We start from the raw sequence: 57,671 nt of genomic DNA on the forward strand, positions 1-57,671 counted from the left end.
GCGGCCACCTCCTCCGCCCGGTTGACCTGCTGCACCGCATCCGTCATCGCGGACATGATCGGGTTCATCTCACGCTCCCTTCGGCCCGGCCGCTTCCGAGGCAGTCGAGACACCGTTGCTCCCCATCGGATTCGTGATCTTCCCTGCCGTCGCCGATCAGAAGGGCACGGCGCGAGCTGCGTAACTTGCTCCCGCGCCCCCGGCACATAGGGCAGGGTCGTATCTCACTGGACTCCTCTGGCCGGGTCACCGTCGCCATCTCCCTTTGTTCGTCCGGTGCTCCCTGCTGCGGAAGCCCGCTTGACGTACCGTGGTTGCTTGATGGCAAGTCCACCGGCAAAGTGAAATGACGAGACCCCCCAAGAGGCCCCCTCTTACCCCTTTTCGATCCCCGTCGGAAAGAAGGCCACATATGCCCGTGACCCCCAACGTCCACTTGCGGGCATGGCGCCACAACGCCGATTTGTCACGTGGCGAAATGGCGAAAATGGTCAACCTCACCGCCAGCGGCATCAAATACGGCCTGACCTGCGACGAGGAACGCATCCGCCGATGGGAAGCCGGAGAGGTCTCCTGGCCCCGCGAGCCCTACCGGCTGGCGCTGAGCGAACTCACGCACCGAGACGCCGAAGACCTGGGGTTCGTCCCCACCCGACGAGGCAGACCCGGACAGAGCGCAACCCCGCACACAGCCCGTTCGATCACCCCCGGCATGAATGACCTCATCGGCAGCCCCGCAATCGGCCCCCGTACCGTGAACCTTGTCGGCCAAGGGCAGGAGGAAGACGACGTGCGACGCCGCGAATTCGTCGGAATGACCGGAGGCGTGTTGTTCGGCGCGGTACTCGGGTCACCCCAGACCAGCTCCGCCGCCGGCCATGACATCGAAAACCTCGCGGTCGCCCTGGTCGACTACTCCACCCCCATAGACGGCCCCACCGACTTGGCCGCGCTTACCGGCGCAGTCGCCGAGGCCAAGCAGAACTACCAAGCCTGCCGCTACTCCACCGTCGTCGCCGCCCTGCCTCACATGCTCCGGACCCTCCGAGCCGCCTGCAACGCGCTGGAAGGCGACGCCCTGCTACGCGCGCAAGCCCTGTCCGCCGAGGCCCACCACGTGGCCGCCTCCATCCTGCTGAAACAGGAAGACAAGGGCCTGGCCTGGCTCGCCGCAGACCGCAGCGTTCAAGCAGCACACGCCAGCCAAAGCCCGCTCATGATCGGCTCCAGCTCCCGCATCATCACCCACGCCCTCATGGACGGCGGTCACCACCGCGCAGCCACCACCACGGCCGGCACCGCAGCCCAGCGCATGAACGCCGACCTCAGCAACCCCACCCCCGACGACCTGTCCATCTACGGAGCCCTACTCCTACGCGGAGCCGTCGCCGCCGCCCACACCGGAAACCGCAACGCCGCCACCGAACTCCTCGACGAAGCCGCCCAGGCCGGACGCCGACTCGGCCGCGACGCCAACCATATGTGGACCGCATTCGGCCCCAACAACGTCCTCGCCCACCGCGTCAACATCGCCCTCAAACTCGGCGACGCCGGAACCGCGATCGACTACGCCCGCCAAGTCGACCTCGACCAACTCCCCATCAACGAACGCAAAGCCAAGCTCCTGCTCGACACCTCCCGCGCCTTCCTCATGTACGGCAAGCACGACAAGGCCCTCCACATCCTGCGCGCCACCGCCGACATCGCCCCCGAAGAAGTCACCGGCCGCCCCGCGGCCCTCCGCCTCGTCCGTGACATCCTGGCAACCGCACCGATCAGCGTCCGCCGCGACGCCCGCGAATACGCCGCATCCCTGGGAGTCCTCGCGTGACCCAACCCGGCAAGGTCCTCTACATCATCGTGTGCGCCGCAGGCCCCGCCGGCGACGTCGCCCGCCTCGTCACGTTGGCCACCGATGAGGGATGGACCGTCCAGGTCATCGCCACCCCGGCCGCACTCGACTTCATCGACGTGCCCGCCCTGGAGAAGCAGACCGGCCGCCCCGTCCGCAGCCAGTACCGGAAACCGGACGAGCCCAAGTCCCCAAGAGCCGACGCCATCATCGTCGCTCCCGCCACCTACAACACCATCAACAAGTTCGCCCACGGGATCGCCGACACCTACGCACTCGGCTTGCTCTCCGAAGCCCCCGGACTGGGCATCCCAATCGTGCTCTTGCCATTCGTAAACAGCGCTCTGGCTTCCCGCGCACCCTTCCGCAAGAGTGTCGAGCAGCTACGCACCGAAGGCGTCCGCGTCCTACTCGGACCTGGCGAGTTCGAGCCCCACCCTCCAAGCGCGGGAGCCGACCGCATCGACGTTTACCCTTGGCAGCTTGCTATGCAAAGAGTAACCGCCGCATGGGAAAGTTAGCCGCCCATAGTCTCCAAGATGGCTTTTGCTTGCTCGTACAGTCCGTTCCCAGCCATGCCGATGATCAACGCTCCTCCAGTGTTGAGAACGATTGAAAGTGCCTGCCGTAGACGTGATTGCGGGATGTTCTCCAGGTTTGCGGCGGCGCGAATAATCTCAACTGCTTGTCGGAGTTCTTGCTCGCCTTCCATCTCGCGAAACAAATTTTCCCGACTGTCGAGAACGGAGACTATCTGCTGAAGTACGTTGCGGATATTCGAGTCGGGGTTGGCGTTGTAGAAGACAGAGCCGGAACCAAATGAGTTTCCTTGCCAATTGCCACCGGAAATATTGAACTCTTGCTTCAACTGCGCTCCCTTCTTTTCGGTTGCCGCATAGTCGTCAGCGTCCTTCCATAATTCCCCCAAGCTAGTAAGCCAGATATCCCTTCTGGGTGCAGCTTTAGAAGACAGGCTGAAAAGCTTTTCCACCTCCAAAAAGCGAGATCGAAGGTCCCTATCACGACTTGCAAGTCCTGCCACGAGAACGGCCCTCACTGCTTGGCTCACATGTGGCCGTGAGTGACCATAAGCTATGAGGCGGGCTACTACGTCAGCCTCCAGTTGCCGCTGTGCTGAAAGTGCGCATAAAAGATCCACTACAGCCCTGGATGGTTCTACTGAATTTTCGGATAAGGCGAAATTATCCTGATTGTAATTCAGTCGACGATGGCATTCGGCATTGCGGTCCAAAAATAAAAGCTCCTTGCCGTGTCGGCTAATTTTCAGTCTAGCTCCATTTTCTATTGGCCTTATTGTGACTATTGGACAAGTGTCCGGCTCGGGCAGGCCATAATAATACGGTTCTTGAACATGACGTTTTCGTGGATGGGGGCGATCTATTCTGTGCTCTCTATCTAGTTCTTCATACTCTGCTAGTTCGCGTTGGTAGTAATAGTCCTCGCGTTCCAGTGCTTGTTCAAAGTCATCCTTTCTTTTCCTGTTTGTGCCGTTTAAATATTCACATTGCTTTTCGTATTCTTTCGCTGAGCAAATCCAGTCCCCCGCTTGTAAGTCGTGGGCCAGGGCTACCTCATGCTGTTTAGGCCCATACCTAAACAGGCCTCGAACGACCCGATCTCTACGTGAAATCCGGTCTGCATTAAGCTGAAGTATCTGAGCGCCGTTTACTGTCAGCCCAACAATTGTTCCCGCTATGAGTCCCAGGGCTAGTGTCCATCCATGGAGGGCAGGGGCGAAAAGAAATGCTACCAATAAGCCTGCCAGTGCGCCCGCGGCAATTTTTGCCGCCACAAAACTCGCATTTGTATCATCCCAAACGGCACGAGCGATCACTGAAGGGCTGATTCGATAGCGTGAGGAATGGTCATGGGCCACAGGAAGATTATGACCCATTGCCTCTTCTGTTCGCGTCAAATTCACGAAGCGCTTCCTGCCGCAGGACAAGGTGCTGTCCTGTCTCGTTTGATGGTTGACACTCTGGCCCCGCTTGATGCTTGACACCTTGATCGTCTTTGTTCCTGCTCGTGGCGTTATCGACGCTGCTGGGGAGGCCCAGGTGGCATTGGTGGAGTTGAGCGTCGTGGAACAGCGCTATCACGCGGTGATCGAGGTGCTGTCGGGAGCGAAGGTCACCAACGTGGCCGGCCGTTCCGGGGGTCTCCCGGCATTCGGTTCATACCTGAGTGCGCCGATATCAGAACGGCGGCTTGGCCGCGCTGCCGAATCCTTCTTATATGGATCAAGGGGCGACGGCGCTGCGCGCCGTCGCCCGGCCCTGCGCCTGCGGCGCACGCCGGGCATGCGGCCTGGGGGCCGGTCCCGGCGCGCGAGCAGGACTCCGGGCCGTCGCCGTACGCACGCCGCGCCGTACCTACGCCCGTCGCCGGCCTCTGGTCGCGCCGCCGCCCACATGCAGCACGACGATCGCCACGGGGTGGCCAATGTCTGCTGTGGCCGGGGGCGATCGAAGATCCAGGATTCGTTCCTCACCCTGGCTCACCGGGGAGCGTCGTTGATCGCCGTTGCGTCTGGGAATGTGGAAAGCCGAGGGTGGTGGCCTGCTTCTGCAGCTGATATGGGCTGTGCAGGTTCCCGGCAGCGATCGGCGCACGAGCCGGGAACCTGCTGGCCAGGCGTCATAGCAACTTGAGAGCGTGGAACACGCCGAGGGTCAAGGCCACGCTTCCGGCGAAGGCTCCGCCACCAGCGATGAAACATCTGGAAATGCTTCCACCGTCGATGGCGACGAGAATGCCTGTGGTCTCTCCGATGATGACTCCGACGAGTGCAGCGACGAAGATCAGGAGCACCCTGCGGGAGGTATCGCTCACGCTTTTCCCTTCTCGGCCCTGCTGCCTCGGGAGCCCTTGATCGACATCGATCAGGGCATAGCTACGCCCGAGTAGCAATGTTTTGCCGAGAGGCGCGGGAGCGTATGGCTCCACTGGCCTACACAACTTGTCTCATGGACAGACCATCAAAATACTAGGGCAATCAGGATCTTCTGTGCAGCGCAATTAAGCGACGCCTCCGGCGGGGGCGCTCGGCTCCGGGATGATCGCCGTCGGAAGGCGGGGGGTTGTAGTGGCTGAGGTGGGCCTGATCTTCCCGTCCACCACGACCCAGGCAAGCCCAGCAGACCGAGTCCTCCGGGTCAAGCCCGTCTGTGACCGTTGGCATCCGGTGATCGAGGAACGGCGACCAGTTGACGGACACGCGAAGACGGGCCTGATCCTCCGTCGCCGGCCCGCTGCCGCTTCGCGGTGGGTCGAGGCAGACGGGAAGATCAGGCGGGGGAGGAGTGTGCAGGTTTGCACCGCCTACAGAGCGTGAGTGGCCGCCATGCCATTAGCGTGCCGCTTGGCGTTGAAGTGGGACGCGAAGACGATGATCCAAAGTGCCGTAGACCTGCGCCGGAGGGCATGATCGCCGTGCCATTAGCGTGCCATTAGGTCCGTTGGGGATGGCTGGAAGCTAGTGGTCGGAAGAGACGCACCCACAGGTCAGGGGCCGGTTGGCGGCGATCATGGCTCCTTACAAGCGAGGGGTCACTGGTTCGAACCCAGTACCGCCCACCTGTAGAAACACCCCGCTTCCTTGATCGGAAACGGGGCGTGTTTGTCTACCTGCTTGACTATGGCTTGTGGGCCGCTGGCCGACCCCATGGGCTGGCTGGTGTGGGCTTCACCTGCAATGCCGGGCGCCGTGCACGATGTGGCCGCCGCTCGTACGGTCGGCGCCTGATCGACGCCTTGACCAGCGCCGGCGTGAAGACCTTCGCGGACAAGGGCTACCAAGGAGCGGGCGGTGCCATCCGCACGTCGAAGGCACCATGTGCCTGCCTGCGCGCACGTAGCGACACCACGATGTGGCTCGGTCGGTTTTACTGACCTCGGATTCTCAGGAGGCCCTGCTCTGCTGGGTTGTCACGTGGCGAACGTGTGTGACGTGGTGTTAGTCCTGTTGAAGAGGGGGTTCCGGATTGGTGGCGCAAAATCCAACGGATATGCCTCTCACCTGCGCTTATGCAGAGCTCTGAGGCTAATGGGCCAGACCTGAGCCCTGTCTATGAAAGGCCAGAGGCATATCTGTTTGGGATTTCCGGCTGATGCTATGGGACACCCGAGCCCGTCTGCGGAATGTGCGGGGGGATGCTCTCGGCGTCCTGGCCATCCTCGCGGGCGAGGAATTCAGGTACAGCCGTTGGCCGTTGGACGCCTGGGATCAGGCGAGGGTGAGCGGCCCGCCGGCCAGGTGCGCCTCCAGCGGACCGGCCATTTGGGACTGTGTCGGCGGATGCGGGGTCAGGCCGTTGGCAAAGGTGGTGAGGTAGGCGACCTCATCGGAGGCCGTGGGGTCGAGGTCGCCGAGCAGGTCGACCGCGCGCGGGACTATCCGGGCTAGGGTGTCCTGCACGCTGTACCGGACATACAGCGCCGCGGCGAGCGTCGACTCGTCCGGGTCGCCGGCGTCGATCCGGCCGGCGACGCCCTCCGCGGTCGACATCGCGAGCTCGGTCTCCACCAGCAGCCGGACCCGCTCGGATTCGGGCACCTGGTCGTTGAGCAGCGCCCGCTCGACCAGTGCGCTGGCGGCCCCGAGGTAGCTGCCCGTCATCAGTACCTGAAACCAGGCGAAGCCCGCGGTCAGCTTTTGGTTCGCCTGCCCCTTGGCCGAGAGCGGCACCAGCAGCCCGTCCCTCCTATTTACGTCGTGGAAGGTGACCAGCTCGCCCTCCGCCCCCGCCCCGCTGACGGTCACACCCTCCGCGTCCGCGGGCATCAGCGTCAGGGCCTGTCCCTCGTCATCGTGTTCCTCGTCGGAGACCGTGACCTTGGCGAGGAGCCTGTCCATCGACCGGGCCAGACTGTATGGGCGCGTCACCCCGTTGATCAGCATCACGTCACCATCCGTGGCGGTCAGCGAGGAGAGGATTCCGGCATCGAAGGGCTCGGCGAAGCTAGCCGTCACGAGCTGGTTGTCGGCAGCCAACTCATAGACATCGCCAACCCTATTCCTGGAGAGGAGCAGGGAGATCAGGGTGGCTATCGAGTAGTGGTGCGTGGTGGTGGCCACGGCCAGCGACGGTGCCCTGCTCCCCAGTGCGCGCTGCACCCGCAGGGCGTCCAGGGCGGTGCCTCCCCGCCCCTCCTGGGCGCTCGGCACCAGCAGCCCGGGGCCGCCCTTGTCGCGGAAGAGCTGGATGCCGGGGCTATCCGGGCCCTCCAGCTCCATGAGGGGTACCGCCCGCAGGCCCTCGTCCAGCCCCGGCAGCAGCTTCGCCAGAGTGGCGCGTTCCCGCTCCAGAAATCGCATGTCTCCCCTACTTCTTCCGGGAGGGCCACCCGGTCGGTGGCCCAGGCCGGCTCACAGGCGCCCGGGGTGGCGTGCGCTTGCTGCCGCACCGCCCGGGGCCGGGCCGACGCTGGAAGCCAGGCTATCCCGGCAAGATCCCAGTGCTTGATCTTGGTGTCCCAGCTCCGGCCCATCGGCGAAGGTCTGTCTGATGTCGTCGTCTCTCCCGGGCCCCAGCCCACGTACGCTGGGAAGGGGCAGCCGGTTGACATAAGGCTTGATACCGAGCAGTGCGACCTGGGGAAACGCGCTGCTGATCGTTAGCGAGACCGACTTATTCCACCCCGCTTCCTTGCTCGGAAACGAGGTGTCTGTCTGACTGCTTGACTATGACTCTCTGAACAATGGGAAAATTCGGTCCATGGCCGTGGCACCCTCTTGAATGACCGGTCTGATCTGCTGGCGGTAGACCGTCTCAGTGGCCACTGTGTTGGAGTGGCCGACGAGACGTGAGATGTCTTCGATGGGGATGTCGTGATCGGAGAGCAGCGAGACGAAGCTGTGGCGTAGTTCTCGGGGAGCCCATTCCTTCCCGATGAGTCCCGCGTCGTCGAGCACCTTCCGGAAGTCTCGGCGCATCAAGGGGGACACTTACTGCTCGCCGGTGTCTCCGCCGTCCCTTCGGCAAGGGAAGGCGAAGAGGTGCTTCGCATGCCTTTCAGCGCGCGCTACACACGGAAGATCGGCTGCAACATGTTGCAGCGCTTCTCCGTGTGAAGCGCGGCCAGGAAGAGCGGGCGAAGCGCCTTTAATGCTGGGGAGTGCTTGTCTAACTGCTTGACAACCACCGCAGACGACGGCGTACGTTGACGGACGATGCTGGACGATCAGAGCTGGTCAGCACCACATCTCATCGTCGTAGAACATGCGTTCGATTTGCCTTACAAGCGAGGGGTCACTGGTTCGAACCCAGTACCGCCCACCAGTAGAGACGCCCCGCTCGTGATCATGAGCGGGGCGTCTGAGTGACAAACTGCGTGACATCCGTTGTAGCTACGGAGCTTGCGGGATGCGGTCCAGGGTCGTTGCTCTCTCTTGGATGACTGGCCTGATCTGCTGGCGTCGGCTAGGAAGGTGCTTCGCGCGCTCTTCCTGACCGTGCTTTCGCACGGAGAAGCACTGAACCATGTTGCAGCCGTCCCTCTGCGCGTAGCGCACTAATCCCGTGACGTTCAAGCCGGCCCTTCACGGTCGAAATCATTTCGCGGACGAAACCGTCCTGACCGGCCACGCAAGGTCGTCAATCGCAAGCCACGGCGCGACGGCTACGGCCGTGGGCGTAAGAGCCCGGTGAACGCCTTGACCTCGCGGTAGAGGTGGGACTGGTCGACGTAGCCGCTCTCGGCGGCAACGCTGGCGGCGGCGTGACCCGCCGCGAGAAGGTGGGCGGCGTGGTCGAACCGCACCAGTCGGGCGGCGCGTTTGGGTGTGATGCCCAGCTGGGACCGGAAGCGGGACCACCAGGCGCTTGCGGCTCCAGCCGACCTCGTCCGCCAGGCCGTCCACCCGCACCCGCCCCCGGCTGATGAGCGTCCGCCGCCAGGTGTAGACGACTTCCGGAGCGACGGGTGGGCGGGCGCCCAGCCGTCGACCGAGGATTTCCACCGCGATCGTGAACCGTTCGTCCCACGACGCGGCGGCGCGCAGCCTGTCCTCGGCTCGCCCGGCGTCGCGGCCCCAGACATCCTCGAGGGATATCACCGTCCCTCTGGGCTCGGTCGCTGCGCCGAACACCGCAGCTGCCGCAGCCGGCTCCAGCCGGATCTGAAGATCCGGCGGGAGGGGGCGTGCGTACGCATGGTCTATCCCTTTGCTGGCCTCACACCAATGAGATGCTCTGCCCATGAGTGAACGAGAAGATCCTGCCGCACGTCAGGGGAAGGCAACTGACGGCACCCAACCAATAGACGGGTGGGGGAACGCAGCTCTTGCCATGGGTACAGCAGTTCCCATCCTCGGCTTCATCATCGAAGAAGAGCTCACCACTAACGCCCTCCTTGGAGCGCTCATCTTCGCGACCGTCGGAATTGGACTACGTATTGAGGCAGCGATCAAGAGTCGTAGGTGACGTGCCACCCTCGTGCCAGTAGAGCCGGGAAACAAGGGGGCCTCAGGGGGAGGGCAAGATTGTCTCTGACCAGGGCCGTAGCAGGTCAGAGGGTCGCGTACCGAATTTTCCAAACTGGTGGTCAGGGGTTCGATTCCCCTTCTATATGCACCTACGGCATTTCGCCGACCACGGTCCTCGGAGCCGGAGATAACTCTCTCTGGCCCACCGGGACGTGGCCAACCGCAGCGCATCATCCGGGCGTAGCGGACCCATCAGAGGTCGCTACCCAGCTCTGGCCAGTTGCAGTCTCCGTTGCAGTTCCAGGTCGTCCCAGGCCGTTCAGGATGGGCCACACACAGCCTCTGAACTGCATTGAACTATCCGGAACGAGCCACGGCCGATCTTTTAATCTTAGGTTCAGGATTGAGCTCTCGGTCAGGCCACGTGTCGCCAGGCCTCTGGTTGTGCCGCCGCCCCAGTGCAGGCCGGCGATTGCCGTGGGCCCGGTCGCGCTTCAGCGTCGCAGGTTCGAATCGTGCTCGTGTGGTATTGGATCAGGGTGAGTACGGCACCAGTCGATGACTCGAACCGTGACGCGGTCGAAGGGTTCGTCATCGACGAGAGGATGCTCGAAGTCGGCCAGCAGATCCATGTCTGCGATCAACTGCCGAGACGTCTCCGCATCGAACAGCCCCGATCCCGTTAGCTTCTCATGCAAGTAGGCCAATAGCCGCTCGTGGTGCTCGTCCCAATTGACGTTGCCGTTGCGGTATGCCTCGTCGCGGAGTTTCTCCACTGCCCGTAACAACTCGCCCTGGACGGTGTCGGCCTGTCCGCGAGGTGGCACATAGGTCTTCCAAATGCGCCGGGCTTCCTCGGCGTACTGCGGGTCCATGCGGGTGACCGTACACCCCAGTTCCTCTGGCAGGAGCCCTCCGACTCCGGGGTGATTCGGCTGGAGAGGTGCGCACAAACGCGCAGCACCTGAGCCCGTCGGCACCTCGGGCGGCATGTTCGGTGCCTGTTGCACAACTTACCGTGGTGGTGATCACTCACGGCTTACACGGTTCCGCCAACGTCGAACACGCCAAGCACCTATGCGCCCGTAGCTAGTTCTCGGGGGAGCCCGTTCCTTCCCGATGAGTCCCGCGTCGTCGAGCACCTTCCGGAAGTCTCGGTGCGTGTTGTGGGTCGTTACAGTTGACGATCGTGCAGGTGAAGATCATCATTCAGCGCGTGCGGCTGGGAGCCTCGGAATTCCGGGTGATCCGCCCGGCCACACCTTTGGCCAATGGGGCACTCTACGACACCGGCAGTCAGTATCACGTGTATGTGGACCGGACGGATGGCCGACGGATCGGCGCGTTGTGGCTGCTCGCGGCCCGATCGCCACGCTCTTTGGTCTACCTGCCGATGCGCGCCACTCCGGCCGCCCCTGGGATCAACCCCGACTGGGACAAGGAGGAGAGGTGCCCGGACCGGCCGCTTGATCTCGTGCTGGTCCACCACTCGCTGCAGTTCCCGCCCTCCCGCTGGAAGCAGGTACGAAAGCGGATCACCGCGGGAAGCTCTCCGTGCGAAATACGGACCGCAAGTCTGCCGGACACCGACCTACCCGACGACGAAGAGATCGATTACCGAGCCCTGAACTACCAGGAGAACAAGGACAAACTCCACCAGCACCTGCACGCCGAGACGCTGTTTCTGACCGGCAGCACTGCGGCGTTTCGGCAGCCGGCCCGTCACTTTTTCGCTGTGGCGAAGGAAGGGCCGCCCGCTGCCGCGACCTCGCTGTACATCTCGGGCGCCTGCAACTACCACGTCTGCCGACTGTTCTACTGGCCGAATCTGGATCCAGGCGGTGGGCAGGACATCCACTTGGAGTACGCCCCGCGATGGACGGTCTGACAAACCCATGATCTGCGACTTCAGGGTGGAAAACCCTCAGTGATGCCGCACTGAGTCAAGCGGCGGCGGCACCCCACGCTGCCCCAGAGGCCCTGCGCCTGCTTGGCGGCCGGGCACGCGGTCTGGAGGCTGGTCCCGGCCGTCGGCAGCAAGGTGTCGCCACCCCGGGAGCGGGTCCACCTCGCGGCCAAACGCCGGGAGGACGCGCAGTGGCTCCGTGAACATTTCATGCCGTGGCTCGGACGGCGCGTGCGCGGAATCTCCTCCGGCGACAACGTCACCGCGAAAAGACCGGAGCTCATCCCGTTCGAGACGGGCGACACCTAGACGAGCGGCCTCTGGACGGTGAGCCGGGCAGAGGCCAACCCACTCGTGAAAGCGCTCTCTTGGACGTACGGTGTCGGAATGGAGCTAGCTGAGATCCGGAGATATCCGGTTAAGTCGGTTTCAGGGTGGGTGGTGGACTCGGCGGTCGTGGAGCCTTGGGGGCTGGCGGGGGACCGCCGCTGGGCCGTCGTGGACGAGCAGGGGGACGTTCACTGGCTCGGGGAGAATCCCCGGCTGCTGTCCGTCGTCGCCAGTGTCACGGCCGAGGACGGGCTGCTGCTCGACGCGCCGGGACTGCCCCAGCTGAAGGTCCCCCCGGCCACCGGAGAGAGCGTTCCCGTGGGTTTCGCCGAAGTGGACAGCGTTGTGCTCGCGGACCCCGACGCGCACGCCTGGTTCACCCGGCTGCTCGGCAAACCGGCCCGCCTGGTCTGGCTCGACGACCCCAACCGCTGCGCCGTCCCGGCGTCCCACGGCGGCCTGCCCGGCGAGGTCGTCAGCCTCGCCGGGGACGCCCCCATCCTGCTCACCTCCCGCTCCTCACTGCGCCGCCTGGACGACTGGATCCTCGAAGGCGCCATGGAACGCCAGGACGACCCGCCCGCCCCCCTGGACATGGCCAGATTCCGCCCCAACCTCGTGATCGACGGCGCACCCCCGTACGCCGAGGACGACTGGCGCGAGATCCGCATCGGCCCGCTCGCCTTCCGCCTCTTGGAACGCTGCGACCGCTGCGCCGCCACCACCTACGACCCGGTCACCTTCCAGAAAGGCAAGGAACCCCTGCGCACCCTCGCCCGCCACCGCCGCTGGGACGGCAATACCTGGTTCGGCATCCGCCTGGTCCCCCGAGACCGAGGCGAACTACGACTCGGCGACCCGGTCACCGTCCTGGCCTGAACCGGCTAGACGTCGCAGGGCTCGCCGTCTCCCACCTGGGAGAACGGGGCTCGTGCCATAAGTGTGGCATTGGCTCAGGTCGGCGATCTTGCTGTGCTCGCGGTTGGTGGCCGGGCTCCTGTGATCGTGCTGCCCCTCGCGTTGGCGATCTTGCGGTACGGCCCCCGCCGTACTGTGCCGGTAGGTCATCGCGGCGCCGTACCGAGTCGTGGCCCATCCGCTCCAAGAGGTCCCGCAGGCTCGCCCCCCGACGCCGCCGCGAGCGTGCTGCCCGTGTGTCGGAGATCATGGACGTGCAGCCCTTCGTGCACGGTCCCCTCTCTACGATCATCACCCGGCCGGGCAGGCAGAACAAGACTGTTTCTTTGGTCTGTACGTCGCCAGGCTGTAACCGTGAACGCCACAGGTAGCGAGGTCTGGGATCCGTTCGGCACTTTGCACAGCGCCCTATGGATCGGAGGTGGCCAATGGGCCGGCAAATCCACCGTCGCCAGGCTGCTGGCCACTCGGTACGGGCTGACCGCGTACCACTACGACTATCACGACGCGCGTGCGCACAATGACCGTCGAATCGCACGCCGAGTGCGGCTTGGCGAGCCCACCGCAGACCCCGACCCGGACAGCGTCTGGGTGAACACCAGCCCTCATGAGATGGCCGACGAGACCCTGGCCGGCTTCCCCACGCGGTTCGAGTGGGCTTTGGACGACCTTCGCGGCCTGGTTTCAGGGCGACCCATCATCGCCGAAGGCTGGGGACTGCGTCCCGAACTGGTCGCTCCCCTCATCGACTCACCCCGTCGAATGATCGTCATGGTGCCGAGCGACGAATTTCGTCGGCACCAGCTCCGCGAACTGCCCCGTGCCGCTACCGTCCATCACTCGGTGAGCGACCCTGAGCGAGCACAGCGCAACCGACTCGCCCGAGACCGACTCGTCGCCGGCGAGGCCGCCCGCTCCGCTCGCCTCTTTGGCATCCGAGTACTAGAGGTCGACGGATCCGACGATGCGGAGGCCGTGGCAGACATCGTTGCCGACCACTTCCGCTCCTATCTGCCGCTTACGAACGTCTACAGGACTTGACCACACGGCTGATTGTGGCGCTCGTGTTGGGTCCACGGACGTCGCCTGGAGCGCTCTGCGCCGGGGAGCGGGTTAATAGTGAGCCTGGGGGTGAGAGGAATCTCGTTCGTGGCCTGCGCACCCCGCATGAGCACCGGTCGGCCCTCGGTCGCGTAAACATCCCTTGGTAAGTCCAAAAGGTTCGCATAGTTTCGCTTTTGTCTGGTTCTGTGCTGGGGCGGAGGGTAGGAGACGGCCTGGATACGCCGCATATGGCTTGATCCAAAGATGGATGAACCGAGATGCCCCAAGTAACGAACCGATGGACGTCCGGAGCCGATCAGCCGGCGTCTTCCTGGGTTGCCGGACTGGCCTACTTCGCCGGAAGCGTCATGGTGATAATCGGCGTGTTCAGCGTTCTGGCCGCGATCACCGCCATCTTCCGGGACGACGTGTACGTCATCCGCGGGGATTACCTCTTCACATGGGATGTGAGCGCGTGGGGCTGGGTCCACCTCGCCCTCGGCATTCTCATCTTCCTGGCCGGTCTGGCCGTGTTCTCCGGCCAGGCCTGGGCGCGCGCGGTCGGCGTCGTCCTGGTTGGGTTGAGCGCCATCGCGAACTTCATGTTCCTGCCGTACTACCCGATCTGGAGTTTGCTGATCATCCTGCTGGACGTCCTGGTCATCTGGGCTCTGACGACGTACACCCGCCGGGCCGCGGACTCCACCGTTCGTCATTGACGACACGAAGGAGGACGCTCCCGGGCGCGATCCAGGACAGGAGGAACGACTGATGGACTACCCGCTGCTCGACATCTTCCTCACCATGCTGTGGTTCTTCCTCTGGCTTGCGTGGTTGATGCTGCTCTTCCGGGTCATCGTCGACATCTTCCGCGACGACACCCTGAGTGGCTGGGCCAAGGCCGGCTGGTCCGTCTTCGTCATCGTGCTGCCGCTGCTGGGGGTCTTCGTGTACTTGATCGTTCGCGGAAAGGGGATGGGCCGACGCGAGGCCGCCATAATGGCCGCACGGGAGGCCCGATACTACGAGGCCGCCGAACACCGGATGGGCCGGACCACCAGCCAAGCGGAGGAAGTCGCCCGGATGGCCGATCTCAGGAACCACGGAGAACTCACTCCGGACGAATACGAACGCGCGAAGGCCAAGATCTTGGCGTCGTGAACGCTCAATGGCCGCCATCTGGAGCGTTGTTCGCTCGTGCCCGGCCGCGCCCGACCGAGTCAAGGGCGTACGGCGTCGCTTAGCGATCAGCTGCTGCACTGACCCTTGACCAGACGGTTCCCGCCTGGAAGGGCGGCACGGATTATGGGGACGCTTACCTGCCAGGTCATCGACTCCCGGCGCGCCCGCCTGCCATGATCGCCGGTGTACGGAGCCCGACCGACCGAAAGGAACACCGTGCCCGCCTACGTCATAGCAAGTCTGCAAGCGGCCGCCCCGCACCCGGAGATCGCTGAGTACATCGAGCGCATCACCGCCACCTTCGAGCCGTACGGCGGTCGCTTCCTCGTGCACGCCACGCAGCACGAGGTGAAGGAGGGCAGCTGGCCCGGGAACGTCGTGATGATCGGCTTCCCCGGGGTCGCCGAGGCGCGGAGCTGGTGGGACTCTCCCGCATACCAGGAGATCGCACCGCTACGCTCGCGGCACATCGAGGGCGACATCATCCTGATCGAAGGCGTCCCCGATGGCTACGACCCGACTTCCACCGCGAAGGCGATGCGGGAGGCCCTGCCTGCCGAGTAGCCCTCAGGCTCGGGCCGGACCCAGGAGCGCCAGGTCCTCAACCACCTCGCGGACACGCTCGCCCGTGCGCGGCCTTCACGTCCGCGGTGAACCCGCCGTCCGCTCCGCGACGCGGTCGTAGCATCACGGACCATGCTTGAATACTTCGCTCACTACGTGCTCACACTGCGGAATGTCTTCCTGTCCGTCGGCACGGTTCTACTGGTAATAGGAGGCGTCATCTCCTTCGGAGACGACGCTCGCGACCAACATCACGGCGCGGTTCTCCTGCAGATGGCGGTCGTGGTCATGCTCGGAGCCATTGCGTGCGCCATCAGCGACCTGCGAGGGAAGCAATAGATGCCTCCGGCGAGGTCTCAGTTCCGGGGTGATCGCAATGAAGGAACCAGAGCTCATGAATGGTTGCGGGCGTCGATTCCCGAGCAGGGCTACAAGACGGAGATTTCCGTGGATGACGCCGGGAAGATCGACTACCTGATGTTCATCCCCAGCTAGCAGGGACGGCAACGCCTGAGGCGAGATTCCTGCCCAGCAGGCACCGGCAGGAAGACCAGCTCCGCCGGCCTTCGATGCGCCGCCACTCCTGGTCGACAACGGGGGCATGCTGACAAGGTCCACCGCGACGCCGCGCGGCTGATCAGTGCGTCGTGGCGTGCCAGACGGTTCCGCGACGCTGGTACTCCAGCACTTCCTCGGCGAGCAACGCGGCTTCCGGGCCGTGGAAGCGCTCTGTCAGCCACAGGCCCAGGTCGAGGCCGGATGTGACGCCACCTGAGGTGACCAGGTCGCCGTCGTCGACGACTCTCGCCTTGACGACGTTCCCGCCCTGCGCCCGCAGATCGTCTTCGGCTACGTGATGCGTGGTGCAGGGCCTGCCCTTGGTGAGGCCGGCCGCGGCGAGCAGTAGGGTGCCCGTGCACACCGCCGCCAGGACGAGGCCGGGCCGCTTCGCCTCGGCGAGTGCCGCCGGCAGCGAGCCACGGCGGATCTCCCTGTCCACACCGCTCCCTTCGCCGTAGCCGCCACCTGGCACCAGGATCAGGTCCGCGGCCTCTGGTGACCAGAGGGCGCGGACAGTGATCTCGGCGCCGGACGCGGTGGTCACCGTCCGCGGGCCGTCCACGGTGACATAGGTCTGCCGCACGCTGTCGGAGACGCCGAAGACCGTGATCGGGCCGATGAAGTCCTGATCCTCGACTGCGTCGTAGAGCACGGTGTGCACGTTGAGGGGTCTCACGTGATCCTCCAAGGGTGGTTTGGGGTGAGTGATCACGATTATGTCGACATGGGATTGAGGCGAACAGTGGCATGAACGCCCCGTATGCGTAAGATCTAGCCACATGCGAGTTGTCGCCGTCCTCGCCTTCGATGGCGTGGTGGCCTTCGATCTGACGATTCCGTGCCAGGTGTTCGCCGCCGCGCGGCAGGTGGACATGACGCCTGTCTACGACGTCCGGGTGTGCGCCGAGCAGGTGGTCACCGCGACAGCCTGGGACCAGGATGCCTTCCGGATCTCCTCGCGCTACGGGCTCGATGACGCGCTCGACGCGGATACGGTGATCGTTCCGGGCGCTGACCCGGACCGCCCGCCTCGTTCGGATGTGCTGCGCGTGCTACGGGAGGCCGCCGCTCGGGGCGCCCGGGTGGCGTCGATCTGCACCGGTGCGTTCGTGCTCGCGGCGGCCGGGCTGCTTGACGGCCGCCGGGCGACCACTCACTGGCGACTCGCCGATCAACTGGCGCGAGACTTCCCGGATGTCGAGGTGGACCCGTCGGTCCTGTTCGTCGACGAGGGGGAGATCCTGACCTCCGCCGGAGTGGCGGCCGGCCTGGATTTGTGCCTGCACATGGTGCGCCGTGACCTGGGCGCGGCCTCGGCGGCCAGTGTCGCCCGGGCGATCGTCATGCCGCCGCTACGCTCCGGCGGTCAGGCGCAGTTCATCGAGCACCGCCCTCCCGACGGCGAACCCGATGACCTTGCCCCGGCGCTGCGGTGGATGCAGGACAACCTTGACAAGCCGCTGTCCCTCGCGGACATCGCGGGCCGGGCGGCCATGAGCACTCGCAGTCTGTCGCGCCACTTCCGGATTCGAATGGGCACCACACCGCTGCGGTGGCTGCTCGACCGGCGTGTGCAGCGGGCGAGGGAACTGCTGGAGACGACGGATCTGCCGGTGGACCGGATCGCGCAGACGACAGGGTTCGGATCGGTGGAGACCCTCCGGCACCATTTCGCCAAACAGGTCGGCACCAGCCCAAGGAACTACCGGGCGACGTTCCGCGCCTTCTGACAACGCTATGGCCCTGACCGCACGCCGGCAGGTAACCGTCACGAGCGAGTCGGTCCGGCTGACCTCTCGCTGACGGCACTATGTCAAGTCGGGAATTCAAGATCCCTTTCTAAGATCGTCATTTTGTGATCGGCAGCTGGTACGGCGTGCCACAGAAATAGCGGTTGAACGCGTCCACGCCGGCCAGCAACATCGGACCCACACCGGGATCGTTGCGCTGCACGTTGATCGAGAGCGTCATGCGGCGGGCGCCCGATTCGTCGGCGAAGGCGAACGTCAGGTAGCCGGGAATGGAACCGGTCGCACCCCATTTCTCGCCGCAGGTGAGCGCGAGCGACTCCAGTCCGAGCCCGTAGTGCGGGAATACGGGTGCCTGCGGAGTCGTCACACCGTCACGCATCTGACGCAGGAGTGCCTTGTCGACAAGGTGGCCACGGAAAAGGTGGCGATAGAAGCGGTTCATGTCACGAGCGTCGGAGACCAATCCATAGGCGGCCCACGCGAATGACGGATTGAGCTCGGTGATCGCTTTCAGGGCTCCCTGGCTCCCGGGGTCCGTGCCCTCCGGGAGGTAGTAGCCGGTGGCGTGCGGCCCGTGTATTTCCGGATCGGTGCTCGGAAAGTACGAGCGAGTCATTCCGGTGGGCTTCAGCACCCTCTTGTGGATCTCGGCGCCGAGCCGGTTCCCGGTGACCTTCTCCACCAGCAGGCCGAGCAGGATGTATCCCGCGTTCGAATAGTGGAATCTCTCTCCAGGCTCGCCGGCCGGGCCGGACTCCTCGGCGTATTGGAGCAACCGCTCAGGGCGGTAGGTGCGCGTGCCGTACACGGTGGGGTCGCTGAACTCGGTGTGATCGATGTAGTCGGAGAGGCCGCTCGTGTGATTGAGCAGTTGGCGGACAGTGATTCGGTCGTCGTCGGCCACGATGCCCGGCAGCCAGGTCTCGATCGGGAGGTCCAGGCTCAGCTTCTTCTCCTGGACGAGTTGGAGCACGATCGTGGCCACGACGCTCTTGGTCAGGCTTGCCACCCGAAACCGGGCGTCGCCGGGCACAGGGGCGTCGGTGGCCAGGTCGGCGACGCCGCTCGTGCCCACCCACCGGCCGTCGCCGTCGTCGATGCGGGCCAGCACACCGGGTGCGCCGGCCTCGACCACGGCCTTCAGCGCCTGCCGTACGTCGGCGTGTTCGTCGGCGGACAGGTCCCTCCCCGCCGCGTGTGCCGGGGAACCGGCTCCCGCGACGAGGGCCACGGTCAGCAGCCCGGCCAGTGCCCCGGCCCTTCGACGATCAGACGTGCGCACCACGGGTGACTCCTTCGGACGGGATTGAAGAATCTCCATCGTCGGGCGTCGAATCGGGCGGCCACTCCGCATTCGTGGGGAACTTCAAGTGATCCCAGAGTCGTGCCGGACTGGTCCGGGTGCGACTGTGGTCTGATCGGTGAGTGATGGGCTGTCGTGATGAATCACGACTAGTTCAGACGTCTTCGAAGGTCGGGATTTCTCGAATGTCGATTACCGCGGGTCTGTTCCTGCCGGTGGCGATGCGGTGTGTGCGCTGTACGGCAGGTCGCGATCGACTTAAATTTGCCGACTACGGAGTCAGGCTGAGCGGGTGGCTTCCGTCGATTGATGTTTCGCACGATTTGAGTGGAATAACTCGTGATTTCGACAAGTGCTCTAGCGGATTTCCGGAATATCGGGAGTGAGATTGCCGTAGGGTGCCGGGAATGGTCGATCATGCGGTAGGGGGTCTAACGCTACCTCTCGGTGGAGACATCAATCGCTTGACGGCCTCTCTTCGCGTCTATTGTAGAAAGTGCGGGGCCGAGTTATTTTGTCCTAGCGAAAGGCGAATCGGGATCGCGAATGACTTTGCGAACAAGAATCGGCGGTCAGTGGTTGCGGGCCGGATTCGTCGTCGGCGTTGTCCGGTCGCTTCGGTTTCCGGGTGCGCCGGCTCGGTGCCACGCCTGCTGGACGGTCCTGTAGTCGGTCACGACGATCTCTTCCTGCTGGAGGATCTCGCGGGCCACCGGCGAGGTCAGGAACTCGTAGTCGGTCCGGCGGACGCGCCAGCCGCCGGGTTCGATCGCCTGCGAATCCTCGTCGCCCAGGCTGGGATGCACCGCCCACTCGCTCAGCCCGACCGGCAAATCGCGCAGCAACCGGGCGTACCGGTCCGCTTTGCCGTCCAGGTCGAGGCTGAAGCTGTCCAGGAAATCGTGGTCGACGACCGGCAGGCCGCGCTGCCGCAGCTTCTGGCGTCCGGGCGTGAGCCAGGCCCGCACCGCCAGGCCGTACTCGTCGGCCAGCGCCACGGTCAGGTCGAAGATGTCGTCGCGTCCGCCGTCGGCCAGACAGTGCCAGTCGAGATGCGTCGGGGTCAGTCCAGAGTCGAGCACCATGCGGATCTGCGCTCGGAACTCGATTTCGACCTCGTCCAGGCGAGCCTGGGCGAGCAGCGCGGGAACGTGGGCGGGGGTGAAGAGTTCGCCTCCGCCGTCGAGCAGGGAGGGCACCTTCTCCTTCGCGGTCAGCGGCCCCCACCCGTAGTCGGGAGTGTCACAGAACAGGGTGAGGTGGATCCCGAACGGGATCTCCGGCCGTTCACGAAGCAGGTTTATGCCGTGCGACGCCCACGGACACGGCGCCATCAGACTGCACGAACCGGCGATCCCTTCCTCGATCGACCGGATGATCGCGGTGTTGATCGCCTGGTACATCCCGAAGTCGTCGTTGTTGACGATCAGCACCCGGGCCTCGGACGGGAGGCCCAGCAACTCGTTTGACCGGATTGAGGGAGTGTGTTCGTTCACCTCCTCAGTGTTCAGGGCGTGTCCACTCGATTTCGGGTACGGCCAGCGGGCGGGCGGCGGACATGAGGGATGGCGGACAGAAGCTGACCGCTGTGGGTGTCGCCGTGGCACATGAGCGACGATCTCGGGCATTCCGCCGCCCTGCACGCATCGGAGTCGAGGCCCCGGCTGTGCCGGATGCACCGGCCGGGCGGGCCCCGGCGTAGCCTGCCCGCCTGAAGGGCCGCTCAGGCGTATGGTCGAGTTGTGAGCGATCATGACATGCCGCCGCACACCCTGGCCCGGGCCGCCGCCGGAGCCCTGTTCTTCGACGGCGCGGGCCGGGTGATGGTGGTCCATCCCGTCTACAAGAAGGAGCGGGACATCCCGGGCGGCATGATCGAGCCGGGGGAGACGCCCTTCCACGCCTGTGTGCGCGAGGTGCGCGAAGAGCTCGGCATCGAGCCGCCGATCGGCCGCCTCCTCGTCGCCGACTGGTCGCCGCATCCCAGTGCAGGCGACATGATCCTCTTCATCTTCGACGGCGGCGTGCTCGCCCCCGAGACGCTCGGCCTGATCAGGTTCACCGACAACGAGATCAACGCGTACGACTTCCATCCGGTCGGCGAGCTGGACGGAATCCTGATCGACCGGCTCGCCCGCAGAGTCAAGGCCGCGGTCGCCGCTCGCGACCAGGGGAGGACCGTCTACCTGGAGTACGGCCGGGCCGTCTTGGGCGGCTGACCGGCTGGGCGTGGAGCCCGCGGGAAAGCAGGTCCAGCGGACGAGGACCAGCCGGCTGCGCGCCCGCGCATGGCCATAGCCCGGCGATCGGCCATACCCGGCCCAGAACCTGGCCGCGCATCCGCGTGAGCCTTGTGAGCCGCGTGAGCCGCGTGAGCCGCGTGAGCCGCGTGAGCCGCGTGAGCCGGGCAAGCCGCGCTTCCGCGCTTCCGCGCTTCCGCGCTTCCGCGCTTCCGCGCTTCCGCGCTTCCGCGCTTCCGCGCTTCCGCGCTTCCGCGCTTCCGCGCTTCCGCGCTTCCGCGCTTCCGCGCTTCCGCGCTTCCGCGCGAGCCGGGCACTCGCGCTTCCGCGCTTTCCGCGCACCCCGAGGCCGACGGCCGGTTGGACGCGGGCGGCCGGATCGGCGTGGCCTCGGCGTGCCTCCTCCCCGGCCGATATGGGCCGGAGAGAAGGTTCAGCCCTCCCACGGAGATTATGGGTTGTCGGTGGAACCAGTCAGATGAATTCCTTCAGAAGGCCGGGTGAGGAAGCCCGGCCGGGAAGTGGATTCAGGTGTCGCCATTGGCAGACGGCGAAAGTATGGGATCCCCGCCAATCCTGATGTCTCCTCCGGAGTCGGCGGTGGCCATATTCTCGCGTTTCCGTCACTGGTGTCGGCGGTCAATCCGTGCGACGATCCGGAGCCCTCTCCGAGTTGTCGCTCACGTTCGGGGCGGGAATCGGCGGAGGTAATCACTTCGGCCCGGCCGGTGCCGTACCCCTGCGTGTCCGCCCTGCCCGGTCGGTGCTCCGCTGTCGGTGATGTGCGAATAGTGGGCGTGCCGGCGGGTGGGTCACGCGACATCGCGCTGCGCGGTGTCGCAAAACCGTGCGCTACGCCGCCCGGCACGAGAAGATTGTTCCGGACTTCTCCGATTAGCTCGCCGCTTAATATGATTAAGCCTCATGTTGGAGTTATGGCGAGACCGTCGTGAGTTTCCTGGGCGCCGGGGCCGCCACGCTAATGGTGACCGGGTGGCAGGCTGTCGGCAACCCCCCGCACGGCGCCATCTCGGAAGACCGTTCACCATGGCACTCGGGGGATCGCCGTCGCCCTCTCCGCCGGTGTCATCGTCATTGTCGAGTCTCCCGATGAGCGGTCGCCTCCGGGCGGGACGCGGTGTCCGAATGGTCAGTGGCCCATCGCGGCGCCGCCGTCCACGGGGATGACCGCGCCCGTGATGTAGGAGGCCTCCGGGGAGGCCAGGAAGCGTACGGCCGCGGCGATCTCCTCGGGGGTCGCCATCCGCGCGAGCGGTACCTGCGCGCACATCTCGGCGATCCGCTTCTCCGGGAGCGCGGCGATCATGTCGGTGTTCGTGAGGCCGGGGGCGACCACGTTCACCGTTATGCCCCGCTTGCCGAATTCCCAGGCGAGGGATCGGGCGAAACCGATCAGTCCGGCCTTCGAGGCGGCGTAGTTGCTCTGCCCCTGTTCCCCGCGCAGGCCCACGGAGGAGGAGATGAAGACGACGCGTCCCGTCCTCGCCCGGAGCATTTTCGGCGCGACCTGTTTGACCACTCGGAACGCACCCTTGAGATTGGCGTCGAGGGTGGCCTCGAAGTCCTCCTCGCTCATCCGCATAAGTAATTTGTCGCGGGTGATGCCGGCGTTGGCCACCAGGACCTCCACCGGGCCGTGTCGCAGCTCCGCCTCGGAGACGGCCCGTTCCACCTCGGCGGCTGAGGTGACGTCGCAGTGCAGGCCCACCAGATCCGGCGGTGGCGGGGACGATCGGTAGGTGACGGCGACCTTGTCGCCGTCGCTCGCGAGGGCGCGCGCTACGGCGAGGCCGATGCCGCGGTTGCCTCCGGTGACGAGGACGGAACGACTCACGGGCTCTCCCTGGGTACGGGTGTCGAATCTGCGATAGCCGCAGTTGTCAGATGGGTAGTCAAGAACGGGCGGCGATTCTCCGCCGATGGCTGGGCGCGTACTCCCGTTGGAAGATCTCGGCGATCCGGTCGGGCGAGATCTCCCCGCCTTCGGCGTCGGCGTGGGTCTGGACGAGATCGGCGAATTGGCGTTGCTCTTCGCGCGGCAGGTCCACCCCGTGGTGGGCGCCCATCACGTAGGCGACGCCGCCCTTGCCGGACTGGCTGTTGATGCGCACCACCGCCTCATAAGTGCGCCCGACGTCCGCCGGATCCAGCGGCAGGTACGGCATGCGCCAGGGGAGGTCGGCCGGCGTGACGCCCGCCTCTTCGGCCCGGCGGCTCATGTCGTCGAGGCCCTTCTTGATCGCGTCCTGGTGGGATCCGGAGAAGGCGGTGTAGACGAGTTCGCCGCCATAGGGGTGACGGGGATGCACCGCCATCTGGTTGCAGTACTCGACGGTGTCCCTGATCATGTCGAGGTTCGAGAAGTCGATGCCCGGGTCGACGCCGTGGGTCACCATGTTCATGCCCAGGGTCACCAGGCAGACGTTCCCCGCGCGTTCCCCGTTGCCGAACAGGCAGCCCTCGATCCGCTCGGCCCCCGCCAGCAGCGCCAGTTCCGCGGAGGCGACGCCCGTGCCGCGGTCGTTGTGCGGGTGGATCGACAGGCAGACATGCTCCCGCCTGGCCAGACTGCGGCTGAGCCACTCGATCTGGTCGGCGAAGACGTGCGGGAGCGAGCGCTCCACGGTCGCCGGGAAGTTGAGGATCATCTCGCGGTCGGGCCCCGGCTCCCAGGTGTCCATGACCGCCTCGCAGACGTCCAGCGCGAAGTCGGGCTCGGTCTCGTTGAAGAGTTCGGGGGAGTACTGGTAGCGCAGGTCGCAGTCGGCGAGGGTCCGCTCCGCGTATTTCATCATGAGCCGTGTTCCCTGTACGGCGAGGTCCTTGCACTCGGGCCGGGTGATCCCGAACACCACCTCGCGGAACATCGGCGCGGTCGCGTTGTAGACGTGGATCGTGGCGCGCGGCGCCCCCCTGAGGCTCTCCACCGTCCGGCGCAGCAGTTCGTCGCGGGCGGGGACGAGCACCGAGATCCAGACGTCGTCGGGGATGCGGTCCTCCTCGATGAGGAGGCGGACGAAGTCGTGGTCGTCCCTGCTCGCGACGGGGAACCCGACCTCGATCTCCTTGTAGCCCATCGTGACCAGGAGCTCGAACATGGCGAGCTTGCGGGCGGGGCCCATCGGGCTGGCGAGTGACTGGTTGCCGTCGCGCAGGTCGGTGGAGAGCCAGCGCGGAGCCGCGACGATGCGCTTGTCCGGCCAGGTGCGGTCCAGCAGCGACATCGGGGTGAATTCGCTATAACGCTCGGATGGCAGTCGAGTGGATTCCACAGCGGATTTCCTTCCTCCCGCACCGTCGCAGTGCGTTCGTATTTCCATGTTCCACTGTCCCGCCCTCACGGTACAAGCGCTATTGAGGGGTCGACAAGTACGATGGAAATATCGGAAGTAGTAGTCGACGTACAACCTTTAATCCTGGCTCTTAACTTGCATTGTTATTGGCTGCAAGATCGAGGGCATGCCAACCATACGCAGTCTCAGTGGGTCGCCGTCAATCAGCACTGTCAGGATCAGTGTCAGTGTCTTTCGGCTGTGTCTCGCCGAGGCCCGCCCGTCGGTGCTGGTCATCTTCATGCTGAGGTTCCTGGCCGGCGCCGCCCTCGGCGCAGGGGTCTCCGGGGTGGGCCCGGAGATCATCGGAACCGCCCTCGTCTGGGGCACGGCGATCTTCGCCGTCTACCTGTTCAACGGCGTCACGGACGTGCGGGAGGACCGGGCGAACGGATCGTCGAGACCCATCGCGCGGGGCGAACTCGACCCCGCGGACGCCTACCGCGTCGTGGTCGCCGCCGCGCTGGCCTCGGTGGCGGGAGCTGCCCTGCTGGCCCCGCCGACCGCCTGGATGGTCCTGACTGTGCTGGTTCTCGGCTATGTGTACTCGGGGCCGCCGTTCTACCTGAAGCGGAGGTCTGGCTCCACCGCGGCGGTGGGCGCGGCCTCCTGCCTGCTGACGTACGCCGCGGGGTTCACCGGCCACACCGGCGGATGGACCGAGCCATCGGTGATGCTGTGGATCTTCGCGCTGGTGGCGTCCCTGTGGATGGGCCTGGTCGGCGCGTGTGCCAAGGACCTGTCGGACGTCGACGGGGACGCGGCGGCCGGCCGGGAGACGCTGGCGGTGACACGGGGGGATAAGCCGGTCAGACTGCTTACCGCAGGCGCCGCGCTGACGGTTGCCTCCGCGTTCGCGGCGGTCGTAGCGGTCATGAACCTTCCGCTGGTGGGGCCGGTTGTCACGCTGTTCGTCGGCGCGTTCGCCGTCGTCGTGATCACCCTCAGCCCGCTCTCGCGGGGAAGCCGTGCCCGGCGCCGGCGCCCGTATCGTGCGTTCATGGTGGCGCAGTACGCGCTACATCTCAGCTTAATCCTGCCATTGGCATTTAGACTGTTGCCTGAGTAGCTCATACTGGGTACAAATGGTCTATTAGGTTTGCATAGTACCGAGAGGCGGAGTTGGTGGGGGGCCATACTCGCGGTGCGGGAAACTTCACAGCATATGTCGACGACTGCCGCTGTCGTGTCCTTGAGGAATACACCCGGAGGCTGGAAGCCGAGGGCAGCCGACTCGCGCGTGAGCCACGCGTGATGCGCCAGCTGCTGGCCAACGCGGACGAGATCCTCAACGACGTGGCCGTCGCCCTGGAGGCGGGCAAGGTCAGATCGGATGACCCGCACAGCCGCCTCGCCAGGGACATCGGCACGGACAGGGCCGAGGCGGGCGTCCATCCGAGGGAGTCGCTCGAAGCCGCATCGTTATTGTTCGGAATCGCCCTGGAGACACTGGGCGATCGTCTGCGAGGACACGCCGAGTACGCCCGGCTGTTCACCATCGTCGTCCTGAGCCTGGAGCACAGCATCTCGACCCGGATTCGGGCCGCGTCGGCGAGCTACACGAGTTTCCTCCTCAACCGGATGCACGAGGTGCAGGTGGAGGAGCGGCGGCGGATCGCCAGGGAGCTCCATGACCGCATCGGGCACGGCATGAGCGTCGCCCACCAGCAGCTCGAACTCCACGAGTTCCACCGCTCAAGAGAGCCGGCCAGGGCCGTGGTCAACGTCGAGCTCGCCGGGCAGGCCGTACAGGAGACGATGCGCAACCTGCGGCAGGTGACGTCGGAGCTGCATCCCCACGAGCCGTTGAAGAGCCTGGAGAAGGCCCTCCTCGGTTACCTGGGCAGCGTCGACACCAAGGCGATGACCGTTCACCTGCATGTGAACGGGGATGAGACGTGGGCGTCGCCCGAGGTGCGCGACGAGTCCTTCCTCATCTTCCGCGAGGCCGCCAGGAACGCGCTGGCGCACTCGGGGGCCTCGGTGATCCTGATCCGGATCGACATCGCCCCGCACGAGCTGCTCGGCTTCGTCAAGGACGACGGTCACGGCTTCTGCCCCGAAGAGGCGACGCGCAAGCAGTCGATGGGACTGATCTCGATGCGGGAGCGTGCCCAATTATTAGGCGGTACCGTCACCGTGACGAGCGAGCCGCAGGAGGGGACCTGCGTGGAGCTCCACGTCCCGCTACACGGGCGGCTCGGTGAGTGAACCCGGAGCGGCGACGACGATAGGCATCGTCGACGATCACGCCCTCTTCCGGGAGGGGCTGCGGGAGATCCTGGAAGCGAACGACGACCTCGACGTGGTGGGCGAGGCCGGCGACTCCGCCGAAGCTCTGACGATGATCGAGCGAACCCGGCCGGATGTCCTCCTGCTCGACATCGAGATCCCGGGTGCGGGAGTCCTCGACACCGTGGGCCACGTCCGCGCCATGTCCCCGGGTACCAAGATCATTGTACTGAGCATGTACGACGGCCCGCAACTGCTGCGCCGGCTGCTCTCCACGGGAATCCGCGGCTACCTCCTCAAGAGCGTCCACCGGGAGGAGGTGATCTCCGCGATCAGAAGCGTCGTCAGCGACCCGGAACGCCTCGTGCTCGCGGTCTCGCGCGACAGCCTCGCCCAGATCCACGCGCCGCAGCCCGACATCCTGACCGACAAGGAACGGCAGGTCCTGGAGTTCGCCGCGCAGGCGCTGAGCAACCACCAGATCGCCACCCGGCTCGGCCTGACCGAGGCCACCGTCAAGAGGCACCTGCGGAACATCTTCGTCAAGCTCGGCGCCGTCTCCCGGATCGACGCGGTCAACAAGGCCATCGCGGCCTCCCTGATCACCTCACAGCGCGACCTCGGCTCGGGACCGCAGGGATTCGCTTAGAGCGTGTCCGGATCATGTGTTGATCCATGACAGGGTCGTGACCGGTGGGTGGCGATACCGCGCCATTGGTTCAGTGGGTTGATGCGGCGTTCGATGATGTCACGACGTCGCTGGAGGAGCGCAACGAAGCGAGGCGGCCGTCCACCGTGGCGGGCGTGATCGGTCTTATGGTCGACGCGTTCGGGGATGGTCGCGGCGATCCCACGCCGACGTGACAGGGCGCGGATCGCCGCAGAGCCGCAGGCCTTGTCGGCGATGACCCGCGCGGGGGCGCAGCGGGGGCGGCAGGCCGTTTTCCGCTGAACGCGCCGTGTCTGAGGTGCCGGTCTTCTCCAGCCCAACCGGTGGCTTCCACCCCATGCAGTCGGGCGACAACCGCCGCTTAACCAGACTTCCTGACCCTGGTGGTGGCAGGGCAACAAAGCCTGCTGCGAATCGACTCTGGGAGACCCCATGGAGAAGAAGACGATTCAGTTGGCGACGGTGGCCGCGACGGCCGTCATCGGAGTGATCACCGGCGCGGGGATGGCGAGTGCCGCGGGCACCGCCTCGGCCTCGTCCACGACGGTGAACGTGGACCTGGCCGAGCTCAAGGCGAACGACGGCTCCGTGCTGGCTCAGGCCATCAGCAGGGCCACCTCCGAAGCGGGGGCCGCCGGCCCGCTCACGACGTTTACCAGCGTCGCGCCGCGTCTCTGACGGATCTGGTGAGAGCGATGCCCGTCATCGCTCTCACCCCTTCCCAGTGTCTTCAAAGGAGGTCTCATGCAGCCCGTCCCGATCGTCCTGTCGGCACGTCCCGGCTCGCGGGAGTGGCCCGACGCGGAGTGGGCCACCACGGTCACCGCCCGTCCCGGATGGCGTTCCGCGCCGTTCCAGGAGTTCGTGCTGAAGGTGCACGGCCGGTGCAACCTGTCGTGTGACTACTGCTACATGTACGAGCTCGCCGACCAGTCCTGGCGCACCCGGCCCGGCGTCATGAGCGCGAAGATCCTCGAACAGGCGGCACGGCGCATCGGCGAGCACGCCGCCGCCCACGAACTGCCCGAGGTCTACGTCGTCTTCCACGGTGGTGAGCCGCTTCTGGCGGGACCGCAGTTCATCGATGAAGCCTCCGCGACGCTGCGGGCGGCGATGCCTTCGGGAACCACGCTGAGACTGAGCGTGCAGACCAACGCGGTGCTGCTCAACGAGGAGTTCATGCGGGTGTTCGACCGGCACGACATCGATGTGGGGGTGAGCCTGGACGGCGGCCGCCTCGCCAACGACAGGCACCGCCGTTACGCCAACGGGCGCAGCAGCTACGACGAGGTCGTACGCGGCCTGAAACTGCTGACCCGGCCTGCCTTCCGCCGGCTCTTCGCCGGGCTGCTGTGCACCATCGACGTCGACAACGATCCGGTGGACAGCTACGAGGCGCTGCTCGAGTTCGAGCCGCCGACCATGGACTTCATGCTTCCGCACGCCAACTGGAGCGAGCCGCCGCCCCGCTGGAGGGACGATCCGGAGCACACCCCGTACGGCGACTGGCTGGTTGCGATCTTCGACCGGTGGTACTCGGCGCCGGTGGAGGAGACGGTCGTGCGGACCTTGCGCGCCGTGGTGGACGAGATGCTCGGCGGGCGCAGCCGCGACGAGGTGATCGGGCTGGCGGCGATTCAGTTGATCGAGGTCGAGACGAGCGCCACCGTGGAGCAGGTCTGCTCGCTGAAGTCGGCGTTCGAGGGAGCCACCGGAACCGGCTTCGACATCTTCGCGAACAGCTTCGACGACGCGCTGCGGCACCCCGGGGTGGTGGCCAGGCAGGCCGGACTCGACGCGCTCTCCGATACCTGCATGGGTTGCCAGATACGCGACATCTGCGGCGGTGGTCACTACGTGCACCGTTACCGGGCCGGCTCCGGGTTCCGCAATCCCACTGTCTACTGCGCCGACCTGTACCGCCTCGTCACGCACATCGCCCAGCGGATGGCCGCGGACCTGCGGGGCGCGACGGAGGCCGTGCGTTGACGCTCAGAGGCCGCCGGGCCGTACCGAACCGTCAGCAGCCCGCGCAGTAAGGATGGTGTCCTGATGATCCTCACGCCCGCCGACCTGGAGGCGCTGGCGACCGGTGATGACGAGCCCGCCATGGTGGCGACTTTCCGGGCAGGTCAGTTCGGCAAGCACGCACTGTTCCTCCGCGCGATCATGGACTCGGCGCAGCAGGTCTTCCCGGACGCGTACACGGCGTCGGGTTATGAGGGCGCCTACGATCTGCTCGCCTCGGTGCAGGCGGTCCAGCCGGAGCAGGTCGCCGCCGTTCTGGGGCATCCTCATACCGGTTCGTGGGCGCATGCCTGCCTGCGCCTGGCACAGGATCCCGGCGCCGATCCCGAGCAGGTCCGCGTGGTGCTCGGCGAGCTGGGCGGTGTGGCGGCCGCCGCGGCGATCAGGGCCGGGGTCGAGTTCGAGACGGTGGTCCCCCTGCGGCGGAACGCCGTCCTGCTGCCCACCCTCGGCCAGGCCGTCTTTCCCGCGGACGGCAGCGTGACGATCCGCGACGAGGGGCGGGGGCCGTCGCTCACCATGGGTGACACCACGGTCGTCCTGCCCGCCGACCACCGCGAGGACGGCCCCGGCTGGCTCGGGCTGCGCGAGATCACGGCAGAGAGCGCGGGCGTCCGCCTGCGGGTCGATCTTGACGATCTCGGACCGTACCGGGCCATCTGCAGTGGCGTGTCCGCCCGGCTGGACGCGGACGGCTTCGGCCGCTGGTCCGACCGAGTGCGAGATGCCTGGATGCTTTTGGTCGCCGTGACCCCCGGCCGAGCCGCCTCGATAGCCGAGGTGCTGGCCACGCTCGTCCCGCAGGCGGAGGGCGAGGCCGAGAGCGCCACCTCGCGGGACGCGTTCGGCTCGATCCAGCTCACGGAGAACGACGCCGCCACCTTCGCCGAGGCCCTCGTGCACGAATCGCAGCATTCGAAGCTCAACGCGCTGCTCGACCTGTGTCCCCTGTACGAGGAAGGCGGCGGGCTCCACTATTCTCCCGCCCGCGACGACGCCCGGCCGCTGCACGGCCTGCTGCACGCGACGTACGCCTACCTCGGCATCGCGGACTTCTGGCGCCGGCACCGCCACGTCCACGACGGTGAGAGCCGGGCGAACGCACACGTCCGATTCGCGATGGCGCGCGAGCAGACCCTCATCGGCACCCACGCCTTGCTGGAGACGGATGCGCTCAACGCGGACGGCACGGCTCTCGTCGCGGGCATGGACGCCACAGCGCGGGGATGGGTCGCCGAGGAGGTGCCCGGCACGTACGCGGCCTGGGCGGAGGCGGCGATCCTCGACCACCGGCTCCTCTGGCGGCTGAACAACCTCCACTACCATCCGGATGACCTGATGGTGCTGGCCAAGGCATGGATAACCGGTGAGCACGCGCATCGCGGAGCGGGAGGGCCGGAGCCCGTCGTGCGGCAGTTCACCGGCGCCCGCCCGAGTCACATCCGGCTCCGGCTGCGATACGCGCAACTCCTGTCGGCACAATCCGCCGAGCGGTTCTACGCGGACCTGGAAGCGGAGATGGCGGCCGACGTGACCGACGCCGACCTGGCCCACCTGCGCGGTGACCACGCGACGGCCGCCCGCCTGTACGCCGAGCGCATCGCGGCCGGGTCGGACGAGGCCATGCACTGGGCGGGGCTGGCCCTGGCGCTGCACGGCGGCGGCGAGTCCGGCGCGATGGTGCACGAACCTCACCTGGTAAGGGCGGTGTACGGCCTCATCGGCGACCTGCACGAGCGCCGACCGGATCCGAGAACCCTGGCCGCCTGGCTGGATGGGGAGCTGGAAGATGTCCGCTGACCAGGCCCACCTCCCTCCCGACGCGATCCGGCGGGAGCCCGCGCTCGCCAGGGTCGACGCCCTCGACGGCGTCAGGGCGCTGGCCGCCCTCGCGGTCCTGCTCTATCACGTGGCCCTGCAGACAGGGGTGGCGCTGCAGGACGGGATCGTCGGAGCGCTGCTGTCCAGGGCGGACGTCGCCGTGCCGATCTTCTTCGTGCTCTCGGGACTGCTGTTGTACCGGCCGTGGGCGGTCGCCTCCCTGACCGGTGAGCGGCCCCCGGACACGCGCGCGTACCTGGTGAGGCGGGGCCTGCGCATCCTGCCCCTCTACTGGATCGTCGTCGTGGTCGCCATGTTCGGCTGGTCACGCGAGCACACCGGCGACCTGTGGACCTGGCTGAAGCTTCTGACGCTGACCCAGAACTACGACACCTCGCCGTGGTGGAGCAGCACCGGACCTCCGGGGCTGATGCAGATGTGGAGCCTGTCGGTCGAGGTGGCCTTCTACCTGACCTTGCCGCTGATGGCACTGCTGCTCGCCCGCTTGTCCGGGGGCGCGGTGGGCGTGGCCGCCCGCGCGAAGCGGCAACTCGTCGCTCTCGCAGGGGTCGCGCTGGCCTCCTTCGCCTGGACGCTCGTCGCGTTCTCGCCCGTGGGCTCCGGTTACATGCAGCTCTGGTTGCCCCGCTACTGGGCGTGTTTCGCGGGCGGTATGGCGCTGGCGGTCGTCATGGCCTGGCTGCCGTCCATGCGGGAGGAGGTTCAGCGCTCGCTCGCACGGTGGTGGTGGGTCTGCTGGATCGTCGCCGGGGCGGCGTACGCGCTGGCCTCGACGCCGGTGACGGGGGGCCGTTTCGTCACCGCCGACGATCTGCCGACGAACCTGGCCGAGCAGGCGCTGTACGCGGTCGTCGCCGTCGCGCTGGTGGCCCCGGCCGCGCTTCCGCCACGCCCCGGGCTCGTGCGAACGCTGCTCGGGAACCGCGTCGCGGGCACTCTCGGCGGTATCTCCTACGGGATCTTCCTGTGGCAGTTCGTCGCAATGGATACCTGGTACCTCCTGACCGGGCAACAGGGGTGGACCGGAGGGCTGGCGATGAACCTCGCGGCGGTCACCGTCCTGACCGTCTTGTACGCCTTCGTCAGTAGCCAACTGGTCGAGGAGCCGATCCAACGGCGCAGGTCACGCCGACTGTAGACGTTTACAGTCCGCTCGTGGAGGGGCCCTCCGCTCTTGCCTGCCCCGCGCCTTCACCACAACTGAGCAGTAAGGACAGCCAGTCGAGATCTTCGGCCCGGCCCATGAAGTCGAGCAGGGAGGACGGCTGCCGCAGCGCCCGTCCCACCTGAGCCGAGGCGGCCTCGCGCCCGCGGATCCACAGATCCAGCGTGTGCAATCGGGCACCGGGCGCGATGCCGAGCTCGTCGGCGAACAACGTCCGGGTGTCGTGGAAGACCTTGAGCGCCTCGGCCTGCCGCTCGGACTGGTAGAGCGTCGCCATGAGCTGGGCCCGGAGCCGTTCCCTGAACGGGTGTGCCGCGATGAGCGTGGTCAGCTCGGCGATCATGCCATCGCGCCGCCCGAGCTTCAGTTGGACGTCGAAGCAGTCCTCCCACACCTGGAGGCGCAGTTCCTCAAGCCGGTGCGCCTCCGTCACCGCCGAGGGGATGTCGGCGTAGGCCGGTCCCCGCCACAGATCCAGCCCCGTCCGGTACAGACCGCGCGCACCGGCCAGGTCACCGCCGCGCTGGGCGGCACGTGCCCGCCCCACGAGGTCCGTGAACCTCATCGCGTCCAGCTCCGACTCGTCGACCGAGATCGAATAGCCGTTCCTGCCGTACCCGATGCGGTCGGCGGATCCGAGGGTGCTCCGGAGACGGTGGACATAGACCTGCAAGCCCTTACGGGCAGTGCGCGGCGGATCGCCGTCCCACAGCGCATCGATGAGAGCGTCCACCGGCACCGGCCGGTTCGCCTCGGACAGCAGCACCGCCAGCAGCCGGCACCACATGCTCGCGGCGAGTTCGACCCGTTCTCCTCTGTGGAGTACCTGAAGATGACCCAGAACGCGGAACTCGATCAATGGTGCTCAGTCTCCATAGTCCTGGCAACTTTAGAAACAGCCCTAATGGCCCGATTCTGGATGATCTATTCGCGAAACACCACCCCTCCTCGCGGTCACCTCGGATGTGTTCGGCTCCTCGCCCCGCGCGCACCCTTCATGCGGACGGCGCCTGCCGTACTCCCGGAGCTGGGAGCCCGGACACAACGAAAGTCGCCCGGCCGGGTGGGCCGGGCGACATGGGCACCGCGCTGCCCGGTTAGGCCGCGCCTGGCGGGAAGACGTGCGACAGTCGTTCGCAGGCCTCGTCGGTCAGGCTCACTTCGGCCGAGGCGATGTTCATCTCCAGGTGGATCGGGTCGCGGGTGCTCGGGATGGGCACGATGTCGTCGCCCCTGGACAGCAGCCAGGCCAGGGCCAGGCGGCTCATGCCGATGTCCAGATCGGCCGCGGTGGCCTCCGCCTCACGCAGCATCCGCATGCTGTCCGGCAGGTTCTCCGCCGAGAAGCGCGGGTCCGCCCGCCTGGGGTCGGCGGGACCGAGTTGCGCGTTCGACCTGATCCGGCCGCCGAGGAAGCCGCGCCCGAGGGGACTCCTGGCGACGACCCCGACGCCGAGCTCCCGCGCGACGGCCAGGTGCTCCCGCTCGGCCTCCCGCTGCCACAGGGAGTACGGCATCGCGAGCGCGGCGACCGGGTGGACGGCGTGCGCGCGCCGCAGTTGCTGAGGGGTGCCTTCGAGCAGGCCGATGTGACGGACCTTGCCGGCGGCGACGAGTTCCGCCATCTGGGTCATGCCGCACTCGACGGGCTCGCTCCGGTCGACGCTCAGGTAGTAGATGTCGAGATACTCCGTGCCGAGCCTGGTCAGCGTGGCGTCACAGGAACGCCGGAAGTCGGTCCCCGCGTCCTGGCGGGTGGCGAGGAGCACCTCCGCCCGCCGCCCGGCCACGGCCTTGCCGATCAGCGGCTCCATCTCGCTTCCCGCCGGGAGATCGCTCACGTCGAGCATGGTTATCCCGGCGTCGAGGGCATAGCTCACAATGGCGGAAGTCGCCACTCCTACCGGCCCGTATCCGTCGCTGAGCGCCATGCTGCCCAGACCAAGGCAGGACGAGACGGGCCCAGCCTGGCCCAGCCTTCTGCGCTGCATGGGTTCACCTCCATCCTCTTCGATCGCAGGGCCCTCACAGGTAAAGAGACTGCCGTTCGTCTACCCGTGCGCGGAAGGCCCACCAGTTGAACGCCTGGAAGGCGATCAGCAGCGGGATCACCAGCGCGCCCACCGGCATCAGCAGTTGCAGCGTGGCGGTGTCCGCCGCCGCCTCGGGCAGGGCCATCCGGTGGGCCCCGCCGTCCGCCGGGACCAGCAGGTCGGGGTAGAGGCCGAAGCCGACGATCAGCACGGGCAGCACGGCCGCGCAGCTGGTGGCCGCGAACGCCGCACGTGTCGCCCCCTTGGACAGGGCGACGACGGCCGCGCCGAGCGCGAGGAGCAGCGCCACCGCCAGAATCGCGGCGGTCAGGCCGGCGGCGGCCACCCCGGAGACGGCGCCCACGCCGGCCGCGGCCAGTGCGAACAGCGCCGCGACCACGAGCAGCGGCCGTCCGGCGCGTCCCGCGCGTTCGCGCAGGCCGCCGGTGGTCCGCATGGCGAGGAAGGTCGCGCCGTGCCCGGCGAACAACGCCAGGGTCGTCACCCCGCAGAGCAGGACGAAGGGGTCGAGAAGTTCGGCGGCGCCGATGGCGAAGGTGCGCTCGGGGGTCAGCGGCAGCCCGCGGAGCAGCAGGCCGAGGACGAGCCCCCAGCCGACGGCCGGCACCACGCCGCCGATCAGGACCAGCCGGTCCCAGATCGCCCGCGACCACCGTCCGGTGTGCCTGCTGCGGAGCTGGACCGAGACGTTGCCGAGGACGACCCCGCCGATGATCACGACGAACAAAAGGTACATTCCAGACAGCAGCGGCCCCTCCAGGAAGGGGAACGCTCCGATGAGCACGCCTGCGAAGGCGACCAGCCACACCTCGTTGCCGAGGAAGAACGGTCCGAAGGAGTTCAGGGCCAGGCGACGCTCCGTCTCCCCGCGAGCCAGGGTCGACTGGAGCATCTGCACGCCGTAGTCGTAACCGCCGAGGACGAAGTACCCGGCGAGCAGCAGCCCGAGCAGGGCGAGCCAGATGGCTTCCAAAGTCATGAGTCGTCCTTGGGGTCAGAGGGCCATGGCGGGCTGGTGCTCGACCGCCGAGCCCGGGCTGCCGAGGTCCGTGTCCCTCGGCCCGCGCCGCGCGTACCGGGCGATCAGGAACCAGTTGGTGAGCGCCAGCGCGGCGAGGAGCGTGCTGAAGCCGATCAGGGAGGCGAGCATGGCTCCCTCACTCACGTCCGAGCGGGCCTGTGAGGTCAGCTGCTCGCCGTAGATGGCCCACGGCTGCCGGCCCACCTCCCGCACGACCCAGCCCGCCGACGTCGCGAGGAAGGGCATCGGGATGAGGATCATGATCGTGAGGGCCGCGCCGCGTGACCGCATGATGAAGCCACCGATCAGGAACCCGGCCCCGAGTAACGAGAACACCACCATGAAGAAGGCCAGGATGATCATCATGTCGTAGACCCCGCCGATCCACATGGGCGGGACGTAGTCACCGGGCCCGTGCTGCGCCACCATCATGTCCTGCACCTGCGCGACGGTGTACGGCCCGCGGTCCTCGGGTTGCAGGTAGTCGCTGAGGACCGCCATCTTCATCGGCTGGGCCACGTTGAGGTCGGGGAACTGGCGGAAGCCCGCCTCCACCGTGACGATGCTGAACGGCACCGCGAAGGCGAGCCCGGTCCGCAGCGAGGTCTTGAAGAACTGCACCTCGGTCGTGCGCCTGAAGAACTGGTAGGCGCTGACCCCCGTGACGAAGGCGCCCCCGGTGAGCAGGGCGGCCCCGGTGATGTGCTCCATCGCGTTGACGGCCATCGGGTTGCTGAGCATCGCCCCGAAGTCGGTGAGGTAGGCGACCCCGTCGCGCACCTCGTACCCCACGGGGTTCTGCATGAAGCCGTTCGCCACCATGATCCAGAAGGCCGAGAAGTAGGCCGTCGCCGTGATCAGCCAGAACAGCACCATGTGGAGCACCTTCGGCAGCCGCCCCCAGCCGAAGATCCACATCCCGAGCAGGGTGGACTCGACGAAGAAGGCGACCAGGGTCTCCAGCGCCAGCGGCGCCCCGAAGACGTTCCCGGCGAAGGTGGACAGGCCACTCCACGCCAGCCCGAACTGGAACTCCATCACGATGCCCGTGGCGATGCCGAGCACGTAGTTGACGACGTAGATCTGTCCCCAGAACCGGGTCAGGCGCTCGAACCGCGGGTTGCCGGTGAAGACGTAGCGCGCGTGCATGATCGCGATGATCGGCGCCAGGCCCAGTGTCAGGAGGACGAAGAGCCAGTGGAACCCGCTCGTGACCGTGAACTGAACTCGCGCCAGGATTTCAGCGTCCATCATCAACTCTGTTTCGGGGACTCGTGAGTATCTGGACGGCGCTCTCCCTGAGCGCCGCCACATCGACCTTGCCGTTCCGGTTGACCGGGAACTTGGGGAGCGTCACCACGGCGTTCGGCCGCTCGTACGCGGCCAGGTAGGCGCGGAACCGGGCCCGCCAGACCCGCTCGTCGTCGTCGACGTCCTGCACGAAGAAGACGAGCACCGACCCGGACCGGTCGTCGTCGAGCGCGACGACCTTCACGGGGGCGCCGCACTCCTCGGCCCGGCGTTCCAGATACTCCGGGTAGAGGGTGTGCCCCATCCGGTGCACCGCGTTCATCCTGCCGAAGACGTGGAGCCGGCCGTCGTCGTCGACCCGTCCCAGGTCGTTGGTCCGCAGCCAGGTGTCGGCGCAGGGCTCCAGGCTGCCGTCCACCCGCAGGTAGCCCTCCATCCGGCCGGGGGTGCGCACCACGATCTCGCCGGGGGAGCCGGGCGTCACGGGCTCGCCGTCCTCGCCGAGCACCCGCACCTCGACGCCGGGCAACGGCGCCCCGACGCCCTCGGTCATGCCGGGGACCGTCAGTGCGATGTTGCCGGTCTCCGTCATCCCGTAGCCGTCGAGCAGTTCGTTCCCGGTCGCCGCCTCGAACTGGGTGGCCAGCGGCCGGTGCAGCGGCGCCCCGCCCACGCACCACATGCGAACCCCGCTCAGTGCCGCGAGGATGGCCGGGTTGCGCGAGAACAGGGTGAGCATGCCGTGATAGGTGGGCGGCGAGCCGTCCACGACCGTCGCCCCCGACTCGCCGATCGCGGTCAGCGCCTGCTCCAGCCGCCGGTAGGGGGCCAGCAGCAGCCCGCATCCGGTCAGCCACCAGATGAGCAGCAGCGACATGCCGTACTGGTGGGAGAAGGGCAGGATCGGCGCCAGCACGTCGTCGGTCCGGTACCCCATCACCCCGGCGGTGACCCGGGAGTTCTCCATCACGGCGCGGCCCGACTTCACCACGCCCTTGGGGTCGCCGGTGGTCCCCGACGACCACATGACGACGGCGTCCCGGCGCTGGGTCCAGCGGTCCAGGGAGATCTTCGCCGACGGGTCGGGGAGAGCCTGCCCGGCTCCGGGGTCCAGGATCGCGGAGGGCGGCAGCGGGAGCCCGGCCGCCGTCTCGCCGGCGACCGCCCAGCGCACCCCCGCGATGCGCGTCATCCGTTCGAGTTGCTCGGTGGTGAGCTGCGGGTCCGCGAGCACGATCGAGGCGTCGAGGTGGCACAGGGCCAGCAGCGACGTCACGAAGGCGGCGGAGTTCTCACCGGTTAAGAGCACCCGGTCACCGGCGCGGAGGCCCTGCCCGGCGAGCCGGGCGGCGACCTCCAGGGCCTCCTTCCCCGCGGCGTCGGGCCACAGGACGTCCCATGTCACAGCGTTCACAACGTCACTTCCGTCTGGGGTCCGGCGAGCTCGCGCCGTTGGAGGAGTATCTGGCTGTGGTCGCCCAGGATCAGGCGTGCCCCACCGGCGTCGGACCGGACGCGGGCGTCCCTGCCGATCAGCGAGTCCCGGACGGGGCCGACGCCGCGCAGCGACGCGCCCGCGAGGACGATGGAGCTCTCGATCGTGCTGGATCGGATGTCGCAGTCGGCGTCGATCGAGGTGTAGGGGCCGATCGCGCTGTCCACCACGGTGGCCCCGACGCCGATGACCGCGGGCCCCACCACGCGGGAACCGCGGACGGACGCGCCCGCGTCGACCAGCACCGGGCCCAGCAGTTCACTGGCGTCGTCGACGTCGCCGCGGATCACCGGGTCGATCCTGGAGAGCACTTCGCGGTTGCAGTCGAGCAGGTCGTCGACGAGCGCGATGTTCTTCCAGTAGCCCTCGGCGACGTGCGCGCGCACCGTGCCTCCGTTGACGGCCAGCCAGGAGACCGCCCGGGTGATCTCGCGTTCCCTGCGCCAGTTGGGCTTGGTGCACAGGACGGCCTGGTGGATGGCCGGGGTGAAGACGTACGCGCCGACCAGTGGTACTTCACCGCCGCCCTCCCCGGGCCCGTTCGTCAGAGCCGTTACGTTGCCCAGTTCGTCGACGCTCGCGACGCCGTGGTCGGCGGTGTCCTGTGCGCCGCCGACCAGCACCATAGCGTCGGGACGGCCGCGCCGCTTGAACTCCTTCACTAACCCATCGAAACCATCCAAAATGACGGTATCTCCGAGATGTAGGAGGAAGTCGTCGTCGCCCAGATAGTCCCGCGCGATCAGCACGCTGTGCGCGAGACCGAGTGGTGCATCTTGGTAGATATAGGTCACGTCGAGGCCGAACGCCGCACCGGTGCCGACAGCCTCCCGAACCGCCCGGTCGTCCCTGCCCACGACGATGGCCGTCTCGGAGATCCCCGCCTTCCGGACGGCCTCCAGACCGAGGAACAGGACCGGCTGGTTGGCGACCGGGACGAGCTGTCTCTGTGCGGAGTGGTCGAACGGCCGCAGGTGCGTCCAGCGCGCCAGGACAAGTGCTTTCACTGCCTATCCCTTCTAGCCATACGACGTGACTTCATACGACTGCTGCGACGCCGTGCCGCTTCGAGGCCGCCTTCACCGGCGCGGGAGGCGCGTCCAGCATCTGGTAGCGCAGCCGGCGCAACTCCCGCGAGGGCTCCAGACCGAGCTCCCGATCCAGTACGGCCTGCAGCTCCTGGTAGGCGCCGAGGGCTTCGTTCCGGCGGCCGACCTGGCACAGCGCAACCATCAGGCGGCCGTGGAACCATTCGTTGAGCGGATTGGTCGCGGCCAGGAACCTGAGCTCGCCGATGAGCTCGCGTCCCAGGCCCAGTTGGAGGTCGGCCTCGATGCGCAGCTCCAGGGCGCGGAGCCGCTGCTCCTCCAGGTCCGCGAGGTGGGCCTCCAGGACGCGCCCGGCCGTGATCCCCTGGAGCGGGGGCCCGGCCCACAGCGCCAGGGCCCCGCGCAGCCGCCGCGCGGCCTCCTCGTGGTTCCCGCTCGCCAGGAGGGCCTGACCCTCGTCGGCGAGTTTGCGGAAGGTGAACAGGTCGATCTGCTCAGGGTCGACCGCAAGCACATACCCCGGCGGCCTGGTGATCAGGATCTCGGACGCCGGGGCCTCGTGGCCGAACAGTTTGCGTAACTGGTAAATGTAGGTCTGGACCGTGGTGACCGCGCTCTTCGGCGGATTCTCTCCCCACAGCTCCAGAACGAGAGAATTGATGTCGACTAGCTGGTTCGCGGTCAGCAGCAGCAACCCCAGGATCTGCTGCTGACGAGGAGCGGTAAGTCGCCAGATCCGGTTGCCCGAACTGATTTCCAACGGCCCGAGAACTTTGAACGCCACCATCAGATTTACCCCCAATTCCAGGCCGGTTCCGGTAGTGGTCTAACTTGACGTTAGCCAGTGGCCTGGCCGCGGGACAATAGAAATCATCCAAGGTCACTCGATGTGCGCCAGGGGGAATCTCGGGGGTATCGAAAGGAGTAGTCCGCCGATGCCGTCCGATCAGCCGGCGGGGGCCTCAGCCGGGATCGGGGGGCGGACCGTCGCGACCCGCTGGTGCGTGACGGGCGGCCGGACGCCGACCAGCCTGAGCAGCGGAGTCGTCATCAGGGTGGTGGCCAGCGCGACGATCGTCAGGATGGCCAGCAGCCGCTGGTCGATGAGTCCCGCCTGGTAGCCGATCTGGAGCACGACCAGTTCGGTCAGGCCGCGGGCGTTGAGCAGCGAGCCCAGGATGAAGGAGTCACGCCACGACAGCCCGGTCAGCCTGCCGCACAGGCCGGGCCCCGCCACCTTGGCGACGACGGCCACGAGGAGCAACACGACCAGGGCGATCACGGTCGGCCCGTCGAGCTTGAGCGCGCTGAGGTCGACGGTGAGGCCGAAACTGAGGAAGAAGAACGGCAGCAGCACCGACTTCGACGTCTCCATGAGCGCGGTGGCGCCCTGGCTCCTGGCCGGCCAGGCGATGCCGACCAGCAGCGCGCCGATGAGCTGGTGGATGCCGATCACCGCGGTCAGGGTCGCGGTGGCGGCCACCGCCACGACCGGCAGCACGCTGCCGGTGGCGATGGCGTCGCGGTGGGCCCACCGGGCCAGCGTGGTGCGCACCGGGCCGACGAACGCGAGAGTGACGGCGAGTGCGCCGGCCACGCTGAGCAGCAGGCCGCCGGCGCCCGAGCCGCTCGCCACCGCCAGGGCCACGGCCAGCAGCAGCCAGCTCGCCCCGTCGCCCACGGCGGCGGCGAACAGGCTGAGCCGTGCGGGCACGGTCCGGCCGAGGTCGAGGTCGCTGATCAGGCGGGCCAGCACGGGGAAGGCGGTGATGCTGATCGCACAACCGACGAACAGCACGAAGGCCACCGGGTTGCCGGCCGGGCCGGCGAAACCGCCGATCAGCGGCACCGCGACGAGGGCGCCCGCGACGAACGGGACGGCCATCGACGTCTGGCTGATGAGCAGTCCCTGCTTCGCGGTGCCGCGGATCCGGGTGGTGGCCAGTTCCTGGCCGACCCCGAACATGAAGAGCACCAGGCCGAGCTGCGCGAGGCCGTCGATCATCGGCCCGACCTCGTCGGGCAGGAGCCATCCGGCGAGGTCAGGGTTGATCTTTCCGAGGAGGGAGGGGCCCAGCGCGAGGCCGGCGGCGATCTCGCCGACCACCCGTGGCTGCCCGAGGCGCTGGGCCAGTGAACCGGCGAGATGGGCACAGGACAGCACCACCACGATGCTGATGAAGAAATGCCCGACAGTGTCCAGCACCGTCATTCACCGTTCGGCGAGAATGGGCACTTCCAGTCGGGCTCAGTGAATCTTCCGCCGTAGTGTCGTGCCTCTTCTCGATACGTTGTGAAACTGGGGTTCGCGGACCCGTGGAAGGAGCGCTCACGGGTGCGGATCTTGCTACGCAATTTGAAGAACTTGATGCCCAGCGCGTTGAACTGAATATGCGAGTTGAAGACGAGGGTTGGTTTCTCGAATCGCCTGCTCGGCCGGGACGCGCCGCCGTGCAGGCCCACGATGAAGAACGGGTGACCGCCCACGGAGAACGCGAAGTCGGCCGAGGCCGGATCGGAGTCGTATTTGTCACTCCATTCGAAGCTCTTGCTGTCCTCGTCGTGCAGGGTCTGGAGGTGCCGCCAGACCTGGTCCTCGAACTCCTGCTCAGAGAGGTGCAGCGGGTTCTCGAAGGTGGCGACGAAGGAGGTGAAGCTGCGGGCGGACGGCTCGAAGGTGGAGAGAAAGGTCAGCAGGTCCCGGTGGTGGGCGAGAACCGATTCCTGCTCGCCCAGCGCCGGATAGTGGTGGTGCACGATCGACTTTTTACGCAGAGCGGCACGAGCCCCGAGACAGACGAAGTCGCTCTGCTCGATGAACTTGGCCAGAGCGTCGAAGACATCGTCATCCATGCCTGTGGCTCCAAGGTCAGAGAGGGATGTTGCCATGGATGCCCCGGGCGGGCACGGCGCAGGCGATGGCCCGCGCGATGGCGCCCCGGGTCTCTTTGGTACCGATGACCTCGTCGACCACGCCCAGCTCGACGGCGCGTCCGAGACCGCCGGCGAGCTCGTCGTGCCGCGCGGCCAGCTCCTCTTCCAGGGCCGCCCGCTCCTCGGGGGAGGAACAGGCGGCGAGCGGACGGCGGTGCAGGATGCGCACCGCCGCGACGGTGCCCATCACGGCCACCTCGGTGGTCGGCCAGGCGAAGACCTTGGTGGCGCCGAGGGAGCGGGAGTTCATCGCGATGTAGGCGCCGCCGTACGCCTTGCGGGTGACGAGGGTGACGCGGGGGACCGATGCCTCGGCGAAGGCGTGCAGCAGCTTCGCGCCGCGCCGTACGACGCCGTCCCACTCCTGGCTCACCCCCGGCAGATAGCCGGGGACGTCCACGATGACGACCAGAGGGACGCCGAAGGCATCGCACATCCGGACGAAGCGGGCGGCTTTCTCGGCGGCGACGGCGTTGAGGCAACCGCCGAGCCGCATCGGGTTGTTGGCGACCACGCCGACGGTCCGGCCGCCGAGCCGACCGAGGGTGGTGACGATGTTCGGCGCCCACTTGGCGTGCAGTTCGACGCCGCGCTCGTCGAGGAGCCCGGCGATGACCGGCTGCACCGAGTAGGCCCGCTTCGGGTTGTCGGGCAGCAGCGCGGAGAAGTCGACCTCGGAGACCTCGCCGGGCACGCCGCCCTGGTCGCCCAGCAGCACGGTCAGCGCGCGGGCCTTGGCCAGGGCCTCCTCGTCGGTCTTGGTCACCACGTGCACGACGCCGCTCTTGCTGCCGTGCGGCTCGGGGCCGCCCAGCGTGGCCATGTCGACGTCCTCGCCGGTGACGCTGCGGACCACGTCGGGCCCGGTGACGAAGATCCGGCCCTGGTCCGACATGATCACGATGTCGGTGAGCGCGGGCCCGTAGGCCGCACCCCCCGCGGCCGGGCCGAGCACCACCGAGATCTGCGGCACGACGCCGGACGCCCTGGTCATGGCGGCGAAGACGCGGCCCACCGCGTGCAGCGAGGCCACCCCCTCCGCCAGCCGGGCGCCGCCGGAGTGCCACAGCCCGACGATCGGCAGCCGCTCGTGTACGGCGGCGCCGTACGCGTGGACGATGTGATCGCAGCCCACCGAGCCCATCGCGCCGCCCTGGACGCGGGGATCGCTGGCGAACGCCACGGTCCGCACCCCCAGGACCCGGCCGATCGCGGCGAGCGCGCCGCTGCCGTCTTCGGGCGAGAGGAGGGTCATCGACCCGGGGTCGAAGAACCGGGCGAGACGTGTGCAGGGGTCCCGGGGGTCCGCGTCCCCAGCCTCCGGCAGGAGGCTGGGAGCGCGGGTCTCGTCGAGCAGGGTCATCGAAGGGCTCCCTCGGCCGGGGCCGAGGCCTGGGCCGGGACCGTCACCGGGACGGGAGTGGCGGATCCGGTGGAGCGCCAGATCCGAAGGGCGGCCGCGATCGTCCAGACCGCCGGGATCAGCATGCCGAACAGCGGGTAGAGCACGCCGTACCCGAGGTCGGTCAGCCCGGTCACGTAGAGGTAGCTCGCGGTCAGCACCCCGCCGACGCCCCCGACGACGCCGAGCCACCCGAGCCAGCGGGCGTACAGCGAGGTGAGGAGCATGGCCGTGCCGTACGCCAGGGGGGCGAGGCCGAGCACCAGCAGGACGCCCGTGATCTCGGTGGAGAACGCGCTCCGGGTGCTCGCGGCGAAGACGGCCTCGTAGGTGTCGGTGCCGCCGGCGGCCTGCCAGCTGTCCGCGATGAACGTGTGGACGTACCCGTCGCGGGCGTAGGTGGTGATCAGCAGGGCCACACCGGTGATGGCGAGCCCGTTGCCGGCCAGGGCCAGCGGCTTGGCGGGGGTGTTCTCGAAGGTCTGGCCGACGGTGAGCAGGCCGATCAGCTTGAGCCCGGTGCCCACCGTGACGGCGAGGTGGAGCAGCAGCCACAGGGCGGGCGCGGAGAGGATGGCGCCCATGTAGTCGGCCGCGGAGATGTCGGCGAACGGGTCCTGGATGGTCACCAGGACCAGCAGCGCGCTGGTCACGGCCAGCACCACGCCGGCGATGCCGACAGCGGCGCCGATCCGGAACGCGGTTCGTTTGTCAGTCGCCCATCGCATGGAAGCCTCCATCTACGTGAATCACTTCTCCGGACGTCGCCGGAAACCAGTCAGAGAGCAGGGCTACGCAGGCGCGGGCGACCGGCTCGCAGTCGTCGGCCTTCCAGCCCAGTGGTGATCTGTTGTCCCAGGTGGCCTCGACCCCCGCGAAGCCCGGGATGTTGCGGGCGGCGAGCGTCTTGAGCGGGCCCGCCGCCACCAGGTTGACCCTGATCCCCTGCGGCCCGAGGTACCTGGCGAGGTACCGGGAGCAGGATTCGAGGCCGGCCTTCGCCACGCCCATCCAGTCGTAGGAGGACCAGGTGACGGTGGCGTCGAAGTCGAGGCCCACCACGGAGCCCCCGTTCGGCATCATCGGGGCGCACGCCACGCTGAGTGCCTTGAGGGAGTAGGTGGACACGTTCAGGGTCGTGGCGACGTCCGCCCACGAGGTGTCGAGGAAGTTGCCGCCCAGCGCGTTCTCCGGGGCGAAGGCCACCGCGTGCAGCACGCCGTCGAGCCGGTCGACGTGCTCGCCGACCCTCGCTCCCAGGCTCGCCAGGTGGCTCTCGTCGGTCACGTCCAGCTCGATGACCGGCGTGTTCGGGTCCGGCAGTCGCCGCGCGGTCCGCTGGACGAGGCTCATCCTGCCGAAGCCCGTCAGCACGACCTTCGCGCCCTGCTCCTGCGCGACCCTGGCCACGTTGAAGGCGATGGACGCCTCGGTCAGCACTCCCGTGATGAGCAGGTTCTTCCCGGTGAGGATCCCCATCTCGGCAGCCCCCTTCAGCCGGTGGTGGCGGGGGTCACGGTGACGACGCCGGTCCGCCACAGGAGCTTGACCAGGTGGAGCTGGAGCTCGTCGAGCGTCTCCGTGAGGTCGCTGAAGCGCATGCCGCCGTCCTGCAGGGCGTCCCAGACGACCTTGCCGCCGTCGACCTCGTCGAAGCTGCGCACCTCGATGCCGCCGGGCGAACCCTCGACCGAGTAGCGGTGGCAGGGGAGCGGGCTGGTGAGGGGCGAGATCACCGCGTCACCGTTGGCGACCGGGTCCTCCCAGTATTTGGTGAGGGCGGCCCGCTCCTCGGCCGACAGCTCGAACGGCGGCGGCGGCGCGAAGCCCTTGAACCCCGGGATGTCGAGGCCGAGGCTGGTACGGATGACGGCGCCGGGCGCCAGGGCGACGACGTCGTCCTGCCCGATCTGGCCGGGGTCGGCCATGCCGTACGCCTTCATGTAGGGGCCGTCGGCGTCGAGGTCGGCCTGGGAGCCGTCCTTGTCGGTCAGCACCCGCAGCAGGTCGGGCTCCATCGTGGTGCTGAGCAGGATCTGGAAGGTCTGCTCGCGGATCTCGGAGGTGGTGACGTCCTGTCCCCTGGTGCGCCAGTAGACGCTCTCGGGGTTGCTCTTGCCGATCGCGTGGTACCACTGGTCGATCGACAGCGAGAAGGACTCGGCGATGCCGTGCCACTCCATGTCGTAGTCGTGCCACAGGTCGCGCTTGTGCTGCTCGTCGACGCTCTCGTCGAAGGTCGCCTTGATCACGGTGGCGGCCGACAGCCCGTGGTGCATGGCGAAGGCGACACCGGAGGAGAACAGCGGGTCCACGAAGTAGGCGGCGTCGCCGACCAGGATCCAGCGCTCGTCGAAGTTCGCGAACTGGTCGTTGATCATGGAGTAGTTGGTGGCGGTCTGCATCTTGTCGGAGATCGGGGTGCCGTTCCGCACCAGCTCGCCGACGAGCGGGATGTCCTTGACCGCCCGGGTGAAGTTCTCGATCTCGGTGAAGTCCTTGCCCTCTTCCTTGAGGATCGAGGGGATCGTCACGATGCCGACGGAGTGCGTCATCACACGCTCGCCATTGATGACCTTCGGCACCGGGATGTACCAGCACCAGCCGTCGGCGAAGGCCGAGCAGGTGATGGGGGACAGGCTCTTCTCGTGGAAGATGTTCCAGTCCTCGTCGAGGTCGTAGGCGTGCTGGGCGCCGGTGTAGTGCTGCCAGATCGCGATGTTCTTGTAGCCGGACAGGTAGTTCCGCTTCTTCTTCGAAGCGATGCTGTTCCGGCGGCCGGAGGCGTCGACGAAGTAGCCGCAGCGGATCTTCTGGCCGTCGTTGAGCGTGACCTCGCAGCCGTCCTCGAGACGGTCGAAGGCCGAGACGGTGGTCTCCTCGAACACGTTCACGCCGAGTTCCGCGGAGTGCTCCAGCAGCATGTGGTCGAACTCGGACCGGTTGACGTGGGCCGCCCAGCGGTGGACGCCGTCCTCCTGGTAGGACTCGTGGTCGAAGAAGCCCACGCTGGGCTCCTTGTCCCACTTGAAGACGCCGCCGAACTTCTGGACGCGCCAGTCGCTCGACATCATCTTCTCCAGCGCGCCGATCTCCTCCAGCGCCGGCGTCGTCGGGTGAGCGAGCGACTCGCCGATGTGCTCCCGGGGGAACTTGGCCTTGTCGAAGATCGCGACGCTCAAATTCGTGGTGCGGGCCAGCTGTGAGCCGAGCGTTGATCCGGCCGGACCCCCACCCATAATGATGACGTCGTAATAGGTGCCGATCTCGGTCATTGCATCCCCTTATTCGGAGGGTTTGGTGAGCGGGTCAGGCGAAGCCCGCCGAAAGCCACATTGCCATCGACCGGGCCCTGCGGAACCGAGGAGATTACCGAAGAGATTCGCTACGGTCTTATCGCGGGAAGTACGGCGATGCACTGTTGTCGCGTGGCTGACAACGATTTCAAGACTCTGCTCGCCTCCTCCGACGTACGACGATTCGTCCTGGCCGGCTTCGTCGGCCGGATGCAGATGTCCATGCTGGGCATCGCGACGATCCTGCTGGTGACCTCGGTCACCGACTCCTTCACCCTGGCCGGCGCGGTGGGCGCCACCATCCTGGTCTCGCAGGCGCTGGCGGCGCCCCGGATCGGCAGGCTGGGCGACCGCTACGGGCAGGGCAGGGTGCTGCGGCCCGTCGTGCTGCTGCACGCGCTCGGGCTGGTCGGCATCATGGTGGGCGTCGCCACCGGCACCACCTGGCTGCTGTTCGCGTCCGCGGTGTGCACGGGCGTGGCCTTCCCGCCGCTCGGCCCGATGGTCCGCTCCCGCTGGGCGGCCAGGGTCGGCGGAACGGACCAGCTCAAGACGGCCTTCTCGATCGAGGGCGCGATCGACGAGATCATCTACATCGTCGGGCCGGTGCTCGCGACCGTGATCGCCTCGTCCATCCACCCGGCCGCGGGCTTCGTCACCGGCCTGGTGCTGACCGTGGGCGGCGGGCTGGCGTTCGCCGCGATGCGGCGCACCGAGCCGCCGCTCACCGGCGCACGGGAGCGCGAGCCGTCCCTGCTGTGGATCCCCGCGCTGCGCCTGGTGCTGGTGTTCGCGCTCGCCCTGGGCATGGTGCTGGGCTCGGTGGAGATCGCCATGGTCGCGTTCGCCGAGGACATGGGCAGCACGGCCATGGCGGGGCCGCTGGTCGCCGCCCTGTCGGTCGGCAGCCTCGTCACCGGCCTGATGTACGGCTCCCGCCAGTGGCAGGCGTCGCTCGCCCAGCGGTTCCTCATCTGCTCGCTGTGCCTGGCCGCGGGACTGCTGCCGCTCACCGTCGTCACCGGGCTGCCCCTGATGGCCGTCGCCGCGTTCATCGCCGGCGCGGCCATCGCCCCGACCCTGATCGTCGTCTACGAGATCGTGGAGACGCTGGTGCCCACGGCCAGGAGCAGCGAGGGCTTCGGCTGGGTGCAGAGCGCCATGATGATCGGCCTCGCCGCCGGCGTGAGCGTGGCCGGTCAGGTCACCGACGCCCTCAACGGGCACTACGCCTTCCGGGTCACCGTCGCGGCGGGGGTCGTGGCCCTGCTGACGGCCCTGGTCTCCGGGCGGATCAAGCACGTCGCGCGACCGAAGGTGCATGAAGGACTTCGGTAATTCTCTCGGTGGAAAATCGCCGGAGTAGTGCGATGCTGAATTTGGAAGCGATGACTGTAAATGCGGCGACGCGAAGTAGGGACACGATGCGTGATATCGCGATAGTCGGCATGGGATGCCGTTTCCCTGGCGCAAAGGACCTGAACGAATATCTGGGAATCCTGCTCGGTGGCGAACGCCGATTTCATTCGGTGCCCGCGACGCGCTGGGAGCACGAGAGTTTCCACGACCCGGCAGATCGCCGGGCCGCCAGGAAGGCCTACACCGACCAGGTCTCCTATCTGGCGGACATCGACGAATTCGACGCCGCGTATTTCCGGATGCCGCCGCGGCGGGTGCGGACGATGGACCCGCAGCAGCGGCTGCTGCTCGACGTGGCCCGCGAGGCCATCCAGGACGCGGGCTGGGAGCGCCGGCCGTTCGACCGCGAGAACACCGGCGTCTACTTCGCGATGAGCACCGCCGACTTCATGTACCTCACCCCCGACCCGATGGACATGGAGCCCTGGTCGATCCCCGGTGAGCAGCTCAACATGGCGGCCACCAACGTCAGCCAGTTCTACGACCTCGGCGGGCCCAGTTTCACGATGGACTCCTCCTGCTCCTCCGGGCTGGTCGCCCTGCACGAGGCGGTCGTCGCGCTGCGCGCCGGGGTGTGCACCGAGGCACTGGTCGGCGGGGCCTACGTCAACCTCATCCCGCACAGCCTGATCGGTTTCTCCAAGGTGGGCGCGGTGTCGCCGACCGGCGTGTGCAGGCCGTTCGACCACCGCGCCGACGGCTTCGTGCTCGGCGAAGGGGTGGGCGTGGTGGTCCTGCGGCCGCTGGAGGCGGCGGTCGCCGCCGGGGACCGTGTCTACGCGGTGATCCGCGGCGTCGGCTGCTCCAACGACGGCACCACCGACGGGCCGATGACGCCCCGGTCGAAGGGGCAGCGCCTGTCGCTGCGCCGCGCCTACGCCGACGCCGGCGTGGACCCCGGTTCCGTCGGGTTCATCGAGGCCCACGGCACGGCCACCATGGTCGGCGACCGGGTCGAGCTGGAGTCGCTGCAGCGGGTCCGGCAGGAGTCGGGGAAGGCGCCCGACCCCGCGTACGTGGGCTCGGTGAAGGCGCTGATCGGCCACTCCCTCACCGCCTCCGGCATGGCGTCGCTGATCAAGACGACGCTCGCGCTGCACCACTCGGTGATCCCCAAGCAGCCGGAGACGGTGCCGGGCCCGGAGGCCGACCCGGCCGCGGCGGCCCTGCGGATCCCGGACGACAACGTCCCCTGGCCGCGGACCGGCTCCGCCGTACGCCGGGCCGGCATCAACTCCTTCGCGTTCGGCGGTACCAATGTCCACGTCGTGCTGGAGGAGGCCCCCGAGGCCACCCCGCTCCCCGACGAGCCGCGTCCCCAGCTGTTCCTGTTCTCCGCCGGTTCGGTCGAGCTGCTCGCCGGCCACGTCGAGCAGATCCTGGAACGGCTCGACGCCGACCCCGAGCTGTCCGCGGCGTCCGTCGCCGCCACCCTCGCCCGGCGTGAGCTGCTCAAGGCCCGGCTGGCGGTCGTCGCGGCGGGCCGGGAGGAACTGGCCGAGCTGCTGAAGGCGGCCGGCGCGGCGCTGCGGGAGGGCAGGACCGGCTCCCTCGGCGACGGCGTGTACGCGGCCGCGTCGCCGGTCGACGCCAAGAAACGCTCGGTGGCCTTCCTGTTCCCCGGTCAGGGGAGTCAGCGGCCGCACCTCCTGGCCGACCTGTACGAACGCTACGACGGGTTCCGCGCGACGGCAGACGCCCTCGACGCGGTGGTCCGGAACGACTTCGGCATCGACGTCCTGGACAGCGTCTACGGCGCGGACGCCGCCACCGACGCGGGGCTGATGCGGATGAAGGGCACCGACGTCTGCCAGCCCCTGCTCGGGGTGCTCGGCCTCGCCGCCGCCCGGTTCGCCCGCTCCTGCGGGATCACGCCGTCGGTGACCCTCGGGCACAGCGTCGGGGAGTTCCCCGCGGCGGCCGCGGCCGGGGCGATGGACGAGGCGGAGGCGGTCCGCGTGATGGGCGGGCGCGGCGCCGTGATGCGGCGGGCCGAGAACGGCGAAGGCGGCGGGATGCTCGTCGTCCAGGCCGACGCCGCGGCGGTCGCCGAGCTGTCCGCCGGGATCGACGGGGTGTGGCCCGCCTGCTTCAACCACCCGCGGCAGACCGTCGTCGCCGGCGCGCCGGACAGCCTGGCCGTACTGGCGGAGAGGTGCGCGGCGGCGCGGGTCAGCGCCCAGCCGCTGGCCGTGTCGAACGCCTTCCACACCCCGCTGCTCGAAGCGGTCCGCGCCGACGTACGGCAGGACCTCGACCTCCGGCGGATCGCCGAACCCGCCGACGCCGCCTTCGTGTCGTGTGTCAGCGGGGCGCACACGTCGGACCCGGCGGCGCTGCGCGACCTGTGGGAGGGGCACGCCTCCTCCCCGGTCCGGTTCGCCGACGCCACGCTGGCCGCCTACGAACTGGGCGCCCGGATCTTCGTCCAGGTCAACGGGGGCCGGTCGCTGCTGGCGATGACCCGCCGCACCCTGGGCGACCAGGACGACTGCCACTTCGTCGCGCTGTCCGGCGACACTCCCGACGACGCCCGCTCCTTCCTGGCCGGGCTCGGCCAGCTCGCGGTCCTCGGCCTGCCGGTGACGCCCCCCGACGGCGATGACCTGCCGGTCGTGAGCCTGCCGCCGTCGCCGCTGCTGCGCAGGATCCACGCCCTTCCCCCCTTCCCGATGCCCGCCGCCAAGCAGGGGTCCGCCCCCGCGCCGGCCGTACGGCAGGACGCCGCGGCCGTGCCGGTCGCGGCGGGGTCACCACCACAACCGTCCACAGCGGAGGAGATTCACGTGAGCGAGATGGTCAGCCTTTTCCGTGAACAGGTCGCGCTGCTGCGTGCGGCCGGGGCCGGTGGGGCCCTGGCGACGGCGCCCGCGGCTCCGCCGGTCACGGTCGCCGAGATCGTGCCCCAGGCGCTGCCTGCCGCCGCTCCCCAGCCGGCCGCGGCCCCCCGGCCCTCCGCCGAGGCCGGCGCGGTCAGGACTCGGGTGCACGAGCAGATCGCCAGGATCGGCGCGTTCCCGATCGAGCAGCTCGCCGGCCGGACTCGGATGGTGGAGGAGCTCGGGTTCGACTCGCTGATGCTCACCGAGCTGCGCGTCTCGCTCCAGACGGTCTGGCCCGCGCTGGCCGGCGGCCTCCCGGGGCTGCCGAAGCGGCCGACGATCGACGAGTTCGTCGCCGCCGTGGCCGCGACGGCCGGGTTGCCCGTGGAGGCCCCCGCTCCCGTCCTGGTCCCCGAGGCCGCGGTCTCCGGGCAGCGGGTCGCGATGGAGACCGGCATCGAGGGCTGGTCCGACGTCGTGGAGCACCGGGAGTTCATGAAGGGGATCGGCCGCAACCCGTACTTCATCGACCACCAGGCCAACATCAAGTCGACGACCCTGGTGGACGGCCAGGAGCTGATCAGCTTCTCCAGCTACAACTACCTGGGCCTGTCCGGGCACCCGCGGGTCAACGAGGCGGTCCGGGTGGCCGTCGAACGGTACGGCACGTCGGTCTCGGCCAGCCGCTTCCTGTCCGGCAACCGCCCGATCCACACCGAGCTCGAAGCCGAGCTGGCCACGCTGCTCGGCACCGAGGACTCGGTGGTCATGGTCAGCGGCCACGCCACGAACGTCTCCGTCATCGGGCACATCGTCGGGCCCGGCGACCTCATCGTCCACGACGAGCTGTCGCACGACAGCATCCTGCAGGGCTGCCACCTGTCCGGTGCGACCCGCCGGCCCTTCGCGCACAACGACCCGGCCGCGCTGGAGGACGTGCTCAAACGCAACCGCCACCTGCACCGCAGGGCGCTCGTCGTCATCGAGGGCGTCTACAGCATGGACGGCGACATCGCCGACCTGCCGGCGATCCTGGACATCAAGGACAAGTACGGGGCGGTCCTGCTCATCGACGAGGCGCACAGCCTCGGCACGGTCGGCAAGTCGGGCGGTGGCGTCGGCGACTACTTCGGCATCGACCGCTCCCGGGTCGAGCTGTGGTCGGGCACCCTGTCCAAGGCCGGGGCGAGCTGCGGCGGCTACATCGCCGGCTCCCGTGACGTCGTCGACTACATGAAGTACACCGTCCCCGGTTTCGTCTACAGCGTGGGGATGACCCCGGCCAACGCCGCCGCCGCGCTCGCCGCCCTCCAGGTGATGCGGGACGAACCGGAGCGCCTGGAGCGCCTGCGCGCCAACTCCGAGCTGTTCCTCCGACTGGCCAAGGAGGCGGGCGTCGACACCGGCGTGAGCACCGACTCGCCGGTCATCCCCTGCATCGTCGGCGACAACCAGCAGTGTCTGACGCTGGCGAACCGGCTCTTCGACAGGGGAGTCAGCGCCAACCCCATCCTCTATCCCGCTGTCCCCGAGGAACTGGTCAGACTCCGGTTCTTCGTCACCTCCGAGCACACCTCGCACCAGATCGAACACACCGTCAGCGTCCTCGCCGAGGAACTGAAGAGGTTGTCGAGTTGATTACGCCGACCGTCCGCTCGAAACGAATGGATGAGACATTGGACTGGGCCACCGGAAAAATTGTGACTCCCACCGCTACCTACACCTCGATCGAGATCGAGGAACTGGCGCTCGGCATGGCCGCGATCCTGAGCGAGCGCTCGGTGACCGCGGGCAAACGAGTGATGATCAGCGCGGACAACTCCGCGGAGTACGTCGCCGCTCTTCTTGCCCTGATGCACCTGGACACGTCGATCGTGCTGGTGGATCACCGGGAGACGACCGCCGAACGACGACGGATGAGCACGATCTCCGACACCTGCCTGCTGATCACCGACAGCGTCGACCTCACCGGCTTCATCGGCGACGCGGACACCCTCGGCATCCACACCCTGGCCGAGGAGGCGCGGTCCCGTACGCCGGGCTCCGAGTTCCTCAGCCTCTCCGCGTGGCACGGTCGCGCCGACGCCTTGATCACCTGGTCCTCGGGCTCGACGGGCCTGGCCAAGGGCGTCGTGCGCTCGGGCCGGTCGTTCCTCAACGACCTGCAGCGCACCAGGGAGCGGATGGGCTACCGGCCCGAGGACGTGCTGCTGCCCCTGCTCCCGTTCTCCCACTTCTACGGCCTGACGCTGGCGATCCTGCAGTGGACCGTCGGCTGCTCCCTGGTGATCGCCCCGCGTGAACGTCTCGACCTGGCCGTACGGCTGGCCGCGGTCGCCGGCGTGACCGTCATCGACGCCACTCCCTCGACGTACCACAGCCTGCACAGCCTGGCCCAGCGTAGGCCCGGCACCGTGCGTGAGCTGAACGCGGTGCGGATGTTCTGCAGCGGCGGGGCGCCGCTGCCGGCGGCGCTGGCCGAGCGGTTCGAGCGCATGTTCGGCCTGCCCGTGCTCGACGGCTACGGCAGCAACGAGGCCGGCAACATCGCCCTGGCCAACCCCGCCAACCCGGTCGCCTGCGGCCGTCCGCTCACCGACGTGGACGTCCGCATCCTCGACCAGGACGGAACCCCGGTGGCTCCCGGCAAGGTCGGTGAGATCTTCGTGTCGTCGCCGAGCCTGATGGAGGGATATCTCGACGCCGACGGGACCATCCTGCCGATCGACACCGACCTGTACCCGACCGACGACCTCGGCTGCTGGACGCCGGACGGCAACCTCGTGGTGATGGGCCGCAAGTACGCCGTGCACCGGATGGGACACAACCTCTACCCCGAGGCCATCCAGCGCAAGGCCGAGTTCTGCGGCCGCCCGGTGCGGGTGGTGGCGGTCGACGACGACCGCCAGGGCTGCCAGCTCGTCTTCTTCGTGGAGGACGTGAACGAGGCGTCCGCGACGCACTGGCGCACCGCCATCTGCTCGCTGCTGCCGTCGTACGAGCACCCCAACAAGGTGGTCGTCCTGCCCCTGCTGCCGGTGAACGGTACCGGCAAGTCCGACATCAGGCGGCTTCGGCAGCTCGCCAAGGACGCCCTCTACCGGCCGGCCCGGCTGCGTCCGGACCACCCCGAACCGGGACCGGCGGTCAGCCCGTCGCCGGAGGACCTGGAGCGGGTGCCCTTCCCCGAGCGGATCGCCGGACTGCGCAGGCTGGCCGACTACCTGCACACCGACGCCGGTGCCGTCGTCGACATCCTCACCGAGATCTCCGACTACAAGTCGGTGGAGATGGAGGTCGAGGGGGCGCTGCACACGCTCGCCGGCGCGGTCGAGGAGGTCATCAGGAACGGGCCGCCGAAGAAGGACAGCCTGGCGGTCTTCATGTCCTCCAACGTGCTGCTCAACTCCTACGTGCTGTACCTGATGGTGCCCTCGCTGTACGTCGAGCACATCGTCGTCCGGCCCTCCACCCAGGTCGCGGAGCAGACCTGGCGGCTGCACGAGCTGCTGGCGCCGGTGCACGGCCTCCCGATCGAGATGACGTCGCTGAGCCAGCGCAAGTTCCGCGAGGGACCCGTCGCCGAGGCGGACGTCGTGGTCTTCACCGGTACCTACCAGAACGCGGAGATCATCCGCGCCGACCTGTCGCCCCACCAGATCTTCCTGCTCTTCGGCCAGGGCGCCAACCCGTTCATCGTGGCCCCCGGGGCCGACATCGACCTGGCCTCCGAGGACGCCATCCGGATCCGGATGCTCAACTCCGGCCAGGACTGCTTCGGCCCCGACGTCTTCTTCATCCACGAGCCCGACGCGCCCCGGTTCGTCGAGGCCCTCCTGAAGCGCCTGTCCGCGCTGACCTTCGGCGAGTACGACGACCCGGAGGCCGACTACGGGCCGATGTGCTACCCGAGCGCGGTCGTCGCCGCGGCCGAGTTCCTCCAGGACAACGACCGTCACATCATCTACGGCGGGCAGATCGACTTCCGCACCCGGCAGATCCAGCCCACCGTGCTGCTGCGCTCGATGAAGGGCGAGATGGCGCTCAGCGAACTGTTCTCCCCCGTCTTCAATCTCGTCACCTACACCGACCTGGCGCAGGTGTACGAGCGGCTCGCGACGGGCTACTACCAGGACAGGGCGATGGGCGCGATGGTGTACGGCGACGCTCCCGAGCTCGTCGAGCACCTCAGCAAGCGGCACATGGTGGCCGTCGACGAGACCCTGCTGGACATCGACGACGGCAACCAGGCGTTCGGCGGCTGCGGGATCATGGCCAACTACGTCAGCTTCCAGAAGAAGCGGGTCGCCAAGCCGCTGCTCATCTCCCAGGTCGTCGCCGAGTTCGTAGAGGACATGGCCGAGGCGAATGCGGGGAGCCGATGAACCCCACCGACACCGCGACCAAGACCGATGGCCGGTACCCCAGCGCGTGGCACGCGGCCGTCGACTTCTTCCAGGTGAGCGGTATCGAGACCGTCTTCGGACTGCCCGACGACGACCTCGTCCCGCTCAAGGCACTCGAACCCACTGACATCAACATGGTGCTCTGCCGTGACCAGCGCGCCGCGGCCTTCATGGCCGCGGGGCACGCGCTGCGGTCGGGCCGTACGGCGGTGTGCGTGATCGGCAAGGGGCCCGCGGTGGCCAACGTCGTGGGCGGTCTGGTCGAGGCGCGCTGCTCGGGCGCGCCGATGGTCGTGCTCGCCTCCGGGACCGCCGCCGGCGCCCGCGGCTCCGGGTCGTTCCAGGAGCTCGACCAGATGGCGATGATGTCGCCGGTGGTCAAGTGGGCGCACCGGGTCGATCACCCGGACCGTGTGGTGCCCGCCATCGAGCGTGCCTTCCTGGTCGCCGCCAACGGCGCGCCGGGACCGGTCTACCTGGAGTTCCCCGCCGACCTGATCGATCTGGAGGTGGTCCGCGACCGTCCCTGGCGGCCGGCGCGGGCGCACCGCCCCACGCCGGACGCCCCGTCGCTGGCGGCCTCGCTGGCCGCCCTGCGGACGAGCCGCCGACCGATGCTGGTGGTCGGCGGGGGGATGCGGCACCGCAACGAGGACGGCCAGGTGGAACAGCTCGCCGACCGGCTCGGTGCGGGGATCTTCGTCACCGCCACCGGTCGCGGCAGCGTCGACGAGGACCATCCGCTGTTCTGCGGGCTCTCCGGTCTGTACGCCCCGGAGGAGACGCACCCGCTGTGGGCCGAGACTGACCTGGTGGTGGCCCTCGGCAGCCGGCTGGAGGAGACGGCCACCTACGGCGGCGGCTTCGTCGGGCACGGCGTCCAGGTGGTGCAGGTGAACGTGGAGCCGGTCGAGGTGTCGGCCGAGTGGGGCGGGCCGGTGGTCGTCGGCGACGGCGCCGCGGCCGTGTCCGCCTGGCTCGACGGCCTCGGCGAGGAGTACGGCGGGGCCGACCCGGAGTGGACCGCCTCCGTGCGGGCCGCCCGCCGGGAAGCGGCCGAGCGCGTGGCCGCCGAGCGGCGGCGGGTCGCCGAACTGCCCGGCATCCACGTCGCCGACGTCCTGCGCGTCCTCGACGAGGTGCTCCCGCCCGAGCGGATCCTGGTGCAGGAGAACGGCCTCGCGGACATGTGGTCCTACTTCTATCCCTTCTGGAGCTGCGGCGCGGCGGCCGACTCGATCGTGCCGTCGGAGCAGACGAGTCTCGGTTTCGGCGCGGTGGCCGCGGCGGGCGTCAAGCTCGCCGCTCCGGACCACGCGGTGGCCGCGTTCGTCGGCGACGGCGCCTTCGGAAAGCTCGGCGCCGACCTCGACGTCCTGGTCGAGTCGGGGATCGGGGTGCTCTTCCTGGTGCTGGACAACGGTGGCTACGGCTGGCTGCAGGCCCAGCTCGACGCCCAGCGCGAAAAGGCGGGCGCGGGCCACTCCCGGTTCCGGTTCGCGGGCGACGTCGCGATGACGGACCCGGTGACGGGCGACACCCGTTTCGGACCGCACCACGCGGTCGTGGACGACAAGACGCGGCTGGAGAAGGAGCTCCGGCTGGCGGCGGAGGAATGTGCGGCAGGCCGCGTGGCGGTCGTCAGGATTCCGGTGCGGCTCGACGACGTGCCGGCCGATCTCACGGAGATGGAGGGACAGCACTCATGAGAACCTACGGGCAACGGCGGGTCGTCATCACGGGACAGGGCGTGGTCACGCCGGTCGGGCTGAGCGTCCAGAGCTTCTGGGAGGCCCTGCTCGCGGGCCGGAGCGGCGTGGGACCGATCACCTCCTTCGACACCAGCGAGCTGCCGGTCAAGATCGCCGGCGAGGTGACCGGGTTCGACCCCCTGGAGTACATGGCCAGGACGGTGAGCCGCCGGATCGACAAGTACGCCCAGTTCGCCGTCGCGGCGGCGATGCAGGCGATGGAGGACTCCAAGCTCGTCATCGACGACGCCAACACCCACCGGGTCGGCATCCTGATCGGCTCCGGCTACGGTCCCACCGCGCTGGTCCAGTCGGGCACGCTGACGCTGGACGGCAAGGGACACCGCGGCCTCGCGCCGTGGCTCTCCGCGGCCACCTCGATC

The 57,671-nt window shown here is 67.8% G+C and carries 49 protein-coding genes and 2 pseudogenes (1 of these 51 running past the window's edge); 28 read left to right on the top strand and 23 right to left on the bottom strand.

From position 1 onward, the window contains the following. The first annotated feature begins 478 nt into the window (after positions 1–478). A complete protein-coding gene (locus MBA17_RS11040) occupies positions 479–1,831 on the top strand; it encodes an XRE family transcriptional regulator (RefSeq protein ID WP_238496263.1) in 1,353 nt (450 codons plus the stop codon). Then, positions 1,828–2,373, top strand: coding sequence for a flavoprotein (locus MBA17_RS11045; protein WP_238496265.1), 546 nt, complete (start codon positions 1,828–1,830; stop codon positions 2,371–2,373). Before MBA17_RS11040 ends, MBA17_RS11045 begins: the two co-directional genes overlap by 4 nt. Here MBA17_RS11045 and MBA17_RS11050 read toward each other — a convergent pair. Next, the gene (locus MBA17_RS11050; protein ID WP_238496266.1) at positions 2,370–3,794 is read right to left on the bottom strand and encodes a hypothetical protein; all 1,425 of its coding nucleotides are present in this window, start codon (positions 3,792–3,794) and stop codon (positions 2,370–2,372) included. The two genes, MBA17_RS11045 and MBA17_RS11050, sit on opposite strands and share 4 nt — an antisense overlap. A 734-nt stretch (positions 3,795–4,528) precedes the next feature. Here MBA17_RS11050 and MBA17_RS11055 point away from each other — a divergent pair. Beyond that, positions 4,529–4,780, top strand: coding sequence for a hypothetical protein (locus MBA17_RS11055; protein ID WP_238496267.1), 252 nt, complete (start codon positions 4,529–4,531; stop codon positions 4,778–4,780). A gap of 745 nt (positions 4,781–5,525) precedes the next feature. Then, positions 5,526–5,695 (top strand): annotated as a pseudogene (locus MBA17_RS11060) (transposase family protein); the annotation flags it as partial. 403 nt (positions 5,696–6,098) lie between these two features. Here MBA17_RS11060 and MBA17_RS11065 read toward each other — a convergent pair. From MBA17_RS11065 to MBA17_RS50360, 3 genes are all read right to left on the bottom strand, one after another. Further along, complete coding sequence (locus tag MBA17_RS11065) at positions 6,099–7,190, bottom strand: acyl-CoA dehydrogenase family protein (protein ID WP_238496268.1); 1,092 nt, start codon at positions 7,188–7,190, stop codon at positions 6,099–6,101. Positions 7,191–7,556: 366 nt separating this feature from the next. Continuing rightward, positions 7,557–7,808 carry a tyrosine-type recombinase/integrase gene (locus tag MBA17_RS11070; protein WP_238496269.1) on the bottom strand — a complete coding sequence of 84 codons (252 nt, stop codon included), beginning with the start codon at positions 7,806–7,808 and terminating at the stop codon, positions 7,557–7,559. A 686-nt stretch (positions 7,809–8,494) separates the two neighbouring features. After that, on the bottom strand, positions 8,495–8,635 hold the full coding sequence (locus MBA17_RS50360; RefSeq protein ID WP_238496270.1) for a hypothetical protein: 141 nt from the start codon (positions 8,633–8,635) through the stop codon (positions 8,495–8,497). 437 nt (positions 8,636–9,072) lie between these two features. On the opposite strand from MBA17_RS50360, the gene MBA17_RS11080 reads away from it, so the two are divergent. Then, positions 9,073–9,297 (top strand): hypothetical protein, encoded by a 225-nt coding sequence (locus MBA17_RS11080; protein WP_238496271.1) that lies wholly within the window; start codon positions 9,073–9,075, stop codon positions 9,295–9,297. Between the two features lie 496 nt (positions 9,298–9,793). On the opposite strand, the gene MBA17_RS11085 is transcribed toward MBA17_RS11080, so the two are convergent. Then, on the bottom strand, positions 9,794–10,174 hold the full coding sequence (locus MBA17_RS11085; RefSeq protein WP_238496272.1) for a hypothetical protein: 381 nt from the start codon (positions 10,172–10,174) through the stop codon (positions 9,794–9,796). A 314-nt stretch (positions 10,175–10,488) separates the two neighbouring features. Between MBA17_RS11085 and MBA17_RS11090 the strand changes: the two genes are divergently transcribed. The 8 genes from MBA17_RS11090 (at position 10,489) to MBA17_RS11125 (ending at position 15,582) form a co-directional block, all read left to right on the top strand. Next, the gene (locus MBA17_RS11090; RefSeq protein ID WP_238496273.1) at positions 10,489–11,187 is read left to right on the top strand and encodes a hypothetical protein; all 699 of its coding nucleotides are present in this window, start codon (positions 10,489–10,491) and stop codon (positions 11,185–11,187) included. Between the two features lie 102 nt (positions 11,188–11,289). Then, positions 11,290–11,514, top strand: a complete 225-nt coding sequence (locus MBA17_RS11095) for a hypothetical protein (protein ID WP_238496759.1) — start codon at positions 11,290–11,292, stop codon at positions 11,512–11,514. A gap of 78 nt (positions 11,515–11,592) precedes the next feature. Further along, on the top strand, positions 11,593–12,414 hold the full coding sequence (locus tag MBA17_RS11100; protein ID WP_238496274.1) for an MOSC domain-containing protein: 822 nt from the start codon (positions 11,593–11,595) through the stop codon (positions 12,412–12,414). Between the two features lie 393 nt (positions 12,415–12,807). Beyond that, positions 12,808–13,494 (top strand): hypothetical protein, encoded by a 687-nt coding sequence (locus MBA17_RS11105; RefSeq protein ID WP_238496275.1) that lies wholly within the window; start codon positions 12,808–12,810, stop codon positions 13,492–13,494. A 281-nt stretch (positions 13,495–13,775) separates the two neighbouring features. Next, positions 13,776–14,216 (top strand): DUF7144 family membrane protein, encoded by a 441-nt coding sequence (locus tag MBA17_RS11110; protein WP_455432742.1) that lies wholly within the window; start codon positions 13,776–13,778, stop codon positions 14,214–14,216. 52 nt (positions 14,217–14,268) lie between these two features. Next, positions 14,269–14,658, top strand: coding sequence for an SHOCT domain-containing protein (locus MBA17_RS11115; RefSeq protein WP_238496277.1), 390 nt, complete (start codon positions 14,269–14,271; stop codon positions 14,656–14,658). A 237-nt stretch (positions 14,659–14,895) separates the two neighbouring features. Continuing rightward, a complete protein-coding gene (locus MBA17_RS11120; protein ID WP_238496278.1) occupies positions 14,896–15,243 on the top strand; it encodes a DUF1330 domain-containing protein in 348 nt (115 codons plus the stop codon). Between the two features lie 132 nt (positions 15,244–15,375). After that, entirely contained in the window at positions 15,376–15,582 is a 207-nt protein-coding gene (locus MBA17_RS11125) for a hypothetical protein (protein WP_238496279.1), read from the top strand. A gap of 298 nt (positions 15,583–15,880) precedes the next feature. Here MBA17_RS11125 and MBA17_RS11130 read toward each other — a convergent pair whose 3' ends face one another. Continuing rightward, complete coding sequence (locus MBA17_RS11130) at positions 15,881–16,480, bottom strand: DJ-1/PfpI family protein (RefSeq protein WP_238496281.1); 600 nt, start codon at positions 16,478–16,480, stop codon at positions 15,881–15,883. A gap of 103 nt (positions 16,481–16,583) precedes the next feature. On the opposite strand from MBA17_RS11130, the gene MBA17_RS11135 reads away from it, so the two are divergent. After that, on the top strand, positions 16,584–17,534 hold the full coding sequence (locus tag MBA17_RS11135) for a GlxA family transcriptional regulator (RefSeq protein ID WP_238496282.1): 951 nt from the start codon (positions 16,584–16,586) through the stop codon (positions 17,532–17,534). Positions 17,535–17,652: 118 nt separating this feature from the next. On the opposite strand, the gene MBA17_RS11140 is transcribed toward MBA17_RS11135, so the two are convergent. Together MBA17_RS11140 and MBA17_RS11145 are read right to left on the bottom strand one after the other, a co-directional pair. Further along, entirely contained in the window at positions 17,653–18,840 is a 1,188-nt protein-coding gene (locus MBA17_RS11140) for a serine hydrolase domain-containing protein (protein ID WP_238496283.1), read from the bottom strand. Between the two features lie 590 nt (positions 18,841–19,430). Then, the gene (locus MBA17_RS11145; protein ID WP_238496284.1) at positions 19,431–20,354 is read right to left on the bottom strand and encodes a polysaccharide deacetylase family protein; all 924 of its coding nucleotides are present in this window, start codon (positions 20,352–20,354) and stop codon (positions 19,431–19,433) included. A 246-nt stretch (positions 20,355–20,600) separates the two neighbouring features. Between MBA17_RS11145 and MBA17_RS11150 the strand changes: the two genes are divergently transcribed. Further along, complete coding sequence (locus tag MBA17_RS11150) at positions 20,601–21,077, top strand: NUDIX domain-containing protein (RefSeq protein ID WP_238496286.1); 477 nt, start codon at positions 20,601–20,603, stop codon at positions 21,075–21,077. Positions 21,078–22,248: 1,171 nt separating this feature from the next. On the opposite strand, the gene MBA17_RS11155 is transcribed toward MBA17_RS11150, so the two are convergent. Next, a complete protein-coding gene (locus MBA17_RS11155; RefSeq protein ID WP_238496288.1) occupies positions 22,249–22,953 on the bottom strand; it encodes a beta-ketoacyl-ACP reductase in 705 nt (234 codons plus the stop codon). A gap of 88 nt (positions 22,954–23,041) precedes the next feature. Continuing rightward, positions 23,042–24,439: pseudogene (locus MBA17_RS11160) on the bottom strand (2-isopropylmalate synthase); the annotation flags it as partial. Between the two features lie 238 nt (positions 24,440–24,677). On the opposite strand from MBA17_RS11160, the gene MBA17_RS11165 reads away from it, so the two are divergent. The 8 genes from MBA17_RS11165 to MBA17_RS11200 all read left to right on the top strand — a co-directional run bounded on the left by MBA17_RS11165 (position 24,678) and on the right by MBA17_RS11200 (position 32,361). Beyond that, positions 24,678–25,520 carry a UbiA family prenyltransferase gene (locus MBA17_RS11165; RefSeq protein ID WP_238496289.1) on the top strand — a complete coding sequence of 281 codons (843 nt, stop codon included), beginning with the start codon at positions 24,678–24,680 and terminating at the stop codon, positions 25,518–25,520. A gap of 185 nt (positions 25,521–25,705) precedes the next feature. Continuing rightward, a complete protein-coding gene (locus MBA17_RS11170) occupies positions 25,706–26,662 on the top strand; it encodes a sensor histidine kinase (protein WP_238496291.1) in 957 nt (318 codons plus the stop codon). Beyond that, positions 26,655–27,332 carry a response regulator gene (locus MBA17_RS50365; protein WP_238496292.1) on the top strand — a complete coding sequence of 226 codons (678 nt, stop codon included), beginning with the start codon at positions 26,655–26,657 and terminating at the stop codon, positions 27,330–27,332. The genes MBA17_RS11170 and MBA17_RS50365 overlap by 8 nt, the downstream gene beginning before the upstream one ends. Before the next feature lie 44 nt (positions 27,333–27,376). Beyond that, the gene (locus tag MBA17_RS11180) at positions 27,377–27,547 is read left to right on the top strand and encodes a hypothetical protein (RefSeq protein WP_238496293.1); all 171 of its coding nucleotides are present in this window, start codon (positions 27,377–27,379) and stop codon (positions 27,545–27,547) included. A gap of 238 nt (positions 27,548–27,785) precedes the next feature. Then, complete coding sequence (locus MBA17_RS11185; RefSeq protein ID WP_238496294.1) at positions 27,786–28,031, top strand: hypothetical protein; 246 nt, start codon at positions 27,786–27,788, stop codon at positions 28,029–28,031. A 66-nt stretch (positions 28,032–28,097) separates the two neighbouring features. Beyond that, on the top strand, positions 28,098–29,342 hold the full coding sequence (locus tag MBA17_RS11190; RefSeq protein ID WP_238496295.1) for an FxsB family cyclophane-forming radical SAM/SPASM peptide maturase: 1,245 nt from the start codon (positions 28,098–28,100) through the stop codon (positions 29,340–29,342). 63 nt (positions 29,343–29,405) lie between these two features. Next, entirely contained in the window at positions 29,406–31,181 is a 1,776-nt protein-coding gene (locus tag MBA17_RS11195) for an HEXXH motif domain-containing protein (protein WP_238496297.1), read from the top strand. Continuing rightward, positions 31,171–32,361, top strand: a complete 1,191-nt coding sequence (locus MBA17_RS11200; RefSeq protein ID WP_238496298.1) for an acyltransferase family protein — start codon at positions 31,171–31,173, stop codon at positions 32,359–32,361. Before MBA17_RS11195 ends, MBA17_RS11200 begins: the two co-directional genes overlap by 11 nt. A gap of 4 nt (positions 32,362–32,365) precedes the next feature. Here the strand turns inward: MBA17_RS11200 and MBA17_RS11205 are convergent, their stop codons facing one another. The 13 genes from MBA17_RS11205 to MBA17_RS11265 form a co-directional block, all read right to left on the bottom strand. Next, the gene (locus MBA17_RS11205) at positions 32,366–33,247 is read right to left on the bottom strand and encodes an AfsR/SARP family transcriptional regulator (protein WP_238496299.1); all 882 of its coding nucleotides are present in this window, start codon (positions 33,245–33,247) and stop codon (positions 32,366–32,368) included. A 238-nt stretch (positions 33,248–33,485) separates the two neighbouring features. Further along, complete coding sequence (locus MBA17_RS11210) at positions 33,486–34,379, bottom strand: aldo/keto reductase (RefSeq protein ID WP_238496300.1); 894 nt, start codon at positions 34,377–34,379, stop codon at positions 33,486–33,488. A gap of 34 nt (positions 34,380–34,413) precedes the next feature. Next, a complete protein-coding gene (cydB, locus tag MBA17_RS11215) occupies positions 34,414–35,421 on the bottom strand; it encodes a cytochrome d ubiquinol oxidase subunit II (protein ID WP_238496301.1) in 1,008 nt (335 codons plus the stop codon). A 15-nt stretch (positions 35,422–35,436) separates the two neighbouring features. Beyond that, a complete protein-coding gene (locus tag MBA17_RS11220; protein WP_238496302.1) occupies positions 35,437–36,714 on the bottom strand; it encodes a cytochrome ubiquinol oxidase subunit I in 1,278 nt (425 codons plus the stop codon). Beyond that, complete coding sequence (locus MBA17_RS11225) at positions 36,704–38,128, bottom strand: class I adenylate-forming enzyme family protein (RefSeq protein WP_238496303.1); 1,425 nt, start codon at positions 38,126–38,128, stop codon at positions 36,704–36,706. Before MBA17_RS11225 ends, MBA17_RS11220 begins: the two co-directional genes overlap by 11 nt. Then, positions 38,125–39,216, bottom strand: a complete 1,092-nt coding sequence (locus tag MBA17_RS11230; RefSeq protein ID WP_238496304.1) for a sugar phosphate nucleotidyltransferase — start codon at positions 39,214–39,216, stop codon at positions 38,125–38,127. The genes MBA17_RS11225 and MBA17_RS11230 overlap by 4 nt, the downstream gene beginning before the upstream one ends. Before the next feature lie 31 nt (positions 39,217–39,247). Further along, positions 39,248–40,018, bottom strand: coding sequence for an AfsR/SARP family transcriptional regulator (locus MBA17_RS11235; RefSeq protein ID WP_238496305.1), 771 nt, complete (start codon positions 40,016–40,018; stop codon positions 39,248–39,250). Between the two features lie 186 nt (positions 40,019–40,204). Continuing rightward, positions 40,205–41,464: a cation:proton antiporter gene (locus MBA17_RS11240; protein ID WP_238496306.1), complete on the bottom strand. Its 1,260-nt coding sequence runs from the start codon at positions 41,462–41,464 to the stop codon at positions 40,205–40,207. Positions 41,465–41,466: 2 nt separating this feature from the next. Beyond that, entirely contained in the window at positions 41,467–42,111 is a 645-nt protein-coding gene (gene gntA, locus MBA17_RS11245) for a guanitoxin biosynthesis heme-dependent pre-guanitoxin N-hydroxylase GntA (protein WP_238496307.1), read from the bottom strand. 16 nt (positions 42,112–42,127) lie between these two features. Next, positions 42,128–43,555, bottom strand: coding sequence for an acyl-CoA carboxylase subunit beta (locus MBA17_RS11250; protein WP_238496308.1), 1,428 nt, complete (start codon positions 43,553–43,555; stop codon positions 42,128–42,130). Further along, positions 43,552–44,322 (bottom strand): hypothetical protein, encoded by a 771-nt coding sequence (locus tag MBA17_RS11255; protein ID WP_238496309.1) that lies wholly within the window; start codon positions 44,320–44,322, stop codon positions 43,552–43,554. Before MBA17_RS11255 ends, MBA17_RS11250 begins: the two co-directional genes overlap by 4 nt. Continuing rightward, a complete protein-coding gene (gene fabI, locus MBA17_RS11260; RefSeq protein WP_238496310.1) occupies positions 44,306–45,073 on the bottom strand; it encodes an enoyl-ACP reductase FabI in 768 nt (255 codons plus the stop codon). Before fabI ends, MBA17_RS11255 begins: the two co-directional genes overlap by 17 nt. A 14-nt stretch (positions 45,074–45,087) precedes the next feature. Next, positions 45,088–46,869 (bottom strand): NAD(P)/FAD-dependent oxidoreductase, encoded by a 1,782-nt coding sequence (locus tag MBA17_RS11265; RefSeq protein ID WP_238496311.1) that lies wholly within the window; start codon positions 46,867–46,869, stop codon positions 45,088–45,090. Positions 46,870–47,022: 153 nt separating this feature from the next. On the opposite strand from MBA17_RS11265, the gene MBA17_RS11270 reads away from it, so the two are divergent. The 5 genes from MBA17_RS11270 to fabF all read left to right on the top strand — a co-directional run. Further along, a complete protein-coding gene (locus MBA17_RS11270; RefSeq protein WP_238496312.1) occupies positions 47,023–48,228 on the top strand; it encodes an MFS transporter in 1,206 nt (401 codons plus the stop codon). A gap of 86 nt (positions 48,229–48,314) precedes the next feature. Beyond that, positions 48,315–52,769, top strand: a complete 4,455-nt coding sequence (locus tag MBA17_RS11275; RefSeq protein WP_238496313.1) for a type I polyketide synthase — start codon at positions 48,315–48,317, stop codon at positions 52,767–52,769. A gap of 62 nt (positions 52,770–52,831) precedes the next feature. Further along, entirely contained in the window at positions 52,832–55,516 is a 2,685-nt protein-coding gene (locus MBA17_RS11280; protein ID WP_238496314.1) for an aldehyde dehydrogenase family protein, read from the top strand. Continuing rightward, positions 55,513–57,246 (top strand): thiamine pyrophosphate-binding protein, encoded by a 1,734-nt coding sequence (locus MBA17_RS11285; RefSeq protein WP_238496315.1) that lies wholly within the window; start codon positions 55,513–55,515, stop codon positions 57,244–57,246. The genes MBA17_RS11280 and MBA17_RS11285 overlap by 4 nt, the downstream gene beginning before the upstream one ends. Further along, positions 57,243–57,671: the beginning of a beta-ketoacyl-ACP synthase II gene (gene fabF / locus MBA17_RS11290; protein ID WP_238496316.1), read on the top strand. 822 nt of this gene lie beyond the right edge of the window; the window shows 429 of its 1,251 coding nt (coding positions 1–429); the start codon lies at positions 57,243–57,245; its stop codon lies beyond the right edge, outside the window. The genes MBA17_RS11285 and fabF overlap by 4 nt, the downstream gene beginning before the upstream one ends.

The organism is Dolomitihabitans soli (assembly GCF_022213955.1).
Lineage (GTDB): Bacteria > Actinomycetota > Actinomycetes > Streptosporangiales > Streptosporangiaceae > Streptosporangium_A > Streptosporangium_A soli.

Excerpts from the sequence above, each read along its gene's own strand:
- MBA17_RS11040 (WP_238496263.1), top strand. The coding sequence starts at position 479 with ATGGCGAAAATGGTCAACCTCACCGCCAGCGGCATCAAATACGGCCTG.
- MBA17_RS11065 (WP_238496268.1), bottom strand. The coding sequence starts at position 7,190 with ATGCGATTTCTGGAGCGGGAACGCGCCACTCTGGCGAAGCTGCTGCCG.
- MBA17_RS11070 (WP_238496269.1), bottom strand. The coding sequence starts at position 7,808 with ATGCGCCGAGACTTCCGGAAGGTGCTCGACGACGCGGGACTCATCGGG.
- MBA17_RS11080 (WP_238496271.1), top strand. The coding sequence starts at position 9,073 with ATGAGTGAACGAGAAGATCCTGCCGCACGTCAGGGGAAGGCAACTGAC.
- MBA17_RS11085 (WP_238496272.1), bottom strand. The coding sequence starts at position 10,174 with ATGGACCCGCAGTACGCCGAGGAAGCCCGGCGCATTTGGAAGACCTAT.
- MBA17_RS11100 (WP_238496274.1), top strand. The coding sequence starts at position 11,593 with ATGGAGCTAGCTGAGATCCGGAGATATCCGGTTAAGTCGGTTTCAGGG.
- MBA17_RS11110 (WP_455432742.1), top strand. The coding sequence starts at position 13,776 with ATGCCCCAAGTAACGAACCGATGGACGTCCGGAGCCGATCAGCCGGCG.
- MBA17_RS11115 (WP_238496277.1), top strand. The coding sequence starts at position 14,269 with ATGGACTACCCGCTGCTCGACATCTTCCTCACCATGCTGTGGTTCTTC.
- MBA17_RS11125 (WP_238496279.1), top strand. The coding sequence starts at position 15,376 with ATGCTTGAATACTTCGCTCACTACGTGCTCACACTGCGGAATGTCTTC.
- MBA17_RS11135 (WP_238496282.1), top strand. The coding sequence starts at position 16,584 with ATGCGAGTTGTCGCCGTCCTCGCCTTCGATGGCGTGGTGGCCTTCGAT.
- MBA17_RS11170 (WP_238496291.1), top strand. The coding sequence starts at position 25,706 with ATGCGCCAGCTGCTGGCCAACGCGGACGAGATCCTCAACGACGTGGCC.
- MBA17_RS11185 (WP_238496294.1), top strand. The coding sequence starts at position 27,786 with ATGGAGAAGAAGACGATTCAGTTGGCGACGGTGGCCGCGACGGCCGTC.
- MBA17_RS11190 (WP_238496295.1), top strand. The coding sequence starts at position 28,098 with ATGCAGCCCGTCCCGATCGTCCTGTCGGCACGTCCCGGCTCGCGGGAG.
- MBA17_RS11195 (WP_238496297.1), top strand. The coding sequence starts at position 29,406 with ATGATCCTCACGCCCGCCGACCTGGAGGCGCTGGCGACCGGTGATGAC.
- MBA17_RS11200 (WP_238496298.1), top strand. The coding sequence starts at position 31,171 with ATGTCCGCTGACCAGGCCCACCTCCCTCCCGACGCGATCCGGCGGGAG.
- MBA17_RS11210 (WP_238496300.1), bottom strand. The coding sequence starts at position 34,379 with ATGCAGCGCAGAAGGCTGGGCCAGGCTGGGCCCGTCTCGTCCTGCCTT.
- cydB (WP_238496301.1), bottom strand. The coding sequence starts at position 35,421 with ATGACTTTGGAAGCCATCTGGCTCGCCCTGCTCGGGCTGCTGCTCGCC.
- MBA17_RS11220 (WP_238496302.1), bottom strand. The coding sequence starts at position 36,714 with ATGGACGCTGAAATCCTGGCGCGAGTTCAGTTCACGGTCACGAGCGGG.
- gntA (WP_238496307.1), bottom strand. The coding sequence starts at position 42,111 with ATGGATGACGATGTCTTCGACGCTCTGGCCAAGTTCATCGAGCAGAGC.
- MBA17_RS11250 (WP_238496308.1), bottom strand. The coding sequence starts at position 43,555 with ATGACCCTGCTCGACGAGACCCGCGCTCCCAGCCTCCTGCCGGAGGCT.
- MBA17_RS11255 (WP_238496309.1), bottom strand. The coding sequence starts at position 44,322 with ATGCGATGGGCGACTGACAAACGAACCGCGTTCCGGATCGGCGCCGCT.
- fabI (WP_238496310.1), bottom strand. The coding sequence starts at position 45,073 with ATGGGGATCCTCACCGGGAAGAACCTGCTCATCACGGGAGTGCTGACC.
- MBA17_RS11265 (WP_238496311.1), bottom strand. The coding sequence starts at position 46,869 with ATGACCGAGATCGGCACCTATTACGACGTCATCATTATGGGTGGGGGT.
- MBA17_RS11275 (WP_238496313.1), top strand. The coding sequence starts at position 48,315 with ATGCGTGATATCGCGATAGTCGGCATGGGATGCCGTTTCCCTGGCGCA.
- MBA17_RS11285 (WP_238496315.1), top strand. The coding sequence starts at position 55,513 with ATGAACCCCACCGACACCGCGACCAAGACCGATGGCCGGTACCCCAGC.